General features: G+C 70.3%; 45 protein-coding genes, 1 tRNA gene and 1 other RNA gene (2 of these 47 only partly in view). 36 read left to right on the forward strand and 11 right to left on the reverse strand.

Translation table 11 applies throughout. The annotated features are described in order from the left end of the window. From ACOQPP_RS18470 to cutA, 6 genes are all read left to right on the forward strand, one after another. A protein-coding gene (locus ACOQPP_RS18470; RefSeq protein ID WP_420637131.1) for a TonB-dependent receptor domain-containing protein crosses the window boundary here: on the forward strand, positions 1 to 1768 show its 3' portion. Its footprint begins 587 nt before the window's first position; only the last 1768 of its 2355 coding nucleotides appear in the window; the start codon falls outside the window, past its left edge; the stop codon is at positions 1766 to 1768. A gap of 431 nt (positions 1769 to 2199) precedes the next feature. After that, the gene (folE, locus tag ACOQPP_RS18475) at positions 2200 to 2844 is read left to right on the forward strand and encodes a GTP cyclohydrolase I FolE (protein ID WP_419167314.1); all 645 of its coding nucleotides are present in this window, start codon (positions 2200 to 2202) and stop codon (positions 2842 to 2844) included. 51 nt (positions 2845 to 2895) lie between these two features. After that, positions 2896 to 3618: a hypothetical protein gene (locus tag ACOQPP_RS18480; protein ID WP_420637132.1), complete on the forward strand. Its 723-nt coding sequence runs from the start codon at positions 2896 to 2898 to the stop codon at positions 3616 to 3618. 146 nt (positions 3619 to 3764) lie between these two features. After that, a complete protein-coding gene (locus tag ACOQPP_RS18485; RefSeq protein WP_419167312.1) occupies positions 3765 to 4202 on the forward strand; it encodes a tetratricopeptide repeat protein in 438 nt (145 codons plus the stop codon). A 13-nt stretch (positions 4203 to 4215) separates the two neighbouring features. Beyond that, a complete protein-coding gene (locus ACOQPP_RS18490) occupies positions 4216 to 6087 on the forward strand; it encodes an AMP-dependent synthetase/ligase (RefSeq protein WP_420637133.1) in 1872 nt (623 codons plus the stop codon). Next, positions 6084 to 6404, forward strand: a complete 321-nt coding sequence (gene cutA, locus ACOQPP_RS18495) for a divalent-cation tolerance protein CutA (RefSeq protein ID WP_420637134.1) — start codon at positions 6084 to 6086, stop codon at positions 6402 to 6404. Before ACOQPP_RS18490 ends, cutA begins: the two co-directional genes overlap by 4 nt. A gap of 34 nt (positions 6405 to 6438) precedes the next feature. Here cutA and ACOQPP_RS18500 read toward each other — a convergent pair whose 3' ends face one another. The 5 genes from ACOQPP_RS18500 to ACOQPP_RS18520 are packed head-to-tail and all read right to left on the reverse strand — an operon-like array spanning position 6439 to position 10911. Beyond that, positions 6439 to 7224 (reverse strand): cytochrome c oxidase assembly protein, encoded by a 786-nt coding sequence (locus tag ACOQPP_RS18500; protein WP_419167309.1) that lies wholly within the window; start codon positions 7222 to 7224, stop codon positions 6439 to 6441. A gap of 9 nt (positions 7225 to 7233) precedes the next feature. Continuing rightward, positions 7234 to 7914 (reverse strand): SCO family protein, encoded by a 681-nt coding sequence (locus ACOQPP_RS18505; RefSeq protein WP_420637135.1) that lies wholly within the window; start codon positions 7912 to 7914, stop codon positions 7234 to 7236. A gap of 14 nt (positions 7915 to 7928) precedes the next feature. Further along, a complete protein-coding gene (locus ACOQPP_RS18510; RefSeq protein WP_420637136.1) occupies positions 7929 to 9551 on the reverse strand; it encodes a DUF445 family protein in 1623 nt (540 codons plus the stop codon). Continuing rightward, positions 9551 to 10459: a hypothetical protein gene (locus ACOQPP_RS18515; RefSeq protein ID WP_420637137.1), complete on the reverse strand. Its 909-nt coding sequence runs from the start codon at positions 10457 to 10459 to the stop codon at positions 9551 to 9553. Before ACOQPP_RS18515 ends, ACOQPP_RS18510 begins: the two co-directional genes overlap by 1 nt. Next, the gene (locus ACOQPP_RS18520) at positions 10456 to 10911 is read right to left on the reverse strand and encodes a DUF1499 domain-containing protein (RefSeq protein WP_419167305.1); all 456 of its coding nucleotides are present in this window, start codon (positions 10909 to 10911) and stop codon (positions 10456 to 10458) included. The genes ACOQPP_RS18515 and ACOQPP_RS18520 overlap by 4 nt, the downstream gene beginning before the upstream one ends. A 132-nt stretch (positions 10912 to 11043) precedes the next feature. Between ACOQPP_RS18520 and ACOQPP_RS18525 the strand changes: the two genes are divergently transcribed. From ACOQPP_RS18525 to mmuM, 12 genes are all read left to right on the forward strand, one after another. Next, positions 11044 to 12033 carry a sugar nucleotidyltransferase gene (locus tag ACOQPP_RS18525; protein ID WP_419167304.1) on the forward strand — a complete coding sequence of 330 codons (990 nt, stop codon included), beginning with the start codon at positions 11044 to 11046 and terminating at the stop codon, positions 12031 to 12033. A gap of 46 nt (positions 12034 to 12079) precedes the next feature. Continuing rightward, the gene (locus ACOQPP_RS18530) at positions 12080 to 13321 is read left to right on the forward strand and encodes a LeuA family protein (RefSeq protein ID WP_419167303.1); all 1242 of its coding nucleotides are present in this window, start codon (positions 12080 to 12082) and stop codon (positions 13319 to 13321) included. Position 13322: 1 nt separating this feature from the next. Then, complete coding sequence (locus ACOQPP_RS18535) at positions 13323 to 14024, forward strand: hypothetical protein (RefSeq protein WP_420637138.1); 702 nt, start codon at positions 13323 to 13325, stop codon at positions 14022 to 14024. A gap of 43 nt (positions 14025 to 14067) precedes the next feature. Continuing rightward, entirely contained in the window at positions 14068 to 15096 is a 1029-nt protein-coding gene (locus ACOQPP_RS18540; protein ID WP_419167300.1) for an isocitrate/isopropylmalate dehydrogenase family protein, read from the forward strand. Continuing rightward, positions 15093 to 15437: a hypothetical protein gene (locus tag ACOQPP_RS18545; protein ID WP_419167299.1), complete on the forward strand. Its 345-nt coding sequence runs from the start codon at positions 15093 to 15095 to the stop codon at positions 15435 to 15437. The genes ACOQPP_RS18540 and ACOQPP_RS18545 overlap by 4 nt, the downstream gene beginning before the upstream one ends. Before the next feature lie 20 nt (positions 15438 to 15457). Then, positions 15458 to 15679 carry a hypothetical protein gene (locus tag ACOQPP_RS18550; protein ID WP_419167298.1) on the forward strand — a complete coding sequence of 74 codons (222 nt, stop codon included), beginning with the start codon at positions 15458 to 15460 and terminating at the stop codon, positions 15677 to 15679. Further along, complete coding sequence (locus ACOQPP_RS18555; RefSeq protein WP_419167297.1) at positions 15676 to 16860, forward strand: acyl-CoA dehydrogenase family protein; 1185 nt, start codon at positions 15676 to 15678, stop codon at positions 16858 to 16860. Before ACOQPP_RS18550 ends, ACOQPP_RS18555 begins: the two co-directional genes overlap by 4 nt. Positions 16861 to 16879: 19 nt before the next feature. Further along, a complete protein-coding gene (locus ACOQPP_RS18560) occupies positions 16880 to 18172 on the forward strand; it encodes a CocE/NonD family hydrolase (protein ID WP_420637139.1) in 1293 nt (430 codons plus the stop codon). 397 nt (positions 18173 to 18569) lie between these two features. Then, positions 18570 to 19892 carry an alkaline phosphatase PhoX gene (locus ACOQPP_RS18565; protein ID WP_420464356.1) on the forward strand — a complete coding sequence of 441 codons (1323 nt, stop codon included), beginning with the start codon at positions 18570 to 18572 and terminating at the stop codon, positions 19890 to 19892. A 296-nt stretch (positions 19893 to 20188) separates the two neighbouring features. Then, the gene (locus tag ACOQPP_RS18570; protein ID WP_420637140.1) at positions 20189 to 21097 is read left to right on the forward strand and encodes an Ig-like domain-containing protein; all 909 of its coding nucleotides are present in this window, start codon (positions 20189 to 20191) and stop codon (positions 21095 to 21097) included. A 334-nt stretch (positions 21098 to 21431) separates the two neighbouring features. After that, complete coding sequence (locus ACOQPP_RS18575) at positions 21432 to 24674, forward strand: WD40/YVTN/BNR-like repeat-containing protein (RefSeq protein WP_419167294.1); 3243 nt, start codon at positions 21432 to 21434, stop codon at positions 24672 to 24674. Positions 24675 to 24773: 99 nt separating this feature from the next. Further along, positions 24774 to 25736, forward strand: a complete 963-nt coding sequence (gene mmuM / locus ACOQPP_RS18580; protein ID WP_419167293.1) for a homocysteine S-methyltransferase — start codon at positions 24774 to 24776, stop codon at positions 25734 to 25736. 30 nt (positions 25737 to 25766) lie between these two features. Here the strand turns inward: mmuM and ACOQPP_RS18585 are convergent, their stop codons facing one another. After that, positions 25767 to 29684: an Ig-like domain-containing protein gene (locus ACOQPP_RS18585; RefSeq protein ID WP_420637141.1), complete on the reverse strand. Its 3918-nt coding sequence runs from the start codon at positions 29682 to 29684 to the stop codon at positions 25767 to 25769. 332 nt (positions 29685 to 30016) lie between these two features. On the opposite strand from ACOQPP_RS18585, the gene ACOQPP_RS18590 reads away from it, so the two are divergent. The 6 genes from ACOQPP_RS18590 to ACOQPP_RS18615 all read left to right on the forward strand — a co-directional run bounded on the left by ACOQPP_RS18590 (position 30017) and on the right by ACOQPP_RS18615 (position 35765). Next, the gene (locus ACOQPP_RS18590) at positions 30017 to 32299 is read left to right on the forward strand and encodes a DUF5916 domain-containing protein (RefSeq protein WP_420637142.1); all 2283 of its coding nucleotides are present in this window, start codon (positions 30017 to 30019) and stop codon (positions 32297 to 32299) included. 5 nt (positions 32300 to 32304) lie between these two features. Further along, on the forward strand, positions 32305 to 33681 hold the full coding sequence (locus ACOQPP_RS18595) for a pyridoxal-phosphate dependent enzyme (RefSeq protein WP_420637143.1): 1377 nt from the start codon (positions 32305 to 32307) through the stop codon (positions 33679 to 33681). A gap of 78 nt (positions 33682 to 33759) precedes the next feature. Continuing rightward, on the forward strand, positions 33760 to 33996 hold the full coding sequence (locus ACOQPP_RS18600; RefSeq protein ID WP_419167288.1) for a FitA-like ribbon-helix-helix domain-containing protein: 237 nt from the start codon (positions 33760 to 33762) through the stop codon (positions 33994 to 33996). After that, a complete protein-coding gene (locus tag ACOQPP_RS18605; protein WP_419167287.1) occupies positions 33993 to 34448 on the forward strand; it encodes a type II toxin-antitoxin system VapC family toxin in 456 nt (151 codons plus the stop codon). The genes ACOQPP_RS18600 and ACOQPP_RS18605 overlap by 4 nt, the downstream gene beginning before the upstream one ends. Positions 34449 to 34518: 70 nt before the next feature. Continuing rightward, a complete protein-coding gene (locus ACOQPP_RS18610) occupies positions 34519 to 34869 on the forward strand; it encodes a DUF6197 family protein (RefSeq protein ID WP_420637391.1) in 351 nt (116 codons plus the stop codon). A gap of 98 nt (positions 34870 to 34967) precedes the next feature. After that, positions 34968 to 35765: a phospholipase D-like domain-containing protein gene (locus ACOQPP_RS18615; RefSeq protein WP_419167285.1), complete on the forward strand. Its 798-nt coding sequence runs from the start codon at positions 34968 to 34970 to the stop codon at positions 35763 to 35765. A gap of 15 nt (positions 35766 to 35780) precedes the next feature. On the opposite strand, the gene ACOQPP_RS18620 is transcribed toward ACOQPP_RS18615, so the two are convergent. Together ACOQPP_RS18620 and ACOQPP_RS18625 are read right to left on the reverse strand one after the other, a co-directional pair. Then, positions 35781 to 36239, reverse strand: a complete 459-nt coding sequence (locus ACOQPP_RS18620; protein ID WP_419167284.1) for a YbaN family protein — start codon at positions 36237 to 36239, stop codon at positions 35781 to 35783. A gap of 47 nt (positions 36240 to 36286) precedes the next feature. Continuing rightward, a tRNA-Arg gene (locus ACOQPP_RS18625) sits at positions 36287 to 36360 on the reverse strand. A 155-nt stretch (positions 36361 to 36515) separates the two neighbouring features. Here ACOQPP_RS18625 and ACOQPP_RS18630 point away from each other — a divergent pair. Genes ACOQPP_RS18630 through ACOQPP_RS18640 form a run of 3 tightly spaced genes read left to right on the forward strand, consistent with a single transcriptional unit; the run spans position 36516 to position 43464 of the window. Continuing rightward, entirely contained in the window at positions 36516 to 37115 is a 600-nt protein-coding gene (locus tag ACOQPP_RS18630; RefSeq protein WP_419167283.1) for a hypothetical protein, read from the forward strand. After that, a complete protein-coding gene (locus ACOQPP_RS18635) occupies positions 37112 to 39676 on the forward strand; it encodes a S9 family peptidase (protein ID WP_420637144.1) in 2565 nt (854 codons plus the stop codon). Before ACOQPP_RS18630 ends, ACOQPP_RS18635 begins: the two co-directional genes overlap by 4 nt. Beyond that, the gene (locus ACOQPP_RS18640) at positions 39586 to 43464 is read left to right on the forward strand and encodes an FG-GAP-like repeat-containing protein (protein WP_420637145.1); all 3879 of its coding nucleotides are present in this window, start codon (positions 39586 to 39588) and stop codon (positions 43462 to 43464) included. Before ACOQPP_RS18635 ends, ACOQPP_RS18640 begins: the two co-directional genes overlap by 91 nt. A gap of 3 nt (positions 43465 to 43467) precedes the next feature. On the opposite strand, the gene ACOQPP_RS18645 is transcribed toward ACOQPP_RS18640, so the two are convergent. The 3 genes from ACOQPP_RS18645 to ACOQPP_RS18655 are packed head-to-tail and all read right to left on the reverse strand — an operon-like array spanning position 43468 to position 48049. Beyond that, on the reverse strand, positions 43468 to 44076 hold the full coding sequence (locus tag ACOQPP_RS18645) for a hypothetical protein (protein ID WP_420637146.1): 609 nt from the start codon (positions 44074 to 44076) through the stop codon (positions 43468 to 43470). A 41-nt stretch (positions 44077 to 44117) separates the two neighbouring features. After that, the gene (locus ACOQPP_RS18650; RefSeq protein WP_420637147.1) at positions 44118 to 46961 is read right to left on the reverse strand and encodes a hypothetical protein; all 2844 of its coding nucleotides are present in this window, start codon (positions 46959 to 46961) and stop codon (positions 44118 to 44120) included. Continuing rightward, positions 46958 to 48049 (reverse strand): YncE family protein, encoded by a 1092-nt coding sequence (locus ACOQPP_RS18655; protein ID WP_419167279.1) that lies wholly within the window; start codon positions 48047 to 48049, stop codon positions 46958 to 46960. The genes ACOQPP_RS18650 and ACOQPP_RS18655 overlap by 4 nt, the downstream gene beginning before the upstream one ends. Before the next feature lie 231 nt (positions 48050 to 48280). Between ACOQPP_RS18655 and rnpB the strand changes: the two genes are divergently transcribed. The 9 genes from rnpB to mutS form a co-directional block, all read left to right on the forward strand. Next, an RNA gene (gene rnpB / locus ACOQPP_RS18660) (RNase P RNA component class A) lies at positions 48281 to 48677 on the forward strand. A 38-nt stretch (positions 48678 to 48715) separates the two neighbouring features. Then, positions 48716 to 49996: a M16 family metallopeptidase gene (locus ACOQPP_RS18665; RefSeq protein WP_419167278.1), complete on the forward strand. Its 1281-nt coding sequence runs from the start codon at positions 48716 to 48718 to the stop codon at positions 49994 to 49996. Further along, the gene (locus tag ACOQPP_RS18670) at positions 49993 to 51339 is read left to right on the forward strand and encodes a M16 family metallopeptidase (protein WP_420637148.1); all 1347 of its coding nucleotides are present in this window, start codon (positions 49993 to 49995) and stop codon (positions 51337 to 51339) included. The genes ACOQPP_RS18665 and ACOQPP_RS18670 overlap by 4 nt, the downstream gene beginning before the upstream one ends. Positions 51340 to 51380: 41 nt before the next feature. Next, on the forward strand, positions 51381 to 51962 hold the full coding sequence (locus ACOQPP_RS18675) for an NUDIX hydrolase (RefSeq protein WP_419167276.1): 582 nt from the start codon (positions 51381 to 51383) through the stop codon (positions 51960 to 51962). 30 nt (positions 51963 to 51992) lie between these two features. Then, positions 51993 to 52649 carry a sigma-70 family RNA polymerase sigma factor gene (locus tag ACOQPP_RS18680; RefSeq protein WP_419167275.1) on the forward strand — a complete coding sequence of 219 codons (657 nt, stop codon included), beginning with the start codon at positions 51993 to 51995 and terminating at the stop codon, positions 52647 to 52649. A gap of 137 nt (positions 52650 to 52786) precedes the next feature. Next, positions 52787 to 53359 carry a zf-HC2 domain-containing protein gene (locus ACOQPP_RS18685; protein ID WP_419167274.1) on the forward strand — a complete coding sequence of 191 codons (573 nt, stop codon included), beginning with the start codon at positions 52787 to 52789 and terminating at the stop codon, positions 53357 to 53359. Between the two features lie 37 nt (positions 53360 to 53396). Further along, complete coding sequence (gene holA / locus ACOQPP_RS18690) at positions 53397 to 54407, forward strand: DNA polymerase III subunit delta (protein WP_419167273.1); 1011 nt, start codon at positions 53397 to 53399, stop codon at positions 54405 to 54407. Beyond that, positions 54404 to 55204: an SPOR domain-containing protein gene (locus ACOQPP_RS18695; RefSeq protein WP_419167272.1), complete on the forward strand. Its 801-nt coding sequence runs from the start codon at positions 54404 to 54406 to the stop codon at positions 55202 to 55204. The genes holA and ACOQPP_RS18695 overlap by 4 nt, the downstream gene beginning before the upstream one ends. Next, positions 55201 to 57671, forward strand: the 5' portion of a protein-coding gene (mutS, locus tag ACOQPP_RS18700; RefSeq protein ID WP_419167271.1) for a DNA mismatch repair protein MutS. It continues 214 nt past the right edge of the window; the window shows 2471 of its 2685 coding nt (coding positions 1-2471); it begins with the start codon at positions 55201 to 55203; its stop codon lies off the right edge, out of view. The genes ACOQPP_RS18695 and mutS overlap by 4 nt, the downstream gene beginning before the upstream one ends.

The following is a 57671-nucleotide window of genomic DNA, read 5'->3' on the forward strand; positions in this document are numbered from 1 at the left end:
GAGTCCGGATCACGCCCCGAGCGTGGAAGCGATGGCCGCCGACCGGATCGAGGTCATCCGCGGGCCCGCGACACTCCTCTACGGCGGTTCGGCGGTCGGTGGGGTCGTCAATGTCGAGGATGGACGGGTGCCGCGAGAGATCCCGGCTCACCCGCTCATCGCCACCATGACGTTGAGGGGCGGCACCGTCGCCGACGAACGCAACGTCGCGGGCCGCGTCGACGGCGCGGCCGGACGGATCGCGCTGCACCTCAGCGGGCTCTACCGGAAGACGCAGGACTACGCCATCCCGGGCCTCGCCTCCATCGACGAGCTTCACCCGCCAGGCGAGGATGAGGATGAGGAGGATGAGGAGGGGCCCGAGGAGGCGCTCCCCGGGAGCCTCCCCAACAGTTCCGTCGAGACGGCGAGGTTCGCGGGCGGACTCTCCTACGTCGGGGACAACGGTTTCATCGGCGCCTCCTTCCTCGGATACGACAGCGACTACGGCGTTCCGGGCGGTCATGGGCACGGGGAGGAAGAAGGGGAGGACCACGACGACGAAGAAGATGAAGAAGAGGGACACGCCGAGGAGGAGGGAGACGTGCGCGTCGACCTCCGGCAGCGGCGAGCCGACTTCATGGCCGGCTGGCGCCTGGGCGGCGTTTTCCTGAAGGGTGTCGAGGCCCGCTTCGGGGTGACGGACTATCAGCACTTCGAGATCCTCGTGGACGAGCTCTCGGGTGACCGCGACATCGAGACCCGGTTCTTCAACAACGAGTGGGAAGGACGGCTGCACGTCGAACACGCGCTCGCGGAAGGCAGTCGCGGCGCCTTCGGAATCCACGCCCGCAACCGCGACTTCGAGGCGATCGGCGAGGAAGCCTTCGTGCCGCCTTCCTCGACGCTCGAGTTCGCCGCCTTCCTGTTCGAGGAGTTCAGCGTCGGACGATTCGGACTCCAGACCGGCGCGCGGTTCGAGACCCGGGCAACCGAAGCCGAGGGTGTCGCCAGGAGAAGAAACGACCGCGGCTTCTCCGCATCCCTCGGCGGCGTGTTCGAGGCCTCCGAGGCGGTCTCGTTCGTCGTCAGCGCGGCCCGTTCGGCGAAGCTGCCGTCGGCCGAGGAGTTGTTCTCGAACGGGCCGCACCTGGCCACGCAGGTGTTCGAACTCGGCGATCCGGAGCTGGAGTCGGAGTTGGGGCTCAGCCTCGACGCCGCCATCCGGATCGGCACGGAATCCGTCCGGACCGAGCTGAGCGTCTTCTCGAACTCGTTCGACGGCTTCACCTACCAGGCGTTCACCGGCGAGGAGGAAGACGGCCTCGTGGTGGCCCTGTGGTCCCAGGCGGACGCGGTCTTCACGGGATTCGAGGCGCATGCCGAAGTGGAGTTGTTCCACTACGGGGACGGACACTTCGTGCTCGACGCCTTCGGCGACTACGTACGCGCCGAACTCACCGCGAACGACCAGCCGCTCCCGCGCATTCCTCCGTTTCGCTTCGGCGCGGGCCTGGGATACGAGTCTCCCGCATGGCACGGCCACGTTCGGGCCAGGCGCACGGCCGGCCAGGAGCGGGTGGCGGCGTTCGAGGAGCCGACGGACGGGTATACCCTGATCGACGCGAGTGCCGGATATCGGATCTTCCAGGGTCGGGTGGCGCACGACATCGTGCTCTCGGGGACGAATCTGACCGACCGGGAGGCGCGGAGTCACACCTCGTTCCTCAAGGAACTGGCGCCGTTTCCCGGGCGGGAGATTCGCCTCACGTACCAGCTGAGCTTCTAACGGGCTGCCGGCGATCCATGGTGACGTGCGAGCGCGGGCGCCGGGGGGTTTGCCGCCGAACGGCGCCCGCGCTAACGTTCACGACAGCCCGTGGCGGCAGGGCTTGCGCCGCGGGCCGCGTGATGTGGGGCCGCATTTCTTGAGCCAACAATTGCCCATAGAGTCTCCGATCCGGAGGCGGACGTCATGCCCCGCGGGGGACGACGAAGACCGAAGGTAGGGGGCGAACCGTTTATCGGAGGGCTTCAAGAAATCACCTTGCATCCGCCCGGCAGTCCGCGACGAAACCCCGCGCCGCTCGAATGCAGCGGGGCTTTCGCCACGGGCTGCCTACCAGAAGGGGTGGCCCACGGGTCGCCCCTTTTGCATCGGGGGTGCCCCGTGAATGGAGCGGGACTCCGCCACGGCCCGCTGGACCATTGGAGGGCGTCTTGAGCGAAGAAAGCCTGGCGCGTCGTCGGGTGGACCCGAGGACCAGGCTCGCCGTCGATCCGGCGAAGGTCGAGACCGACAACGAGGATCTCCTCGCTCGTCTCGTCCGCGAACAACTCGAGCTCCTGGGCGAGGATCCCCGGCGCGAGGGTCTGGTCCGCACACCCGCGCGCGTGGCCGGGGCCATGCAGTTCCTCACGCGCGGTTACGCGCAGACGGTCGACGAGGTGATCGGAGCCGCGATCTTCGAGGAACCCCACGACTCGATGGTCATGGTCAGGGACATCGAGGTGTACTCGCTCTGCGAGCATCACATGCTGCCTTTTTTCGGCAAGGCGCACATCGCCTACATCCCCGATGGCCGCATCGTCGGGATCTCGAAGTTCCCCCGCATCGTGGATGTGTTCGCCCGCCGGCTTCAACTGCAGGAGCGCCTCACGGAGCAGATCGCCCAGGCGATCGAGGACGTGCTGAAGCCGCAAGGCGTGGGGGTCGTCGTCGAGGCCAAGCACCTGTGCATGATGATGCGGGGCGTGGAGAAGCAGAACTCGAAGACGATCACGAGTGCCGTCCGCGGCCTGTTCCGGCGAGACTACCGGACGCGCGCGGAGTTCCTGCGCCTCGCCTATTCCCCCGACGCCTGACGGCCGCCGGCCGCGGCCGGGCTGACCCCGGGCGGCCGGAGCGGCGATCCCGTGTTCCTCGAACTCGCTGAAGTCCTCGACTGTCCCGACTGCCGGGCCTCGGCCGGCCTGGTGGCGTTCGTCGATCGGGCCGAGCGTCAACGGGTGATCGAAGGGCGGCTCGGGTGTCCCCTGTGCGAGATCGAAGTGCCGATCCGCCGCGGAACGATGCGGTTCGATCTCTCGGGAGCCGCGCGGCGGGCTTCCGGGGCCGGGTCGGCCGACCCGGCCCGCCCCGGTCCGCCGCTGCCCGGTCCGCCGCTGCCCGGTCCGCCGCTGCCCGGTCCGCCGCTGCCCGGCCCGGCTGCGGAGACCGCGCTGCGGATCGCCGCGCTGCTCGGCGTGACCGACCGGGCCGGCCAGGTGGTCCTGCTGGGCCCGGGTCTGGCCGGGCACGCGGGCCGGCTCGCCCGCATGGGGGACCGCCTCGAGGTCGTGGTCTGGCTGGATGCCCGGGGCGACCCGGCCGCGCCGGGCGTCGCCGACCTCGAAGCGGGCGTGGACCCGCTGCTCGGCGCCGCACCGGGCGGCTGGCCCGTCAGGTCGGGCGCGCTGCACGGGGTCGCGCTCACCGGACCGCTGGCGCTCGACCTGACCGAGATCGAGCGCTGCGTTCGCCCGGGCGCGCGTCTCTTCGTGGCTGAGCCGACTTCGGAGGACCTCGAGGCGCTGTCGGAGTCCGGCTTCGGGGAGCTGGCCGCGGACCCCACGGCCTGGGTCGGCGAACGCCGCTGACATCGCCGGGTTGGACGCCGGACGGTTCGCTCACGCCGATAGGCGTTGCCCCAGCTTGACAAGACTGTATAATCCCCAGTGTCCAGATGTACGAGCGAATCAGGATCGGGGGCGGGGAGGTCCCCGGCTCGCTTCGGGGGGTGGGTATGACGCGGTGGAAGATCTGGAGCAGGAACGGTGGGCGTCGGGGGGGGGAGCCGGACTACTATGAGGAGGGCGTCGACCTCGTCCGGCAGAGGCTCTATCACGAGGCGCTGATCACTTTCCGTCTTTCCCTCAAACACGAACCGCGGCACGCCGCCACGCTGGAGCAGATGGCCGTGGTCTACACGCATATCGGACTTGCGGACGAAGCCGTCCGGACCTACGCGGCCGCTCTGCAAGAGCGTCCCCGCAGCCCCGCCGCCCATTACGGGCTGGCATTCCTTCTTCTGAGGAAGGGAGCCGAAGGGGAGGCCAGGCGGCACCTGGAGGAATTCCTCGTCCTGGCCCGCGCGGACCGGGAGGAGCCGCGACACCTCGAGCACGCCCGCCGGACCCTGCAACGACTCGGCGCTCCGGTCGCCGAGGCGGCGACGAACTGAGAGCCGCCGCCGCGTGCACGTCTCGACCCCCCTTCCCGAAGACCACCGCCCCGGCACCCTCCCTGAACTCTTTCTGAACGGACTTTCCCGCCCGCGGGCCGACGCGGCCCGCACGCGAGGGTCCGATGGCGTCTGGACATCGATCTCCACAGATGAGATCGGGCGACGCGCGCGGGCGCTCGCGCTGGGACTGAGGGCGAAGGGCTTCGCGAGCGGCGACCGCATCGCGATCCTCGCGCAGACTCGGATCGAGTGGGCGCTGTCGGACTGGGGCATCGTCATGGCGGGTCTCCCCTCCGTGCCCGTCTATCCGGTGCTCCCCGCCGAGCAGGTCCAGTACATCCTGTCCGACTCGGGCGCCCGCGCCGTTTTCGTCGAAGATCAGGAACAGCTGGACAAGATCGCGGAAATCGAAGCTGATCTCCCCGCGCTGGAGCTGGCGATCGCGTTCGAACCGGTGACGGCGCCCTCCGGCTCCGCCCTCGAGACGATGCAGCTCGACGAGTTGTCGAGACTGGGAGAGGCCGCGCCCGAGGCGCTCGCGAGGACGTACGAATCCCACGCGCGAGAGACGCGCCCGGAGGACCTGGCGACGCTCATCTACACGTCGGGCACGACCGGCGACCCGAAGGGGGTGATGCTCACGCACGGCAACTTCCACTCCAACGCCGACCTCGCCCTGCGCGTCTTCCCGATCGGCCCGGGCGATGTGGCCCTCGGGCTGCTGCCGCTCGCGCACGTGTTCGAGCGCACGGTGGGGCACTACATCATGTGGCATGCCGGCGTGACGGTGGCGTACGCGGAGTCGACGAATACCGTGGCCCGCGACCTCGGAGAGGTCTCTCCCACCTTCATGGCCGCCGTGCCGCGGGTGTTCGAGAAGGTGCTCGAGAGGGCCGAAGAGGCCGCGAGGACGGCGGCGGGCGCGAAGGAGAAGATCTTCGGCTGGGCCCGGCGGGTCGGGGAGCGGCGCGCCATCGCGGATCTGGAGGGGCGGCGGACCGGACCCCTCCTCGGTCTCCAGGCCGCCGTCGCGGACCGCCTCGTCTTCTCGAAGCTGCGCGCCCGGACCGGCGGCAGGATTCGGTACTTCGCGAGCGGCGGCGCGCCGCTCCCGCCGGCGGTGGGCCTCTTCTTCTTCGGTGCCGGCCTCCGGGTCGTGGAGGGGTACGGGCTGACCGAGACCTCGCCCGTCCTCACCTTCAATCCGGTCGACGCCATCCGCCTCGGCACCGTCGGAAAACCGATCCCGGGCACGGAAATCCGCATCGCCGAGGACGGGGAGATCCTCGCCCGCGGGCCGCAGATCATGGCGGGCTACTTCAACAGGCCCGAGGCGACGGCCGAAGCGATCGACGAAGACGGCTGGTTCCACACCGGAGACGTGGGGGAGATCGACGATCACGGGTACGTCAGGATCACGGATCGCAAGAAGGACCTGCTGATCACGGCCTACGGCAAGAACATCGCGCCGCAGCCAATCGAATCCGGGATCAAGCGCCACCCGCTGGTCGCCGAGGCCGTGATGCTGGGGGACCAGCGCAAGTTCCCGATCGTCGTCATCGTGCCGGAGTACGCGGTCCTGCGCCCGCAGTTGCACGGCGTGGAGGAGGCGGCGGACGCCGATCTGGCTACGGACCCGCGGACCCGGGGCCTCCTCCGACGGGCGGTGCGGGAGTGCTGCCGCGAGTTCGCGCACTACGAACAGCCGCGCGAGGTGCTCGTCGTCCCCGGTCCGTTCACGATCGAGGGCGGGGAGTTGACCCCGACCCTCAAGGTGAAGCGCCGCGTCATCCAGACCCGCTTCGCCGACGCGATCGACGCGCTCTACGAGCGGGCCGAGGACGCCATGAGCCGGCGGGAGAAAGAGCGGGACGGCCCGTGAGCGAGGTCGTGGTCGGGTTCATGACCGCGCCCGACCGCGAACAGCTCGTGGGGATCGGACGGGCGCTCGTCGCCGAACGGCTCATCGCCTGCCTGAACGTCGTCGAGGGGGTGACGTCCGTCTATCGCTGGGACGACCAGCTGCGGGAGGACGCGGAGGCCCTCGGGATCCTCAAGACGACGGCCGCCCGCATCGACGCCGTCGGAAGGCGGGTTCGCGACCTCCACCCCTACGACGTGCCCGAGATCCTCTTCCTCCCCGTGGCCGCCGGCTCCGAACCCTACCTCGACTGGGTCCGCGGGGAGGTGGATCGCTAGCTCCCGGCCGCCCGCGGGGGACGGCGCCGCGCCCTCAGCGCGCCGTCTCGTTCTCCGATCTGTACCAGAGCCAGAAGAGGACGCCCGCCGCCGTCCACAGGATGGCGCCGCCCCCGATCCTCATGAGCAGCCCCGCCAGCCGCTGGTCCTCGCCCGCCGAGAGGATACCGACCGGGGGGGCCAGTTCGTACGTCGCGTAGAACGGAAGCTCCGCGAACGTGAGGAAGACGTAGGGGAGGGTCATCAGCACCGTGCTCGCGATCAGGTAGCAGATGCGGACCCCGAACGGGAAGCGCGGGCGGTGCGGGACCGGGCTCACCACGGGCCACCAGAAGACGAGGCCGGCGCCCAGCCAGGCCATGTCGAGTACGAGTGATCCCGCCTGCGAACCCATGAGTCCGTCCACCACGCCCGGCCAGTGGGTCGCGATGACGACCGTGTTGAAGAGGAGGAGCGCGATCAGCGGCCGCGAGAGAGCGCCGGCGACGCCCGCCAGCCGGCTGCCGGCCGCGCGTTCGAGCGCTCTCCGGGGAAGACCCGCGATCAGGAGCGGCGGAGCGAGGAGGGCGATGAGGAGGAACTGCACCATGTGCACCGAGGCCAGATAGCCCGAGCCCAGCGCGCCCACCGGCCAGTCGAGCGCGACCCAGAGCGCGAGCGCGCCGACGCCGAACCGCGTGAGTTCCGGCCGCGAGGGCCGCGAGCCGCGGGTGAACCGCCGGTAGGCCAGGAACAGGAGCGCGATGAACAGCCACACGCCGGGGTAGGGACGCCACGACCAGCTCCAGGGGATCCCCTGGGCGGCGCACCACCATTGCATGGCGAGGGGTCAGCCGCCCGCTTCGTCCGCCGGACGCGGCGCGGTCCGGTGGAGACGCAGCAGGATGGGCAGATCGTGCCTCCAGTCCGTCTGGCGCACGCCGCCGGGATACAGCGCACGTACGACGGCGTCCCTCGCGATCGCCACGACCGGCGTGGCGTGACCCACGTCGTACGGTTCACCGCTCCCCGGCGCGGGCGGATCTCCCTCGATCCTCGCCGCCGGGAGGTGGAAGGCGGCCTGGACCTCGTTCACCGCTTCCATGTCGCCGCGGAGTCCGACGAAGGACCGGTCGAAGCGGTCGAGCCACGCCCGCAGCCGTTCAGGCGTATCCCGCGCAGGGTCGGTGGTGACGAAGACGACCTTGATCGCGCGCCGGTCCCCGTACGCCAGATCGTCGAGCGCCGCGCTCAGCACCGCCATCTGCACCGGGCAAATGTCCGGACACCAGGTGTAGCCGAAGAAGAGGAGCGTGAGAGACCCCGCGGTCTCGCTCCGGAAGTCGTACCGGCGTCCCTCGGTATCGAGGAGCGCGAACTCCGGCGCCTCGAAGGGGCGCTCGAGGGCGAGGCCGCGCAGCCCGCCCGCGCCCTCCGCGCGGTCGATGCCCGCGTCGGGAGCCCCGCAGCCGAAGGTCGCGCCGGCAAACGCCGCGAAGGCGAGGGTCGCGCCTGTCCGGGAGCGTGTCATCGTTCGAGCGCGTCCTACGCGAAGAGAGCGGCGAGGGAGGAGGCGATGCTGTCCAGCAACCCCCGTATGTAGTCCAGGACGGGGAAAGTGTCCAGGACGACGAGGCCGGTCCCGATCAGCGCGCCGAGGCCATAGCCGAGCCGAACGATCAGATCGAACTCGCGCTGGCTGATGTCGCGTACGAGCCGCTCGATCCGCTGGATCGGGAAGTTCTCGATCTTGGTGGAGATCCGCTCCGCGATCCGGATGCGCTCCGCCACCTCGGGCACGCGCCCGGCCACCCAGTCCCAGGTCGGCGCGGCCATGGTGTCCGCGAGCCGCACCGCCGCGTCCTCGCGCAGGATGCGGTCCAGACGGCCGATCGGCGTGCGGAGCAGGCGATCCGCGACCGGTTCCGCGATCGAGTCGAAGAGCGCGCGCCCCGCCTCGGAGCGGAACCCCGCCGCGAGCGCACTCGCCACTCGATCCGCCGGCACGGCCCGCAGCACGTCCGCCCAGCTGCGTTCGGCGAAGCGCTCGAGCAGTTCCTCGAGCTGGTCCATCAGGAAAGCTCGTGATCCGGGGTCGCGGGCCGCCCCCACGAGCCACCCCGCGATCGAGTCGAGCGCGCTCTCGACCTGGGGGTCGCCCGCGACGCCGAACACCTCCGACGGGGGGTGTCGCAGGAACTCGACCACGCCTTCGTTGACGTTGCGGGCGATGGCCGACTGCACCTCCCCTTCGCGCAACACCTTCCCCAGGCGGTCGGCCCCCTCCGTCTGAAGCGTGTTCAGCGCGCGCGTCACGGTGTCTTCGGTGACGACGAGGCGGGCGACGACGCGCTGGTGGAATCGGAGATCCTGCATGAAGCGGGCGAGCAGCTCGCCGATCAGCCGCTCGATCCGCTCGCGCGCCCCGGGATCGTCGAGCAGTCGGCTCAGCCGCTCGATGGCGACCGGGAGGTAGTCCCGGATGGCGTGTTCGAGTGCGGCCACCAGCCCCGGCGGAACGAGCTGCTCGAACGTCCGGTCCGGTCTCAGCATGTGCCGCGCCGCCTCGTCGAGGTGACGCCGCACCGTGGCCTCGAAGGCCGCGGACTCGACCAGCCGCACGAGCCCGCCCTCGATCGCCTCCTGTACGGCCGCGCGCCGCTCCGGGTCGAGCGTCCGCGACAGGGGCGCCTCGCTCAGCGACTCGCGGACCGTGTCGAGGAGTCGGGACGCCTCTTCCCGGAACTCGGGCGAGTCGAGAGCGCCCGCGAGGAACTCCCGCCCCTCCGACAGGAGCCCCATGAGGAGTCGCCGAACCTCGACGAGCGCCGCTTCGGGCAGCAGGTCCGCCAGCGCCGGCTGCTCCCGGTCGGTCAGCTCGATGGCCAATTCTCGCAGTCGTCCCTGAAACGCGGTCTCCAGTTGCTGCAGTTCGGAGGCGATGTCGTCCGGGGTCAGGAGGGTGCCGCCGACGACGTTCCCCACGGAATCGGCCAGCCGATGCTGGTTCTTCGGTACCGCGCCCTGCAGCCACCGGACCTTCCGGCCGAGAAACCGCGGCGGGCGGTAGGGGTGGAACAGCATCCAGACGGCGATCCGGTTCGTGATCCCGCCCGCAAGGGCTCCGAAGGCGATGGTGACGATGGCGCGCAGCCAGTCGATGTCCATCAGGGCGTAGGCAGCGTGGCCGAGAGCCCGGTGAAATGGAACTCCTCGCCCCCGATACGGAGGACCGCCTCCAGGCGGACCGCGGACGCGACGCCCGGCACCTCGGTCGCGAGGGGTCGAAACGTTCCCCACAGCTCCGAACCGGCGATCTCGAAGCGTCGCGTCGAGGTGGACGCGGGGTCCGGCGGCGCGAGCATCACCTCGCCCCAGGTGGCCTCGATTCCGTGCAGCCAGGTGTAGGCCACGGCGGGCTGCCCGAGCGCCCCGGCGTGGATGAGGAATCCATTCCCGAGCGAGTCGGCGAAGAGAAGGGTCTCTCCCCCCTCGGCCGTGGCGGGAATCCGCAGCGCCCGGGCGGCCCGCCGAAAGAAGAGCATGCCGGGCAACGCCTCCGGCCCCGCCTGGAGGACGCCGATTCCGAGGGACTCCCGCTGCCCGGTCGGCCCCGTCCAGACCGACACCTGTTCGCCCGCCGCGAGCCGCACGGAATCCGCGCCTTCGTCGGTCCGGTCGGGCGGTCCGGTGAAGTGGAGGCTCACGACCTGGCCGGCGTCCCCGACGCGCACGGACATCCCGGGCGCGGGCAGCAGACGCCAGGCCGCGCGGGCCACCGCCAGCGTGTCCCGGGTCAGCACTAGCGAGCGCCAGGCGCCGCCGTCGCTGACCTGGACCTCGTAGTCGCGCGACAGATGCGGCCCCCGCGCCGTCTGGTCGAACGAGCCGAAGAACGCGTTCCCGGCGCCGTCGGCGAAGAGCAGGTGCGTCAGATAACGTGCGTCCACCGGCGCCGCGAGCAGTTCACCGCCTGTTTCGTCGCTGCTCTCCGCCGTCCCATCGGGGGAGGGAGGCGCGCACGCGCACAGGATCGCGGCCGCGCACGCCGCGGGGAACGGAAGCCGCCGGATCACGATGCCCCCGGGAGTGCCTCCGATGGGGGGCCGGGTTCGGCAGTTCCGGCGGACTCCGACAATCGGGCCGCCGGCCCGAGGGCCCGGTCGAGCCACAGCAGCATGCGCCGGATCCGACGCCGGTTGGCCCCGAGGTCGAAGTCCCTCCTCCGGGCCCGCGACAACGCATCCACGCGGGTGAGGCCGTTTCCATCCAGCGCGACCCAGACCGTGAGGTCGTCGACGAACCGGAGGACCGGGTTCACGCACCTCACGCTGATCAGGCCGAGGTCTTCATCGCTGAGGACGAGCTTCCACGACGGACGTCGCCGCACGTACCTCAGCAGTTCATCCCAGACGCACGCGAACGGCGCCTGGTAGAGCCGCGGCTCGGGTCCGTCCGGACGCCGCGTGTCCGCCGAGGTGCCGCTGACCTCGCCGGCTCCGGTCGACTCGGCCCGTCCCTCCGTCATGCGGAATCTCCGTCCTGCCCGGTTGCCCGCGTCTTCGGCGGCCGGATAGCTTGCCGCCCGGTGCGGCCCGGTCGAGCAGTCCACTCGACCCCCATCCGCGGAGCGACCCCCAGGAGAAATCGACGGTTCGTCATGCAGGCCATAATACCTCTGGCGGGGAAGGGTACAAGGGTCCGTCCCCACACCCATTCCCGTCCCAAACCCCTGCTGCGCGTGGCGAATCGGCCCGTGCTCTCCTACGTTGTCGAGCAGCTTCGCGCCGAAGGCGCCGACGATTTCATCTTCATCACCGGACACCTCGCGCCTCGGATTCAGGCCTGGATGACCGAGGAGTTCCCCGGACTCCCGGTCACCTACGTGGAGCAGGTCGCGCAGCGGGGGACGGCCGACGCGATCGCCCTCGCCGAACCGCATGTGACGGGTCCGGTTCTCATCGTGTTCGTCGATACGCTCTTCGACGCGGACTTCAGCGTGCTGCGCCGACAGGCCGACGCCTCCGGCATCGTCTGGGCCCGGGAGGTCGAGGACTACCGGCGGTACGGCGTCATCCTCACCGATGAGGCCGGGTATATGAAGCAGATCATTGAGAAGCCGGAGGAGCCCGTCTCGAAGCTGGCCAACATCGGCCTGTACTACGTCCGGGACCATGAACTGATGTTCGAAGGCGTTCGACATGTGCTGAATCAGGATCCGAATCTGGGTGAATATTTTCTCACGGACGCGTTCCAATACATGATCGACCGCGGCGCCCGTCTCTATACGGCGGAAGTGGGCGGATGGTTCGATTGCGGGAAGCCGGAGACGTTGCTGGAGACGAATCGGGTCATGCTCGAGCGCGGCCACGGAGACCGGCCGGAGCTTCCGGACTCGGTCTCGATCGAGGGCGCCACGGCGGTCGCACGCGACGCCACGGTCGAGGCGTCCAGCCTCGGACCCAACGTGAGCATCGCGGCCGGGAGCCGCGTGCGGGGTTCGCGCCTCCGCGACGCGATCATCGGGGAGGGCAGCGTCATCGAGGACTGCGATCTCCGGGATTCCCTCGTCGGGGATCGCGTGGTCGTGCGGGGCGTGCGCGGCAGGATCAACGTGGGAGACGACGCCATCATCGAGGGGGGCCGCTGATGCGAGGTTGCGGCGCCGCGGCCGTCCGGGGCGGGAGGCTTGGGGATTGAGCCACGACGATCTGATCTACGACTGGAACCGGCTTCCCCCGAGCCACGACTATGCCGCCACGACGGTGGAACTCAACGACGAGACGCTCCGGGACGGCCTGCAGAACCCCTCCGTCACCGACCCGCCAATAGCGAGGAAGATCGAACTCCTCCACCTCATGGTGGAGTTGGGGATCCACTCCGCGGACATTGGACTTCCCGGCGCCGGGCCGAGGGCGTACGAGGCGTGCCTCGCTCTGGCGCGCGAGATCGCCGACCCCGGACTCCCGATCGGGGTCACCCTGGCGGCCCGCACCGTCCGGGCCGACATCGAACCCGTGGCGCGCATCCAGGAGGAGACCGGCCTCAAGCTCGAGCTCGCCACCTTCATCGGGAGTTCTCCGATCCGGCAGTACGCGGAGGACTGGGACGTCGAGCGCATCCTCGACGCCACCCGCGGCGCGATCGAGTTCGCCGTGAGCGAGGGTCTCGAGGTGATGTACGTGACCGAAGACACCACGAGATCGCGGCCGCGCACGCTCGCCCGGCTCTTCTCCGCCGCGGTCGAGGCGGGGGCGCGGCGGATCTGCCTCGCGGACACCGTCGGCCACGCCACGCCGCACGGCGTACGCCGGCTCGTCCGCTTCGCGAAGGACTTTGCGGCCGGCACGGGGGAGCCCGTGAAGATCGACTGGCACGGCCACCGCGACCGCGGCCTGGGGCTCGCGAACGCCCTGGCGGCGATCGAGGAGGGCGTGGACCGGGTGCACGCCACCGCGCTCGGCATCGGCGAGCGGATCGGCAACGTCGAGATGGACCTGCTGCTCGTGAACCTCCGCCTCCTCGGGGCGCACGAGCACCCGATCGACCAACTGGCGGACTACTGCCGCGTCACGGCGGAGATGTGCGGGATCGATATCCCGCACAACTATCCGGTGATCGGGGACGACGCGTTTCGCACGGGGACCGGCGTCCACGCTGCCGCGATCATCAAGGCCATGCAGAAGGGCGACCGCTGGCTGGAGGACTGCGTCTACAGCGGCGTCCCGGCCTCGATCGTGGGCCGGAGCCAGATCATCGAGATCTCGCCGGTCTCGGGACTCAGCAACGTGCGTCACTGGCTGAGCCATCACGGATACGACGCGGACGACGAGGCCCTGTGTACGGCCGTCTTCCGGCTCGCCAAGAAGTGCAATCAAACGCTGTCCCGCGGCGAGATCGAGTCGGAGATCGCGCGCGTTGAGGCCGGGCGGACCTGAGGTGTCCGACGGAGCGACGCGCGAGATGCCGGGCGAGATGCGGGCGCGGGCCCCGGCGGCGGCGGCGGCGCGGAGAGTTGCCGCGGGCGTCCTCCTCCTGCTGCCCCTGCCGCTGAACACCGGCCTGGCGGCGCAGGATGCGAGCGTCGAGCGCGTGCCCACGCTTCCCAACGGGGTCCCCGTCGTCGTGTTCCCCGTCCAGTCGGCCGTGCCCCCCGCCGGAGGGGGCCGGGCCGGGGACACCGGGATCGGAGGCCGGGCGATCGACCTCCTGAACGCCGAACTCGCCTTCGCCTTCGGCGAGGAGGCGGGGGCGCGCGGCTGGGCGCTGGGATCGGCGGTCGAGGCCCGACTGGCGCGGAATCCGACGATCGGCGTCGATCCGCGTCGACTCGCGTACCACGGGCTGCTGCGCGACCCCGGACCGCGGCGACAACTCTACGAGCCGCTGCACACGCAACTCCGTCAGGTGGCGTCCCTGTTCGACGCCCGTCTCGTGGTTCTGCCCCTTTCCGTCTGGTACCGGCGGGCGGACCGCGCGCCGGACGCAGGTCGGGCCGTGCTGCTCCTCGCGGTGATCGACGTGCGGCGCAGCGCGGTGCTGTGGCACGGCACGATCGAGGGGAGAGCCGCGGACGCCGCCTCCCCGGCCGCGCTCACGACGCTGGCGCTGCGCGTGGCCGGCCAGTTGGCGCCTTCCTGACCGTGCCTCCGTCGCGCACGAGACGCACACCGAGACGCATGACGTGACCCACGACGTGACGCTGTTACCGGGCGATGGGATCGGTCCGGAAATCTCGCGCACGGTCCTCGACATCCTCGAGGCCGCGGGCGCGCCCATCCGCTGGCATGAATGCGTCGGCGGCGTGACCGCCATGGAGACCGTCGGCGAGCCGCTCCCGCAGGCGACCCTCGACTCGATCGAGACCACCGCCGTCGCGCTCAAGGGGCCGCTCACGACCCCCATAGGCTCGGGCTTCCGCTCGGTGAACGTCGCCCTCCGCAAGCACTTCGACCTGTTCGCGAACGTGCGCCCGGCGGTCACGCTCCTACCGTCGGCTCGCTATCCGGGCGTGGACCTCGTCATCGTGCGCGAGAACACGGAGGGCCTGTACGCCGGGATCGAGCACTTCATCGGAATGGAGAACGACCCCCGCGCGGTCGCCGAGTCGGTCATGCTCATCACGCGCTACGGATCGCGTCGTATCGTGCGCTTCGCGTTCGAGTACGCCCTCGCGCATGGGCGTCGTCTCGTGACCCTCGTCCACAAGGCGAATATCCTCAAGTACACGCAGGGTCTCTTTCTCGAAGTCGGCCGCGAAGTGGCCGCGGAGTACGAGGGCAGGGTGGAGTTCGATGACAGGATCGTGGACGCCACCGCGATGCAGCTCGCGCTGGACCCCTACCGGTTCGACGTGATCGTGACCGAGAACATGTTCGGGGACATCCTCTCGGATCTGGTGGCCGGGCTCATCGGAGGACTCGGGTTCGCGCCGGGCGCGAACCTCGGCGAGCGGGCGGCGATCTTCGAGGCGGTGCACGGCTCGGCGCCCGACATCGCGGGGCGGGGGATCGCCAACCCGACATCGCTTCTGCTCGCCAGCTGCCTCATGCTCGACCATCTGGGCGAGGCGTCGACGGCCGCCCGCATCCGGGCCGCGCTCCGCCGCACGCTCGACGAAGGGGCCGCGCGCACGGCGGACATCGGCGGAACGGCCGGCACCGCGGAGTTCGGGGAGGCGGTCATCGAACGGCTGGAGGGGGATACCGCATGACCGGATCGCGACGCCAATCGGTCGAGGAGTTGCACTTCAAGGGGGGGGCCTGCGACGCCTGCGGCCAGGTGTTCCCGAAGGGCCAGCTCGATGAGGATGGCTGGTGCGAGGCATGCCGCCCGCGCATGCAGCGTCGCATGCGCACCTGGAGCCATGTCATCGCCGCGCTCATCACTCTTCCGTTCGCCGTCTGGGTGGTGATCTGGATGGGGCGCTTCCCGCAGTTCGAGTACCTGCCCCGCTTCGCCTGGCTGCTGCCGCTGTCGGCCGCGTACTATCTCGGCTTTCGCATCGGCCGCGAGGTCGTCAAGGGCTACGGACGATGGCGTCGCGGCCGCTAGACGGTCCGCGGCGGCCGGAGATGCGCGCGATCGCGGGGCTGCCGGCCGCGGCGCTGGCCGTCATGGTCGGCGTCGTCCTCGTCGTCAACGCGCACCTGTTCGGCTGGCCGGGGGTGGCCGGCGGGGTCGCGCTCGGCGCCGGCGGCATTGCGCTCGGCGTTCACTGCTTCCGCCCCCGACCATCCGACGCCAACCGCGCGGCGGCCGCCGGCCGCCCCGACCCGGGAGAACTTCCAGAATGAGTTTCGAGGGAGTGGACTACTTCAATCTCGACGCGCTCCTCGACGAGGAGGAGATCGCCATCCGGGACCTCGTCCGGGAGTGGGTGGACCGGGAGGTCATCCCGATCATCGGCCACCACTACATCGAGCGCACCTTCCCGCGCGAACTCATCCCCCAGATGGGGGAACTCGGCTTCTTCGGGGCGAACCTGCCCGAGGAATACGGCTGCGCCGGCCTCAACAACGTGGCCTACGGCCTCATCATGCAGGAACTCGAGCGGGCGGACTCGGGCATCCGCTCCTTCGTCTCCGTGCAGGGTGCCCTCGTGATGTATCCCATCTACGCCTTCGGCTCCGAGGAGCAGCGGCGCGAGTGGCTGCCGCGGATGGCGAGCGGCGAGGCGATCGGTTGCTTCGGCCTCACGGAACCCGACTTCGGCTCGAACCCCGCCGGCATGATCACCCGGGCGGTCGAGGACGGAGACGAGTGGGTGCTCAACGGCGCCAAGATGTGGATCACGAACGGGTCGATGGCCGACGTGGCGGTGATCTGGGCCAAGACCGGAGACCTCGACGACGTGGGCTCCATCCGCGGCTTCCTCGTGGAGACCGAGCGGGACGGCTTCTCCGCCACCGACCAGAAGGGGAAGCTCTCCCTCCTCGCCTCGGACACCTCCGAACTCGTGCTGCAGGATGTGAGGGTGCCCCGGGCGAACCTTCTCCCCGGGAGCGGGGGGCTCAAGAGCCCCCTCAAGTGCCTCACTCAGGCCCGCTACGGCATCTCGTGGGGTGCCGTGGGCGCGGCGATGGCGTGCTACCGGGAGTCGGTCGAGTACGCGAAGAACCGCTTGCAGTTCGACGGGACCCCGATCGCCCAGACCCAGATCCAGCAGGTGCGGATCGCCGACATGCTGACCGAGATCACCAAGGCCCAGCTTCTCGTCCTCCGTCTCGGCCGCATGAAGGACGAGGGCACGATGCGGCCGCAGCACGTCTCGCTCGCGAAGCGCAACAACGTCGACATGGCATGCGAGTGCGCCCGCGAGGCGCGGCGCCTGCTGGGCGCGAACGGGATCCTCGCCGAGTACGCTTCGATGCGGCACATGGCGAACCTCGAGTCGGTCTACACCTACGAGGGCACGCACGACATCCACTCCCTCATCCTGGGGCACGACGCGACCGGGCTCCCGGCCTACAACTGACGAGCGCAGGACGAAAGCCATGAAACGAATCACCGCCATCTTCGTGCCCGCCCTCCTGGTGGCGTGCACCCCCGAGCCCGGGGCGGAGACCGCCGGGGGAGAGGCGCCGGTCCTCGTGTCGGAGTTCGACGTGTCCATCCCCGCTCCGGCCGTGGACGAAGACGTGGAGGGCGTGCTCCCGAGGCAGGCGATGGAGGAGCACGAGGACAACTGGGACGTGCTCGAGCAGTACGGCGCGGGGCGTCACCGCGATCACGCGACGCCCGACCTCGCGTGGGAACGCCACGGCCCGAGCGGCGATCTCGAGGACGTACTCGAGGCCCGCATCCCCGCGTACCACTGGAACGGGTGGTACGACATCTTCGTCACCGACGCCGTCCTCTGGTTCGAGAACTATCGGGGGCCGCAGAAACTCGGCATCGGAGCCTGGCCGCACGCCGGCATGCCCGATCCCGATCTGATGGCGGAGCGCATACACCTCTACGCCATCGAGCAGCACAGGTGGTTCGACTACTGGCTCAAGGGCATCGACAACGGCGTGCTCGACGAAGCCCCGATCCACTACGCCGTGATGAACGATCCGGGCGACTGGCGCTGGACGGCGACGGACGCGTGGCCGCCGGAGACCACGAGCCGGCGCCTCTTCCTCGGGCCGGGGACGAGCGGGAGCGTGGCCTCGGTCAACGATGGCGGGCTCTCCTCCGACGCCCCCTCGGTCGAGGCGGCGTTCGACGAATACAGGGTCGACCTCACGACGACGACCGGGACGTCTTCCCGCTGGGACAACGCGGTGGGGGCGGCGCCCGAAATGCTGTACCCGGACCTGCGCGACACCGACGCGAAGTCGCTGACCTACACGACTCCGCCGCTGGAGTCCGATCTCACGGTCACGGGCCACCCCGTGGTCACGCTGTGGGTGACGTCGTCGCAGCGGGATGCCGATTTCTTCGTGCTACTCGAGGAAGTCGACCCGGAAGGGTCGTCGCGGTACGTGACGGAGGGCGTGCTGCGCGCCTCGCATCGCGCGCTGGCGGAAGCCCCGTGGGACAACCTCGGGCTCCCCTTCCAGCGCAGCTACGCGAGCGATGTCCAGCCGCTCCCGGACGCCCCGGCCGAACTCACGCTCGATCTGCACCCGACCTCGACCGTCTTCAACGCGGGACACCGCCTCCGGCTGACCGTGATGGGCGCCGACCGGGACAACGCCGAGGAGGTCTCGGACCCGCCGCCGACGGTGCGCGTCTACCGCTCCGCCGCCCATCCCTCGAGCGTCGAACTGCCCATCGCCGAGGGAGCCGCCCCGGGTTCGTAGCCGCCGCCGAGGCGTCGCCGAGGGGAACGCCACGATCACCGCGACGACCGGACGTGCACAGGGGGCTCGGTTCCGTTCCACCTGGGCACGGCTGTGGAATGTCCTCCGCTGTCGGACCGTGATATTCGCGAGATCCTGTACGACGGGACGGGAAGGGGGTAGCGGTTCGTCGTGCTGCCGACCGACGCTCTGGCCGATCCACCCCGGAGGGTGGGTATCCGGCCAGCCGTGAAGCCGTCGAACGAGTGAGGCAGCTCTAACATCAACCATCGACATCGGCGCGAGACATCGCGACTCTTCTCCACGGACTTCCGGGACCGGAAAGGAGGAAGCCCTGGGCAAGATTGACCGCCGCGACTTCGTCGTCAGGGCCGGACGCTGGGCGGGGGCCGCCGCGATCGCCCCCTCGCTGACCGGGCTCGCAGCCTGCGCCGAGAGCCCGTCCGCTCCATCTTCGGGGAAGCTTGCCGGGTCCAGACAGAACGGGAACGGGTACGGGCCCTTGCGCCGCGCAGGCCCGGAACTGGCGCTGCCGGATGGGTTTTCCTACGCGATCCTCAGCGTAGAATGCCGTCCCATGTCGGATGGAACGTTGACGCCGCGCGCTCACGACGGGATGGGACTCTTCCCGATGAGCGACGATGTCGTTCGCCTCGTGCGGAACCATGAAGATCGGGACCTGCCCGGCCTCGCAATGCCGCTGGTCTCGCCGGACCTGGCGTACGATCCCCAGGGGGGCGGCGGAACGACGACCCTGGAGGTCCGGCTGGAGGCCGATGGACGCCCCACCCTGCTGCGCGACTTCGTGAGCCTGGGGGGGACCATCGTCAACTGCGCCGGCGGCACGACCGCGTGGCGCAGCTGGCTGTCGTGCGAGGAAACGACCGAGGGACGACGGGACGGCGGCTGGTCCGTCCCCCACGGATACGTGTTCGAGGTCCCCGCGGACGCCGACGGGCCGGTACAGCCGCAGCCGCTGCGAGATATGGGCCGTTTCACACATGAGGCCGTAGCGGTGGATCCCGGTACGGGGTTCGTCTACGAGACGGAGGATTACAGCAGCCGCGCGGGTTTCTATCGCTTCAGACCCCACACTCCGGGCGTCCTTGCGGATGGGGGCGCCCTGGAGATGCTCGCCGTACGCGGTGACCCTCAAGTGGATCTCCGCGCCAGCCAAAGCACGGGTATGTGGCGCGAGGTCGAGTGGGTTCCGATCGAACGTCCCGATCCGCCTGAAGCCGAGGAGAGCCCGACGACCGTTTGGCGCGAAGGATTCGAGGCGGGCGGAGCCCGGTTCTCGCGTCTCGAGGGCTGCTGGTACGGCGACCAAAGCATCTATTTTCACGCCACCCACGGCGGAGACGCCCAACTGGGTCAGGTCTGGCGGTACGTGCCCGCGGAGGAAGCCATGGTCCTCGTGTTCGAGTCGCCATCGGTGCAGGTTCTGGACAGCCCCGACAATATCACGGTCAGCCCCAGGGGCGGCATCCTCATCTGCGAAGACAACAGGGACGCACATCTCCGGGGCCTGTCGCCTTCGGGAGAGATCTTCCCCTTCGCTCGGAACCTCCTGAACCGGCGCGAGTTCGCGGGGGCATGCTTCAGCCCGGATGGCCGGACGTTGTTCTTCAACCTTCAGGGCGATACGGACTTCACGGGGCCGGGCGACCTGAGTTACACGTTCGCGGTCTGGGGACCCTGGGAACGCGGGGCGCTCTGAACAGGCTTCAGGCGCCGGGGCCCGCCGGCGCTGTATCGAAAGAAGAACCCGGGAATCCAGGGTGGCCTCCGGTACGACCGGAACCAGCAACCGACCAGCGCTGGAGCGACGCGATGAACGAACGAACATCGGTTCGACGCAGGCTTCAACGGCAAGATAGACTCCGATACCGAAATCCGGTTCGGTCGTCGCTCCTTGTCGCGGCTCTGTTCGGGATTGCCTCCTGTGGGGGAGACGGGACAACGGATCCGCCGCCCCCGCCACCTCCGCCGCCATCACCCCCACCGGTGGCCCCGGTGGCGGTCGGCTCGATACCGGCGCAGGTCCTCGCTGCGGGACAGGCCGTCACGGTGGATGTGACCCCGTTCTTCAGCGATCCCGATGGGGGCGCGCTGACCTACGCCGCGGCATCGTCGAACGAGGCGGTGGTCTCCGTCTCGCTGTCGGGGAGCAGCCTGACGGTGACGGCGGTGGCCGCGGGTACGGCGGCGGTGACGGTGACGGCGACGGACCCGGACGGTCTGAGCGCGATGCAGAGCGCCGAGGTGACCGTGGTGGCGGGATTCCGGGACGACTTTGACTCCGCCGAGAGTCTGGACAAGTGGGAGCTCGTTGAAGGGCGCGCCTCCGTATCCGATGGCCTGCTGCGCCTTACCAACACCGACGACGAAGCCGGATGGATGCGCCATCTCCTGGACTCCTCGCTGACGTCCTGGACGCTTCGTGCGAGAATGTCCCGGGCCGAGGGGCGTGGCCGGGTATCCCTTGCGTGGTATTCGGGCCACGAGCGGTACACTCTATTCACGTTCGACATCAAGGATACCAGCAGCGGCAACTACGGTTTGTACATGTGGGATGAGGAGGAGGAGGACTGGCTCAAGCTCGAAGACCAGTCCGGCTACTCGGACGCCGTCAGACACGGCGCGAATGAAATGACGGAGATCACGATCGCCCGGGAAGAGGAAGAGTTGATCGGGATGGCCGGAGACACGGAACTCTTCCGTTGGCGGCTTAACAAGACCGCCGCCACTCTGTTCGATGAGCTGACCGGGATCGAGCTCTACTATGACAGCTCCAGCGGGGGCAGATCGGGACTTTACGACTGGGTGGACGCGGCCGGCACTCAAAGCGGCGCGGCGATGCCGGATGTGCCCGTCGCGAGACCGGGGACGCAATCTCCGAGGCTTGGCGGGGAACGCCGCTGACATCTCCAGCGTGAGCCGAGGCCGGTGGGCCAGCGGCTGCTACCGCCGGCGGCACACCGAGGTTGACCCTCGAGGCGTACTCGGCCGAGCATCGGCCCGGGATTCGTCCACTGTGGCTGCGGGCCCTGCGGGTCTCGGTCGGGCCGTCGCGTCATGGCAGGTGCGAGCCTCATGCCTCCGTCCAGCAGCAGCCCGCCTACTGAGTCCCGCCTGAAGACCAGCTAAGCCGAGAGGCTCACGTGTCGTTGGACAGGACTGGCTCTGGCCCGTATCGCTCCACGGCCGCACGTTGCCCCGACCGGAGGCAACGATCCGCTTCAATAAGGACCTGGCCATGAACCACGTTCGCCTTTCTTCCCTCAGTCTCGCCCTCGCGCTCGGGGCGGCCGCGCCACTGGGAGCGCAGCAGCTCGCGCCGGAACAGTACGAGGGGCTCCGGGCCCGCCACATCGGACCCGTCGGCAACCGCGTCTCCTCCGTGGCCGGCGTCCCCGGCGACCGCAACACGTACTTCGCCGGCGCCGCGACCGGGGGGATCTGGAAGACCGACGACGCCGGCCTCCACTGGCGGCCCGTGTTCGATGACCAGCCGGTGCACGCCATCGGCGCCCTGGCCGTGGCCCCGAGCGACCACGCGATCGTCTGGGCGGGGACCGGGGAGACCTCGATCCGCTCCAACGTCTCGATCGGAAACGGCGTCTGGAAGTCGACCGACGGCGGCGAGAGCTGGAGCCACATGGGGCTCGAGGGCACCGGCCGCGTGGGGCGGATCCTCATCCACCCCCGGGACGCCGACATCGTGTACGTCGCGGCGCTCGGCCACGCCTACGCGGAGTCCGACGAGCGCGGGGTGTACCGGACGATGGACGGCGGCGCCTCGTGGGAGAAGGTCCTGTTCGTCGACCGCGGGACCGGCGCCTACGACATGGTCATGGATCCCGGGAATCCGCGGAAGATCTTCGCGACCATGTGGGACATCGATCTCAAGACGTGGAAGCGCGACAGCGGGGGCCCGGGCAGCGGGCTCCACCTGACCATGGACGGCGGCGACAGCTGGACGGAACTCGAGGGGAACGGGCTCCCCACCGGCACGCTCGGAAAGATCGCCGTCTGCATGTCCGCCTCGGACTCCGACCGCGTCTACGCCCTCATCGAGACGAGCGACGGCGTACCGATGGAAGGCTACGAGGCCGACACCGGAGAGCTGTGGAGCAGCGACGACGGCGGCGGCGCGTGGCGTCTCGTGAACTACAGTCACAACCTCGCGAGCCGGCAGGCGTACTACACGCGCTGCGGCGTGGCCTCCGACGACCGGGACGAGATCTACTTCCTCTCCTCGAGCTTCAGCGTGAGCCGCAACGGTGGCGAGACCTACACCAGCTACAACTTTCTGGGCGGCGGTCCGCCGGGCGGTGATCCGGCCGCCCCGGGCTGGGACCTGCACGACATCTGGGTCGATCCGACCGACGCGGACCGCGTCTTCATCGGCGGCGACAGCGGCGTCGGGATCACCGAGAACCGGATGAAGTCCTGGTCCCGCATGCAGCTTCCGATCGCGCAGATGTACCACGTCACGGTGGACAACGCGATTCCGTACAACGTGATGGGGAACCGGCAGGACGGGCCTTCCTTCCACGGCCCGTCGAACACGCGCTACACGGGATTCTGGGCGCGCGGGCTCATCCCGCGCGGTGACTGGACGACCGTGGGCGGGGGCGAGAGCGGGTTCGCGACCCCCGATCCCACCGACCCGAACATCGTGTGGTCGAGCGCCTCCGGAGCGGGCGCGCGCGGCGGCATCGTCGTGCGACACGACATGGCGCGCGGCCAGTTCCGCGACGTCGAGGTGTGGCCCGAGTCCACGGGGGGATATCCCGCGGGCGACGTGCGCTACCGTTTCCAGTGGACCTTCCCGCTGCTCATCTCGCCGCACGACAACGAGACCATCTTCGTCACGAGCCAGCACGTGCACCGCACGCGCAACCGGGGCCAGAGCTGGGAGGTGATCAGCCCCGATCTCTCCACGAACGACCGGTCGCGGATGGGGATCTCCGGCGGCCTCACCCCGGACAACATCGGGGTCGAGTTCTGCTGCGTGATCTACGCCTTCGACGAGTCGCCGCTCCAGCAGGGCGTGTTCTGGGCCGGCACGAACGACGGCCTCGTGCAGCTGAGTCGGGACGACGGCGCGACGTGGACCGACGTCACGGCCAACATCCCCGACCTCCCGCCCGACGGGGTGGTGCGGAGCATCGACGCCTCCCGCTACGATGTGGCGAAGGCCTACATCGCGATCGAACACCACCAGGTCGGCGACTTCGAGGCGCGCGCCTACAAGACCGACGACTTCGGGGAGACGTGGACCCGGATCACGGACGGGGTCGACAACTATCCGGTCGACTACACGCGCTACCTGCTCGAGGACCCGGTGCGGCCGGGACTCCTCTACCTCGGCACGGAGACCAACGTCTACATCAGCTACGACGACGGGGAGAGCTGGCAGCTGTTCATGCCGAACCTCCCGCCGACGCCGTATTACGGGCTCATCATCCAGGAGCACTTCAACGACTTCGTGGCGGGGACCTACGGCCGCGGCTACTGGATCCTCGACGACCTGGGCCCGGTGCAGCAGCTCACACCCGAGATCGCGGCCTCCGACGCGCACCTGTTCGAGCCCCGCGACGCGTACCGCTTCAACGACATCGTCGAGCCCATGGTGATGTTCGAGGACTGGTCCGTGGGCGAGAACCCGCCCAACGGAGCCTCGATCAACTACTGGCTCGCGGACGGTGGGGACGGCGAAGTCCAGGTCCGGGTCGAGAACTCCGACGACGAGACGCTGGCCACGCTCGACGGCGCGAATCACGACGGCTTCAACCGCGTGTGGTGGAACTTCCGGGGACCGGACGCGAATCCGATCCTCTACCGCACCAAGCCGCAGTTCGCGGACTGGATGCCCATGCCCGAGGTCTCCCGGCAGGGCGGGGGCGGCTTCTTCGGCGGCGGCGGCGGCCCGAGACAGCCCCCGGGCACGTACACGGTCACGCTCGTCGTGGATGGCGAAGACATGGGGACGCAGGAGCTCACCGTCCTCCGGGATCCCGGCTCCGAGGGGTCCATGGCGGACATCCTGGCCCAGAAAGCGCTGCTCGACGAGATCGTCGCCGACCGGAACCGGCTCGCCGATGTCGTCAACCAGATCGAACTGCTGCGGCGCCAGATACAGGACCTGCGCCCCGTGCTCGAGGAGGCGGGCGACGCCGAGGACGTCATCGAGGCGGGTGAGGCGCTCAACGACCTGCTCATCGAGGTGGAGAGCGAACTCGTACAGGTGAAGAACACGGGACCCGACGGGGTGCGCTGGCCGGCGATGGTCAGCGGTCGTCTGTCGTACCTCCAGGGTGCGGTGGGGAGCGCGGACTTCCCCCCCACCGACCAGCACGCCGAGGTGGCGGAGATCCTGAGCGATCAGGTCGACGAGGTGGAAATCCGGCTGCAGGAGGTGCTCACGGACGAGTTGGCCGAGTTCAACCGGATGCTCCAGCAGAAGGTGGGGCGCGTCATCACCACGGAGTAGGACCATCCACGATAGACGATGCCGGGCCGTGGGCATCCGCCTGACGGCGGGGGCGCCGGCATTTGAGGGCTTCTCGCTCCTGCTCCGCGCCGAGAGCCCTTGACCGACCCCATCCGGGCCTTCCTCGAGAGCCAGGGATTCCTCGTCCTCGATGGGGGTCTCGCGACGGAACTCGAGGCGCTGGGCTGCGACCTGAACGACCCACTGTGGTCCGCCCGAGCCCTCCTCGGCGATCGCGAGGCGGTCCGCACCGCCCACCGCCGCTTCCTGGAGGCCGGGGCCGACTGCATCGCCACCGCGACCTACCAGGCGACCTTCGAGGGCTTCGCGGCCCGCGGCCTCGACGCGCGGGAGACGGCCCGGCTGCTGCGCGCGGCGGTCGAGGTGGCCGTCTCGGCGCGCGACGACTTCCTGTCCGACCTCTCGATGCCGGGCGGCAGACTCCGCCCCCTCGTGGCCGCGAGCGTGGGTCCGTACGGCGCCTTCCTCGCCGACGGCTCGGAGTACCGGGGCGACTACGGGCTCTCCGCAGCCGAACTCTACGACTTCCACGCCCCGCGCTGGGAGGTCCTCGCCGAGACGGAGGCCGACCTCCTGGCGTGCGAGACCACCCCCTCGCTGGAGGAAACCCAAGCCTACTGCCGGCTCGCGGCCGTCGCCCACCGGCCGACCTGGATCAGCTTCCAGTGTCGCGACGGCGCGCACCTCGCGGACGGGACTCCGCTCGAGACCGCCGTCTCGCTGTGCGACGAGGAACCCCACGTCGTCGCCGTGGGCGTGAACTGTACGGATCCAGGCTTCACCGCCTCCCTGATCGGGGCGGCGCGCCGCGCGACCCCGAAGCCGATCCTCGTCTACCCCAACTCCGGGGAGACCTGGGACCCCGGGGCGAAGCGCTGGACCGGCTCGGCGAGCCCCGTCGACTGGGCGCGGAGGGCCGCCGAGTGGCGGAGCGCGGGGGCCGACGGCATCGGCGGCTGCTGCCGCGTGGGGCCGGCCGAAATCACCGCGATCCGCGAAGGGACGGTATCTTCGCAGCCGGCCGTCACACCGGAGAGATAGGGGACTGCATCGCGAGCTTCCCCATGCCGCTCACCACGGCGGAATGACCCGCACCGTCCTCCCGTCGCGGTCCACCACGACGACCGGCCTGCGATCGACTTCGTCCCGGGCCTCTACTGCGGTCCCCCGCCCGGCCTCGGCCGCCATGCGATCCGCACTCGGAAGCTGGAAGGGCTCGGCGTAGGAGAGATTGACGGCGTAGCCCATGTCGACGAGCGCCTCCAGAGTGATGGCGCTCAGCGGCTCGCGTCGATTGACGTACAGGAACGACGACATCAGCTCCATTCCGAACACGGACGCGCGCCAGTGGCCCTGGCCCGGTTCGATGGGGACCTTCTCTCCGGTGTAATCGGCTCCGCCCGCGGCGTTGAAAGCGGCGATCGCCCGCGGGCCTGTGAAGTGGGGGTCGAACACGGGATCGGAGTCCTGATCGAGCAGTCCCAGCGACACCCAGCGGGGACCGAAACCCAGAACGTGGATGATCTCGTGCACCATGACCTCGAACAGGTCGTTGTACTGTTCCAGGACGGCGAGGTCCGCCTGGTCCAACCTGATGCTTCCGAGGACGGGCGCCGAATCCGTGCGCTCTATGCAGGCCCCCGCGCGCGCCACGACCCCCAGGTCGCCGTCCAGGTCCACCGCGTCGACCCGGATGGCGACGTCGTCCACCGTCCCGAGCGCGACTTCGCCGAAGCACTGTCTCGTGCCGTTGATCGCGACATCGTCCCATTCCGTGCCGGACAGGATCGCCATCAGGTGACCGGCGGCGGACTCGAGCGTCGGACGGTAGGCTGCGGGGACGGCGTCGGTGAAGTGGAGCGAGATACTGAAGCCGTCGCCGCCACCCCGGCCGCTCACCGCCACGGTGAAGGTCTGTGTGGCGGAAAGGCCGCCGGGGTCGCTCGCCGTCACCGTGATGGTCACGGTACCCTGCGCCAGGGCCCTGACCCTCACCTCATGACCTGAAGTCACCGGCACGGCGCGGGAGCCGTCCGAGGACTCGGCCGCAATGGCCAGCGGGTCGCCGTCCGGGTCGGAGAAGTAGCGGGACGCGTCGACGACCGCCTCCCCGCCCACCCGCAACCCGATGTCGGGGATCGTGCCGATGGTCTCGGGCGCGCGGTTCGGAGGCCTCGGGTTGAGGACAGTCACCGAGAACGTCTGCATGGCGGTCAGGCCCCCCGGATCCGTCGCGGTGACCGTGATCGACGCCGCGCCGCTCGCGATGGCTATCAGCGTCATCTCCTGCCCCGAGACGGCCACGGCGGCCACGGCGCCGTCGGAGGACTCGGCGGTGAAGGCGAGGGGCTGCCCGTCAGGATCCGCGAAGTGGGTGGAGAGGTCGGCCGCGGCCTCGTCGCCGACCCGCAGCTCGATGTGGGGCAGGGGGTCGGTCGCGTGAGGCGGCCGGTTCGGGACGGTGATCGCGAAGGCCTGCGTGGCCGCGAGGCCGCCCGGATCGGTGGCGGTGACCGTGATCGTGGCCATGCCGGGTGCGATGGCCCGAACCGAGACCGAGTCGCCCGCGATACCCGCACTCGCCACGCTGGTGTCCGAGGACTCGGCTGTGAAGGTGAGGGGGTCGCCGTCCGGGTCGGAGAAATGGCGGGCCGCGTCGATGACGGCCGCCTCGCCCACGGGCAGCTCGACGTCGGGCATCGCGCCGGCCCTCACGGGCGCGCGGTTGGGGACAGTCGCCGAGAACGTCTGCATGGCGGTCAGGCCCCCCGGATCCGTCGCGGTGACCGTGATCGACGCCGCGCCGCTCGCGATGGCTATCAGCGTCATCTCCTGCCCCGAGACGGCCACGGCGGCCACGGCGCCGTCGGAGGACTCGGCGGTGAAGGCGAGGGGCTGCCCGTCAGGATCCGCGAAGTGGGTGGAGAGGTCGGCCGCGGCCTCGTCGCCGACCCGCAGCTCGATGTGGGGCAGGGGGTCGGTCGCGTGAGGCGGCCGGTTCGGGACGGTGATCGCGAAGGCCTGCGTGGCCGCGAGGCCGCCCGGATCGGTGGCGGTGACCGTGATCGTGGCCATGCCGGGTGCGATGGCCCGAACCGAGACCGAGTCGCCCGCGATACCCGCACTCGCCACGCTGGTGTCCGAGGACTCGGCTGTGAAGGTGAGGGGGTCGCCGTCCGGGTCGGAGAAATGGCGGGCCGCGTCGATGACGGCCGCCTCGCCCACGGGCAGCTCGACGTCGGGCATCGCGCCGGCCCTCACGGGCGCGCGGTTGGGGACAGTCGCCGAGAACGTCTGCATGGCGGTCAGGCCCCCCGGATCCGTCGCGGTGACCGTGATCGACGCCGCGCCGCTCGCGATGGCTATCAGCGTCATCTCCTGCCCCGAGACGGCCACGGCGGCCACGGCGCCGTCGGAGGACTCGGCGGTGAAGGCGAGGGGCTGCCCGTCAGGATCCGCGAAGTGGGTGGAGAGGTCGGCCGCGGCCTCGTCGCCGACCCGCAGCTCGATGTGGGGCAGGGGGTCGGTCGCGTGCGGCGGCCGGTTCGGGACGGTGATCGCGAAGGCCTGCGTGGCCGCGAGGCCGCCCGGATCGGTGGCGGTGACCGTGATCGTGGCCATGCCGGGTGCGATGGCCCGAACCGAGACCGAGTCGCCCGCGATACCCGCACTCGCCACGCTGGTGTCCGAGGACTCGGCCGCAATGGCCAGCGAGTCGCCGTCCGGGTCGGAGAAATGGCGGGCCGCGTCGATGACGGCCGCCTCGCCCACGGGCAGCTCGACGTCGGGCATCGCGCCGGCCCTCACGGGCGCGCGGTTGGGGACAGTCACCGAGAACGTCTGCATGGCGGTCAGGCCCCCCGGATCCGTCGCGGTGACCGTGATCGACGCCGCGCCGCTCGCGATGGCTATCAGCGTCATCTCCTGCCCCGAGACGGCCACGGCGGCCACGGCGCCGTCGCAGGACTCGGCGGTGAAGGCGAGGGGCTGCCCGTCAGGATCCGCGAAGTGGGTGGAGAGGTCGGCCGCGGCCTCGTCGCCGACCCGCAGCTCGATGTGGGGCAGGGGGTCGGTCGCGTGAGGCGGCCGGTTCGGGACGGTGATCGCGAAGGCCTGCGTGGCCGCGAGGCCGCCCGGATCGGTGGCGGTGACCGTGATCGTGGCCATGCCGGGTGCGATGGCCCGAACCGAGACCGAGTCGCCCGCGACACCCGCACTCGCCACGCTGGTGTCCGAGGACTCGGCCGCAATGGCCAGCGGGTCGCCGTCCGGGTCGGAGAAATGGCGGGACGCGTCGACGACCGCCTCCCCGCCCACCTGCAACCCGATGTCGGGGATCGTGCCGATGGTCTCGGGCGCGCGGTTGGGGACAGTCGCCGAGAACGTCTGCATGGCGGTCAGGCCCCCCGGATCCGTCGCGGTGACCGTGATCGACGCCGCGCCGCTCGCGATGGCTATCAGCGTCATCTCCTGCCCCGAGACGGCCACGGCGGCCACGGCGCCGTCGGAGGACTCGGCGGTGAAGGCGAGGGGCTGCCCGTCAGGATCCGCGAAGTGGGTGGAGAGGTCGGCCGCGGCCTCGTCGCCGACCCGCAGCTCGATGTGGGGCAGGGGGTCGGTCGCGTGAGGCGGCCGGTTCGGGACGGTGATCGCGAAGGCCTGCGTGGCCGCGAGGCCGCCCGGATCGGTGGCGGTGACCGTGATCGTGGCCATGCCGGGTGCGATGGCCCGAACCGAGACCGAGTCGCCCGCGACACCCGCACTCGCCACGCTGGTGTCCGAGGACTCGGCTGTGAAGGTGAGGGGGTCACCGTCCGGGTCGGAGAAATAGGCCGACAGCCGGAGTGTGACCGAATCCGGCACGTGCTGGTTGGAGATTATGGCGATGAGCTGCGGCGGTTCATTGCGGTCCCGAGGCCCGGAGATTTCGTCGCCGCAGGCGGCGACAGCGGCGGTGAGAAGGGCGAGGAGCAGGCGGCGAGCGAGCATGTGATCACGCACTCCGATCGTCGCGGTGGGCTCGGCGCGTATCGGGCACGGGCCAAGGTACGCGGCTGGGGACATCAGACGGCTACGGCACCACCCGTGAAGATCGCGGTATCGTGGCGGACAATCCAGTTGCTTGGGGATCATTCGCCGCCCCGGCCCCGGGTGTGGTCTGCCTGCGGTGCGTCCGTCCTGCCGAGGTGTGCCTTGCGGGCGCGGGCGCCTGCCACCCTGCCAGCGTATTGTGCGTATCACATGTCGCAGTGGGCGTGGGTGTGCTGCACCTGAACGTCTCCCGGCCAGCGGGCCGCCACTCCTGGAACAATCGAGGCTGCATGCGCACGGTCGGGTACATCGCTGTCATCACCATGCTTGGGGCGCCTGCCCTCCTGCATGCGCAGCCGTCACCCGACGACCAGCAGCCACCCACGGCGCAGGCGTCGGAGATCGCGGCGCCTCCCGTCATCGACGGCCGGCTCGACGACGACGCCTGGTCGGGTCTCGAGCCCCTCGCGGGCTTCACCCAGCGCGAGCCCTCGGAGGGCGAGCCGGTGTCGCAGCGGACGGAGGTCCGTGTCGGCCATGACGACGCGGCCCTGTACATCGGCGCATGGCTCTTCGAGGAAGACCCGTCGGGCATCGTCACGGGCCAGACGTTGCGCGACGCCTCGCTCAACGACTCGGACGCCTTCGTCGTCGTCCTCGACACATACCTGGACCGGCAGAACGGTTTCGTCTTCGGCACGACGCCGGCGGGTATCGAGTACGACGGCCAGGTCACCGGCGAGGGTGTGGGCGGCGGTCGGGGCGGTGGCCGCCAGCAGCGCGGTTCGGCGGGCGGCTTCAACCTCAACTGGGACGGCTCGTGGGACGTAGCCACGACCAGGGATGATCGCGGCTGGTACGCCGAGATGAGGATCCCTTTCTCGACGCTTCGCTATGGCGCCGGGGGAGCGCAGGACTGGGGCCTGAATCTCGAGCGCAGGATCCGGCGCAACAGCGAGCAGTCGACGTGGGCGGGCCTGCCCAGGCAGTTCGACGTGTACCGGATCTCCCTGGCCGGAACCCTCGCGTTGGAGGCCCCCGCCAGGCGGACGGTGACGGTCAGCCCGTACGCTCTCGTGGACGGCTTCAAGGACTACGGAGCCGCGTCGCCGGCGGTGACCTTCGGCCGCCAGATCGGGGGCGACGCCAAGATCGGTCTCAATCAGAGCCTCACGCTCGATCTCACCGTGAACACCGACTTCGCGCAGGCGGAGGTGGACGACCAGCAGGTGAACCTCACGCGGTTCAGCCTCTTCTTCCCCGAGAAGCGCGCCTTCTTCCTGGAGAACGCCGGCACCTTCGCGGTCGGCGCGAGCCGTTCGGCCGAACTCTTCTTCAGCCGCCGCATCGGTCTCCAGGGTGGACGCGAGGTGCCGATCCAGGCGGGCGCCCGGATGACGGGCAAGGTCGGCGATTTCCAGATCGGCATGCTCAACATCCAGACCGACGAGGCGTTCCACTTCAACGACGAGACCGGGCTCAGCGAGCAGATCGCCCCGGCCAACAACTTCGGCGTGCTGCGGGCGTACCGGGAGTTCGGCAACCGGTCACAGCTCGGCGCCATCTTCGTGTCGCGTCTCAACACCGCCGACTCGGAGGACCACAACCTCACGTACGGCATCGATGGCCGGCTCGGGATCGGGGAGGCGCTGACGTTCGACGGCTGGGCGAGCCTCACCACCACGCCGGTCCCCACCGGGGAGGAAGCGCCGGGGTCGGGGTTCAACGGCGGCGAGTACGGCTTCGCCGGCGGGATGCGGTACGTCACGCGCGATTGGCAGGTCACGACCGGGTACCGGCAGGTCGGCGACGCCTTCAACCCGGAGGTCGGCTTCGTCAACCGGCGCGGGTACCGCCACCTGAACTTCCGCTTTCTGCGCCATCTTCGCACGGAGAGCGTGCCCTGGTTCCGCGAATTCCGACCTCACATCTCGGGGAACGCGTTCTGGACGCTGGGCGGCTTCAACGAGTCGTACCTCTTTCACTTCGACAACCACTTCGCCTTCGAGAACGGAGCGTTCTTCCAGCTCCCCGGCTTCAACCTCACCGGCGAGGGTCTCGAGGCACCGTTCGAGATCCGGGAGGACATCATCATCCCGGCCGGCACGTACCACAACCTCGACTGGGAATTCAGGGCGAACACGAATCGGGGCGCCCCGCTCTCGGCCTCGGTCGGATGGGGGCTGGGAGGGTTCTACAACGGGACCCGCTTCGGCCCGAACGCGACAGTCACCTACCGCTACCGCGACAAGCTCACGGCGAGCGTCAACGCGAACTACTTCGACGTCCGCCTCGACCAGGGCGGCTTCACGACCGCCGTCGCGCGGTTCAACGCGTCCTACTCGTTCACGCCCCGCCTGTACCTGCAGACCAACGTCCAGTACAACGGCGATACGAAGGACGTCGGGACCAACGTTCGGCTCGGGTGGCTCGATACGGCCGGCACCGGGTTGTATATCGTGTGGAACGACACGAGTCACACCGGCTCGCTCGATCGCACGGGAATCATGGCGGGGCCGAAGCAGCGCCAACTCGTGGTCAAGTACAGCAGGCTGTTCAACCTGAGCGGGTAGCTCCTATGTGGCACGACGACATCCTCGGCACGATCGGCGGCACGCCCCTGGTGCGGGTGAACCGTCTCGCGGCGCACCTGCCCGGCACCGTCCTCGCGAAGCTCGAGTTCTTCAACCCCGGCGGCTCCGTCAAGGACCGGATCGGGATCTCGATGCTCGAGGACGCCGAGGAGCGGGGCGCCCTCGCCCCCGGCGGCACGATCATCGAGGGCACGAGCGGAAACACGGGGGTGGGGCTCGCGCTCGCCGCCATCGCCCGCGGCTACCGGTGCATCTTCACGACCACCGACAAGCAGAGCCCCGAGAAGATCGCGATCCTGCGGGCGCTGGGCGCCGAGGTCATCGTCTGTCCGACCGCGGTCGCCGCCGAGGACCCCCGTTCCTACTACCAGGTCGCGCGCCGGCTCGCGGAGGAGACCCCCAACTCCGTCTATCTGAACCAGTACGACAACCCCGCCAACACGGTCGCCCATGTGCAAACGACGGGCCCCGAACTGTGGGAGGGGACGGAGGGGCGGATCACGCACCTCTTAGTGGGCTCCGGCACCGGCGGCACGATTTCCGGTTCGGCCGCCTACCTCAAGGAACGAAACCCGGACGTGCGAATCATCGGCGTGGATCCGTACGGCTCCGTCTACTGGAAGTACTTCCACACGGGGGAGTTCGACGAGGACGAGATCCAGCCCTACGTGACCGAAGGGGTGGGGGAGGACATCCTCGCCGGGAACATGAACTTCGACCTCGTGGATGACTACGTGCGCGTCACGGACCGGGAGTCGATGCTCATGACCCGGCGCCTCGCGCAGGAGGAGGGGATGTTCCTCGGCGGCTCGTGCGGGATGGCGATGGCCGGCGCCCTCCAGTGGATGGAGGCGAACCGCGCCGCGATCGATGACGACGCAGTCCTGGTCGTCATCATGCCCGACGGGGGCTACCGCTCACTCGGAAAGGTCTACAACGACGTCTGGATGCAGGAGCACGGCTTCCTCGAGGCGGACGAAGTCCTGACGGCGGGAGCCGTGGTCGGACGCCGCTCGAAGAGATCTCTCGTGTCGGCGCCGGCCGACATGACGCTCGACGACGCGATTGCGTCCATGCGGGAACACGCGATCTCCCAGTTGCCCGTGATGGAGGGAGGCGAGGTCGTCGGCAGCCTGATCGAGCAGGACATCCTCCGCTTCCTGATGGGAGATCCCGACGCCCGGGGACGTCTCGTGCGCGACCTCATGGGTCCGCCCTTCCCGGTGGTGGACGCCTCGAGTCCGGTGCATGAGTTCGCGCCCGGTCTTCGTGGAGAGCAGCCGGCCGTGCTGGTGCGGCGAGAAGACGGCACGTTCGCCATCCTCACCCGCTCGGATCTGATCGCGGCCCTCGGCGCGTAGAGCGTCCCCGAACCCGGAGACGTTCCCGCGGGAACGTTTCTGCTTGCAAAACGCTGCTATTGATGGCACACTAATGGCATGAGCGTTCAAATCACCATCCGAGGCGTCTCCGAGGAAGTGCGTGACCAGTTGCGAGTCCGCGCGGCCTCCCGCGGCCAATCCATGCAGCAGTACCTGCGCGGCGAACTCACGCGGCTGGTGGCGAAACCCACCGTTCACGAATGGCTGGCGAACGTCCGCACCCGCAAGCGGCTGTCGAAGAATCGGGTGACCACGGAGAGCATCCTGCAGGCGCGAGACGCCGACCGGAAGTGACGGTCGTCGTTGACGCCTCGGTCCTCGCCGCAGCGGCCGCCCACCTCGGGCCGCACGGCACTTGGTCCGAGACCGCCATGGCGGAGGCGACTCACGAGGGCGGTTCATTGGCTGGTCCACAAATCGTGCTTGCAGAGGCCAGCAACGTCCTTCGCCGGATGGAGCTTGCCGAACGGCTCGAGAGTTCGGAAGCCAATCTCGCCAGACACGATCTGCTTACGCTCGAGATCGAGTTGTTCACCTTCGAGCCTCTCGCCGATCGCGCGTGGGAACTGCGTCACAACCTCACGATCTACGACGGGTGGTACGTGGCGCTCGCGGAGGCGCTCTCCTGCCCGCTGCTCACGCTCGACCAGCGACTCGCCCGGGCCGCCGGCCCCACGTGCCGGATCATCACCCCGCCCCCCCCGCAGGTCGTACGCGAGCGCGCCGCCACGCGCCCATTACGATAATGTTTCTCATCAGCCCGGCCCGTTACTTCACACGGAAGGTCCCATGGAGCCTGCGGGCAGGCACGAATACATGAAGGCTTCTCGAATCCTTCGGCGGGCCTCGGCACTTGTCCGGCGCGGTTGGATTCAGGGCGACGTCGCTGCGGATGCCGACTGGTGCACGTGTGATCCGGAAGACCCGGCCGCTGTCAGGTGGTGCGCTGTGGGCGCGCTCCAGGCCGCCAACGATACACGGCCGTATCCCGGCAACGTGCTCTTGGAAATGCTGTTGGAAGCCCACGTTGGTGACGCGGGGAAGTGGAATGATACCGAGGGCCGAACCGCTGCCGAGGTGGCGGCAGTGATGGCGGCCGTCGCGGATGCATCGAACGGTTGGGATATCCGGCAAGGGTTGGGTCGGAAGCTCTTGGCATCTCCGTGACGACTGATACCCGGGGGAGGTCCGAGGCGGAGAGGACGGGGGAGGCCAGCCAACGGACGCAACTCTTGGGCCCGGGCTGGCGTGCCGAGCTAGCGGATATGGCTACAAGCGCCCGCCAATCCATGGTGGTTGCGGTGCCCTTCATCACCTATGCCGCCGCCGTATGGTTCCGTCGCCAGCTTGCGGAGGACGTTGAACTGGTCACACTCACCACGATCAAGGCCGACGCGGTCGCTTCGTCCGCGCTTGACGTAACCGCCCTGGTCCATTTTGCGGAGCTGTCGGATAAGGCGCAGGTGTTCGCGCTTCCCAACCTGCATGCGAAGGTCTTCATAGCCGATGAGAAGGCGGCGATCGTGACGTCCGGCAACCTCACTCAAGCGGGCCTCGACACGAACCTCGAATATGGCGTGATGCTCCGCGAACCGTTGCTAGTGCGCACGATTCGCAACGACATGAACTCGTTCGTCCGCTTGGGGAATCAGGTCAGTCGGCGTGCGCTTGGCGAGCTCGCATCCCTTGAGGCCGATCTCCGCCAAGCCAGAAAGAAGGCCGACGACGATGCGGAGCTTGGGCCGCGAGCGAGATTCAGGACGATCATGCGCAGCGCCAGACCTCGGTTCGTCGGGGCACAGGTAGGGAGCAGAAGTGCGAACTCGGTCTTCGGCGAGGCGATTCGCTTCGTGCTGGCGCGGGGGCCGCAACCCACAACTGCGATCCACGAGGAGGTTAGTCGGCTGCTACCGGATCTTTGCGACGACTCCGAGGAACTCGTCATCAACAGCGAGCACTACGGCAAGGCTTGGAAGCACCGTGTGCGTAATGCCCAACAGTACCTGAAGAGGAAGGGTGCGGTGACGTACTACGCCGATACGAAGACTTGGGGCCTAAAGTAACGCCGCTCTCTGCCCTCAGCCTTCTCCCGGGAGGGAGTAGAGGTGGGCGGTCACTGCGGCGGCGACCAGCAACAGGAGGGCCACAAGCCAGAGGTGCCCGGCCGCGAGCACGGCCGAGACGAGGATCGCGCTCCACAGGAAGATCGTCGCGCCGCGCCGCACGCGGGTCGAGATCACGCCGCGCTCCCGGTAGGCGGCGAGATAGCGTCCGAACACGCGGTTCTCGTACAGCCAGCGCTCGGCGCGCGGGGAACTGCGCGCGAAGCACCACGCGGCGAGGAGCAGAAAGCACGTCGTGGGCCAGATCGGGACGACGATCCCGAAGATGCCCGCGCCCACGCTGAGCGCCCCGATCCCCAGGTAGACGCCGCGGCGCACCGGGCCCGGCAGCGCCCGCGCGGCGCGCTCCGCCGCCCTGTGATCAACCGGGCAGCGTACGGACGTCGACTGGGTCGTGGTCTGGCCGCGAGGCATGTCTACTCGGGTTCCGTGTGGTCCGACATGGTTCCGACATCGGATCATGCGCCCGGGAGGACTCGAACCCCCAGCCTTCTGATCCGAAGTCAGACGCTCTATCCAATTGAGCTACGGGCGCGGGCGGCGCGAGGCGAAAACGGTAGGCGCAGCCCGCGTCCGATGCAACCGAACGCCGCATCCGTGTCGTACCCCCCGTCGCCGTCTCCGGGTCGCACCCGGCGTCCGGTCCGGGCTAGATTCGGGGACGCATTCCAACAGACCCGGAGCGGAACGATGCGAAGACTGCGTACCCTCTTCCTCCTCGGCGCGCTGGCCGCCGGCCCGCTGGCGCTCGCGATGCCCGCCCCCTCCCTCGCCCAGGGCCGCGCGAACGTGGCCATGACGGAGAGCTGGCCCGAGGCCGATTCCGACGATGTGGAGTCGATCGACAGCATCCTGACCGCCCTCTACGACGTGATCTCGGGCCCGGCCGGCGAGGCGCGCGACTGGGATCGGTTCAAGTCCCTGTTCATACCGGAGGCCCGGCTCATCCCCACCGGCCGATCCGAGGCCGGCGAGCACGGATACCGGGTCTGGAGCCCCGGCGAGTACGCCGCACAGGCGGGAAGTTCGCTCGAGCAGAACGGCTTCTTCGAGCTCGAGATCGCCCGCACGATGGAGCGCTTCGGGCCCGTGGCGCACGCCTTCTCCAGCTACGAGTCGAAGCGCAACGCGGACGACCCCGAGCCGTTCGCGCGCGGCATCAACTCGATCCAGCTCATGCACGACGGCCGCCGCTGGTACGTCGTCACCATCTACTGGGCCGGTGAGCGCCCCGACCTGCCGATCCCGGAACGATATCTGCCCTCGCCAAACGGAGGAGGTGCCCCGTGAGGTCTTCCCTGCATTCGCCGCGCGCCGCCTCGAGGGCCGCGTGGATCGCCGCCGCCTCGAGGGCCGCGTGGATCGCCGCCGCCTCGAGGGCCGCGTGGATCGCCGCCGCCTCGATCGCGCTGGCGGCCGCCCCGCCGCTCCAGGCGCAGAACCTCGCCCGCTTCGAGCCCGTCCCCGCGCGGGCGAACGACTTCCCGCTCACCCTCGAGTCGATCATGCGCGGCCCCGAGCACATCGGGCAGGCGCCCGCCGGGGTGAACTGGTCCGATGACGGCGAGTGGATCTACTTCCGCTGGCTCCCCGGCGGCGACGAGTGGCACGACACGTCCTCGCTGTACCGCGTACGCGCCACCGGCGACACCCCCGAACGCATCGACGACGAGACCGAACTCGAGCTGGGGCCGGTCCTCGCGTTCGGGGACGTCTCTCCCGACGGACGCTGGCGGGCGACGTCCTTCGACGGCGACCTCTACCTGGTCGAGCGGGCCACCGCGGCCGCACGCCGGCTGACCCACACGGAGGCGGGAGAAACCGGCCCGGTCTTCTCCGGAGACGGGGTCTCCATCTTCTTCCGCCGCGGGAACAACCTGTTCGCGTTCGACATCGACGACGGCGAGATCCGGCAGCTCACCTCCATCGGCGGCCCCGAACCCGCCGAGGAGACCGAGGCCGAGGGGCACAGGGCCTTCCTCGAGGAACAGCAGCGCGAACTCTTCGAGCACATCCGCGTCCGGGAGATTCGCGAGGAACGCGCCGAGGAGCGCCGCGAACTCCGGGAGGCCGGACAACGCGAGACGCTGCACCTCGCGCAGGGCGAGAACGCGCAGGGATTCGTCGCCGATCCCACCGGGAGCCGGGTCGCGGTCACCGTCACGCGCGGCGGCTTCGGCGGCGAGGGCCGGCGCACGGACATCCCGCTCTGGGTCACGGAGTCGGGCTACACCGAGAACACGGAGATGCGGGCCAAGGTCGGGGACGAGCAGGGCGTCTCCCGCCTCGCGGTCGTGAGCACGGCCACGGGCGAGGTCGACTGGCTCGACCTCACGGCCGACGGCTCGGAAGCCGATGCCGGGCCGGAGGCGGATGCCGGGGACGATGCGTCCGAAGACGCCGGCGACGACCGGCTCGCCGTGGCGAGCTTCGCCGGCTGGGACGAGACGGGCGCGTACGGGCTCGTGTTCGCGGTCGACTACGACTACAAGACGTGGCGCCTCTACGCCTACGAGGCGGCCACCGGCGAACTCGGGCTCCTCGACACGCTGTTCGACGAGGCGTGGGTGGGCGGTCCGTGCTTCGGCTTCCAGGGCGCGGGCTGCATGGGCTGGCTGCCCGCGGAGGCGGCGGGCGCGATGCCGCGCGCCTGGTACGTGAGCGAGGAGACCGGCTACGCGCACCTGTACGCGATCGACGCGGACGGCGGGAACCGGGAGGCGCTCACGGCCGGAGACTGGGAACTCCTCGGCGCCACGATCCCGGACGGGTGGGACGCGTTCCTCCTCCGGACGAGCGAACTTTCCCCCTTCGACCAGCACCCGTGGCGGATGGACTTCGACGGTTCGGATCGCGTCCAGCTCCTAGAGGGAGAGGGCTCGTTCGCCGTCACGCCCTCGCCCGATGGCCGGCGCTTCGCCGTCGTGCATTCCCGCTCGCACCGACCGGCCGAGCTGTACGTGGCCGACGTCGGGCCGGGCGCCGACATGACGCAGGTCACGACCACGCCCACGGAGGTGTGGCTCGGCTTCCCATGGCTCCGGCCCGAGATCATCCACTTCGAGGCACGGGACGGCGTGGAGGTGCCCGCCCGCATCTACCGGCCCTCCGACTTCGGGGTCGAGGCGAACGGGGCCGGCGTCGTCTTCGTGCACGGGGCGGGATACCTGCACAACGTCCACAACTGGTGGTCCAACTACTACCGCGAATACATGTTCCACCACTTTCTCGCGGCCCAGGGCTACACCGTGCTCGACATCGACTACCGGGGCTCCGCCGGCTACGGGCGGGACTGGCGCACCGCGATCTACCGGCACATGGGGGGCTGGGACCTGTCCGACCAGGTGGACGGCGCCGCGTATCTGGTCAGCGAGGAGGGGGTCGAGGCGGACCGGCTGGGGATCTACGGCGGTTCCTACGGCGGGTTCATCACCCTCATGGCCCTCTTCACCGAACCCGGGGTGTTCGCGGCGGGCGGCGCGCTGCGCTCCGTGACGGACTGGGCGCACTACAACCACTGGTACACGAGCCGGATCCTCAACCTCCCCCACGAGGACGAGGAGGCGTACCGGCAGTCCTCCCCCATCTACTTCGCGGAGGGCCTCGAGGGCCACCTCCTGATGGCGCACGGGATGTACGACACGAACGTGCACTTCTCCGACGTCGTGCGGCTCGCGCAACGGCTGATCGAACTCGGGAAGGAGAACTGGGAGATGGCCGTGTATCCGGTGGAGAACCACGGCTTCGCCGAACCGTCGTCGTGGACCGACGAATACCGGCGCATCTACGACCTGTTCGAACGCGTGATCGGCGGCGGACGGGCCACGTCGGCGGACGGGGCGGGCGGCTGAGCCGACCCCTCGCGGCGGGGCTCGCGCTCGCGGGGTTCGCACTCGCGGGCCTCGCGCTGGCCGCGTGCGGGGCCCCCGGCCCCGGCCCCTGGGTCGAAGCGGACGGCGTCCGCTGGCGGGAGCTGCGCCCGCGCGGCACGACCGGATTTCGCCCGCTCGACGCCTCCTCGCTGGGCGTCACGTTCCGCTACGAGGTCGAGGAGGAGGCGCGCCTCCGGAACCGCGTGCTCGCGGAAGGGCAGGGGGTGGCGATCGGCGACGTCGACGGGGACGACCTGCCCGACCTCTTCTTCGCCGGCTTCGGCGGTCCGAGCGCGCTGTACCGGAACCTGGGCGGGTGGCGCTTCGCCGACGTGACGGCGGCGGCCGGCCTCGCCCTCGAGGACGCGATGGCGCGCGGGGCCGTCTTCGCCGATCTCGACGGGGACAGTGATCTCGACCTCGTCGTCACGGTGCACGGCGGGCGGAACCGGATCTTCCTCGGCGACGGGATGGGCCGCTTCGACGAACTCGAGGACGCGGGGCTCTCGGGCGACCGGGCCAGCACGACCGCCACCCTCGCCGACGTCGACCGCGATGGGGATCTGGACCTCTACATCGCGAACTACAAGACGCGGCAGGTCGACGACCTGCATCCCCCCGACGTGCTCGACATCAACCACCTCCAAAGGGGCGAGGACGGCGGGCTCTTCATCCCCCCCGAACTCCTCGAACTGTACGAGGAGCACTACCGCGTGGAGTTCGACGGCCGTTTCGTGCGCCGCTTCGAACTCGGCGAGCCGGACGAATTCTACATGGGGCTGGGGGACGGCCGCTTCGCACCGGCCGCGCTGGCGGGCGCCCCTCCGGGTTCCGTCCCCACCGCGGCCGGAGAGGCCCGCGACTGGGGCCTCGCGGCGCGCTTCAGCGACTGGGACGCGGACGGCGATCCCGACCTCTACGTGGCCAACGACTTCAACAGCCCCGACGGGATCTGGATCAACCGCGGCGACGGTTCGTTCGAGGCGGCCCCCGCCGAGGCGATCCGCACGACGAGCCTCTCCTCGATGGCGGTCGACGTCGGGGACCTCGACCGGGACGGGGATCTCGACCTCCTCACGACCGATATGCTGGCCCGGGACCCCGCCGCGCGCCTCACGCGGACGGCGAGTTTCGAGGCGGCGCCCGAGCCTCCCGGGGAGACCGGGTCGCGGGTCCAGGTGAATCGCAACACGGTCCAGCTCAACCGGGGCGACGGCACGTTCGCGGAGGCCGCGTGGGAGCTCGGCCTCGCGGCCTCGGACTGGACGTGGGGCGCCCTCGTCCTGGACGCGGACCTGGATGGGTGGGACGATCTCCTCGTGACCACGGGTCACGCCTGGGACCAGCTCGATGGCGACGCGAACGCGCGCATCGCGGCCATTCCGGGGCTCCCGGCCGAGGATGCGCTCCGCATGTTCCCGCCGCTGCCGCAGCGGAACCTCGCCTTCCGCGGCGGGGAGGGCCGCTTCACGGACGTGAGCGACGGCTGGCGCTGGGGGGACGAGCCCGACATCTCGCACGGGCTCGCCGCCGGGGACCTGGACGGCGACGGCGACCTCGATGTCGTCGTGACGCGCCTCGGCGCGCCGCCCCTCGCGTACCGGAACGAGTCCGGCGCCCCCCGCGTCATCGTGCGGCTGCGGGGCCCGGAGGGGAACACGCGCGGGATCGGCGCACGGGTCGGTCTCGAGGGACACGACGCGGGCGTCCAGCTGCGGGAGATCAGCGCCGGAGGGGCGTACCTCTCGTCGTCCGAGCCGGCGGCCAGCTTCGCGGCCGTGCGAGACGCGGAGCTGACGCTCACCGTCGACTGGCCGGACGGCCGCCGCACCCGGATCGAGGGCATCGTCGCGAACCGCGAATACGTCATCGACAGCTCCACCGCGGCCGGGGCGGCCGGGGCGCCCGCGGCCGGGACCCCGCAGGCGGCCGCGGCCGGGACCCCGCAGGCGGCCGCGGCCGGCGATTCCCCCGCGGCGCCGGATCCGGCCGCGCCGCACTTCGAGGACGTCTCGGACCTCCTCGGGCACCGGCACGTCGAGTCGCCCTTCGACGACCGGGCGCGGCAGCCGCTCCTCCCGTACTCGCTCGACCGGCCCGGCCCGGGCGTGTCGTGGATCGACGTCGAAGCCGACGGGGATGCCGACCTGGTGGTCGGCAGCGGGCGGGGGGGCAGCCCGGTCCTGATGCGCAACGCCGGGGACGGTTTCGCCGCCCCGCGGGCACTGACGGCCGCGCTGGAATACGACGCGACGGCCACGCTGCCGCACGAGACCGGCGGCGGAGGCGTCGCGCTGCTGATCGGCGTGAGCGCCTACGAAGCCGCGACGCCCGCGGCCGTCCCGGCGATCATCGCGGCGCCGCTCGGTGCGGCCGCGCCGCCGCCCCCGCTCATCGACCCGGCCAGCTTCGCGACCGGGCAGCCCCCCGTCGCGACCGGCCCCCTCGCCCAAGCCGACATCGACGGCGACGGGGACCTCGACCTCTTCGCCGGGGGGCGCGTCGCCCCCGCCGCCTGGCCGGCCCCCGTCGACTCGTGGCTCCTGGTCAACGACGGCGGCGTGCTGCGGGCGGATGCGGAGCGCTCACGAGCCTTCGCGCGCCTCGGCCTCGTCTCGGGTGCCGTCTTCACCGACATCGATCTCGACGGCGATCCCGATCTCGCCCTCGCCCTCGAGTGGGGGAGCGTCCGCGTATTCCGGAACGAGGGGGGCCGCTTCACCGACGCGAGCGATGCCCTCGGGCTCAGCCGTCTCACCGGCCGCTGGAACGGGATCACCGCCGGCGACTTCGACGAGGACGGCCGGCCGGACCTCGTCGCGACCGGCTGGGGTTCGAACCTCGAGGTGCCCGCCGCCTATTCGCTCCTCTACGGCGACATGAATCGCGACGGCGTGGTCGATGTCGTCGAGGCGCGCCCGGAATCCGGCGTCTGGCGTCCGATCCGCGGCCGCGACGCCCTCGCCGTCCCCGGCGGGATCTCCTCCCTGCTGCGCGTCACCTACGAACGTTTCGGGAGCGCGCCGCTCACGGAACTCATCGATGGGCTCGATCGCGCCGCGCGACTCGACGTCAACGAACTCCGGCACACCGTGTGGCTGAACCGGGCCTCCGGGTTCGAGAGCGCGCCGCTCCCCGCGTCGGCCCAGCGCGCCCCCGCGTTCGGGGTCGCGGCGGGAGATCTCGACGGCGACGGGCACGAAGACCTCGTCCTCGCGCAGAACTTCTACGCCGGACGCTCCGGCGTGCCCCGCTACGACGCCGGGCGCGGGCTCTGGTTGAGAGGCGACGGGGAAGGGGGCTTCGAGCCGGTCCCGGGCCACCTCTCCGGGATCACCGTGTACGGGGACGCGCGGGCCGTCGCGCTGGCGGACTACGACCGCGACGGGCGGGTGGACGTGGCGTTCGGCGTCAACGGGGAGGAGACCCGGCTGTACCGCAACGCGGGCTCGGCCCCCGGCCTGCGCGTGACGCTCGAGGGAATCCCCGGCAATCGCCGGGCCATCGGCGCGCGGCTGCGCCTCGAGTACGGGGACGGGACCCTCGGTCCGCTGCGCGAGGTCCGGTCGGGCGAGGGCTATCTGGCCCGCCACGAGTCCGCGCAGACGCTGGGCGTCGCGCCGGACCCGCGGACGCCGCCCCGAACTCTGCACATCGTTTGGCCGGGCGGCGAACAGACCTCCGTCGCCGTCCCCCCGGGGGCTCGCGAACTCCGCGTCCCCGCCCCGGGAGACGCCCCCGCCCCGGGAGACGCCCCGGTCCGATAGCCCCTAACGGATCCCGAGCCCCAGCGTGATGACGACATCGTTCTGGAGTTTCGATTCGTCCGTCGCCGCGGAGATGTAGAACGAGGCCATGTCCCGTACTTCAGCGCGGAGCCAGACGGACTCCGACAGGGAAACGCGCAGCCCCGCCGCGATTGTCGCCGCGGGATCCGTGGCGCTGATCTCCGGCACGGCGCGGGCGGCGAAGCGAAGCCGCCGCAGCCCGGCGCCTACCGAAGCATAGGGTTCGAGCAGCCCCGTCGAGCCCGACGAGCGAAAGCGGAAGGTCAGGTTGGCCATCCCCGTCATGTACTCGATCTCGCCGAGGCTCCTGAAGTTCCTGCCCGGTCCTCCACCCCCCACGGGGTTCAGTATCGCGGGCGAGTAGAGACCCATGAGCCCGATCCCGACCACGCGGGAGGCCCACCACGTCACCTCACCCCCCATCAGGAGGTCAGGAGGAATCGCGGTGCCGTAGGTGGACGGATCTTCCGTGAGGTTGCTGAGCGGCTGGAGGACGCCGACAAAGCCGAGGAATTCGGGACCCGTGTCCTCGCCGGGCGGGGGAGCGGGGGCTATCTGGGCCGACAGGTCCGAGATTCCGGACCCGCACAACAGGAGCCCTCCCAAGAGAAAAAGTCTGCTGGTGCGGCGCGTCATCTGGTTCTCACGATCGTGATCTGCGGTTCCGCGGTCTCGCCGGGCGCGGCGCCGGAGCCCGTCCGGATCGAGATCGACAGGGCCGGGGCGTCCGCCTCGGAGGCGAGCGAGAAGTACTGCACGTTCGACGCTCCTACGTCGATCTCCATGACCCTGGTTTCAAACTCGAGCCGCTCGGCCCGAAGCGAGAAACCGGTCGATGGGAAGACCGGGGCGTCGACGTCCCGGTCCAGGGACGCGAACACGTCACGCAGGTTCCACGTTGCCGGATCGGGCGGCGGCGCGACTCCCGTCTCTTCGGCGACCTCCGCCGCGGGATCGGGGTCCGCCTCTCCCCCGGCCTCCGCGTCCCCGGCCGCGTCGAGCGCCAGCGCCACCGAAACGCCCGCCAGGATGTCCGCCCACTCGCTCCCCGTGACGCGTTCGAGGTTCGCGATCCCCCGGGCGTGATTCTGGCCGCCGCTCGCCACGGAACGGAAGAACGCCCGCTCATCTCCGCCCGCCCGGTCCGCCAGCCAGCGCAGGAGGAACCAGCCGAAGCCCCGCATCTGCAGACTGCCCACGCCCTCCGGGTCCGCCTCCGGGATCGTGGGCGCTCCCGCCGTCCCGAGCATGTAGAGGCCGAGATTGAGGAAATTGCGGCGCAGGTAGGCGTCGAAGATTTCGAGCCTCTCGGGCGTGTCCGACACCTGGTCGAAGGTGAGACCATCGCCCACCGCGAGTTCGAGCGCGGCGAGCCCCGCCACCTCCTCGGCCAGGCCCGACAGGGCCTCGTCCAGCCATACCTCCTCGGCCGCCGCGAACCCCATCGACGAATGGAGCGCCCGGCGCCCCACACTGATCAGATGCTGGAGTTCGTGCGCCACGAGGACCGGGGCGTTCCGGAGCAGGCTTTCCGTCGGGATCGCGCGGCCGGCGCTCCCGTCGGGGTCGGCGCTCACGCTGTAGATGATCTCGGCCTCGTTGCTCGCCGGGCAGATCTCGCCAGCCGGTTCCGGCGTCCCTTCGCCCGCGCGTCCGGAAGCCGCGAGGTCCGCGGGGAGGGTGAACCCGCCGACCCCCGTTTCCCCGTCGAGCCCGTTCACGGCCGGCGTGAAGAGGACGACGACCCGTCCGTTGCGGTCGATGTCCTCGAGGGGGCCGAAATAGGAGGTCGTCACCGGCAGGACGGTTCGGTCCAGTTCGGCCGCGAGCGCGAGCCACTCCTCCGTGCCCGGGCCGCCCGGCGGGGCGGACAGGTCCTCCACGAGGAGCACCCGTTCGCCCACCGCGCGCACCGCGCCCCGCAGGGGGCGGGTCAGGTCCGCGCAGTCGGCCACCCGTTCCGGACCCACGGGGAAGAAGTAGTCGAGCGTGTCACCGACACCCGGAACCGCGATCCCCGGCGGCGGGTCGGTCGGCCGGAAGGGGGCGATCCCCGCTTCCACGAGCCGGCCCAGCGTCCGCGAGCGGATTCCCGCGTCGACGCCCAGCGCCTCGAGCGCCGCCCGCTCCAGGTCCGCGCCGATCGGAGCGGGCGCGATCTCCGTCGCGGGCCCTTCTCCGGACATGTTGGCGGGCGTCCGCGTCGTCACCCGCATCGGAAGCCGCCGTGCCGCGACCCGGCCCGTGTTGCCGATGATGAGACGGAACTCCCGCCCCATCTCGCCGGGCGGGAAGTGCACGCATTCGACCTCGACCGGTCCGCGCAGCGTGAGCGCCTCGCCCACCTCGAGGTCCACGAGCCGCTCGGCCGGATCGATCGGAAGGCGGAGGCCGTTGCTGTACTCCGGCCCCACGAGCACGCGCACGCCGACCTCGCGCTGCGGGAGACACGTCTCCGGGAACGCCGGCACCTCGATCGTCAGCTCGGTTCCCGTCGAGCTGACCACCGGCGCCCGCTCGCCCTCGATGCGGACCTGGTTGTCGTCCGCCACGGCGCTGAACCCGCGGCCGAACAGCACCGCCCGCGCCCCGGCCGCCAGCCGCCCGTTCCCGACCGAATCGAGCTGCACGAGTCCGTCGATCGCCTCCAGCGCGGTGGCGGTGAACGAGACCGTATCCGAGTACACGCCGCCCGTGGCGAACACGTCGACGCGGTACTCGCCTGGTTCCAGCCCCAGGGTGAACACCGCCTGCCCCAGACCGTCCGCGTCCGTCACGACGCTGTCGTGGGTCAGCGCCCCCGACGCGTCCTCCGGCGAGCCCCCGACCTCCGCCGGTCCTCCCGGTGGCTCCGGCGGCACTTCCGGCGGCACTTCCGGCGGCACTTCCGGCGGCACCTCCGGCGGCTCGCGCGGCTCCACCGGGTCTTCGTTCAGTGACGCCGTCCGGAATGCGACCTTCACGCCCCCGGCCGCGACCCCGTTCGTCGTCTCCGCCCGGATCGAGAACGCAAGCGGCAGCTGGCTCCCGGCCTCGGCCCGCTGCCCGTCGCCCTCGACGAGGCTGAGCCTGACCGTGTCCGCCGTCACCGCCAGCACGAGGAAGTGGAGCGGCGCGACGTTCGCCGCGCTCGGGATGTCCACCCGGATCTCCGCTTCCCCCGGCGTCGGCCCGGCGCTGTAGACCGATTCCGCGAGACCGTCCACGTCCGCGACCGCGACGCTCGTGGAGAGTTCGCCGTCACCGCGAACGATGATGAATCGCACCGGGGCCCCTTCTACGGCGTTGCCGAGCGCATCCTCGACCCGGACCGTGATCGGGGGGTCGATGCTCTCGCCGGTCGCGATCGTGTCGACGGGCATGGAGACGGACACCAGCGCCGTCGGGGGAGACCCGACTTCCGTGCTCCCGTCCCCGCACGCGGCCGCGAACACCGCCAGCGCCGTCAGCAGCCCGATGCGCCTCGCCGCCCTCATCGCGGCTCGACCTTCCAGAAGGCGATGCCGCCCGCCTGCTTGCCCACGTCGACGCTGGCCGCCCGCACGCCCTCTTCCAGATCGATCACATCCACCGTGCCCGGCTGGCCGCCGACCCCCTCCACGCTCACGAAGGCGTATCGCGAATCGGGCGAGACCGCGATCCCGTGGGGCAGCGTGCGCGTGTTGGGCACCCGGGCCACCTCCTCCCCGCTGGCCAGATCCCAGACGCCCGTCGCCTGCCCTCCCTTGTAGGTCACCACGAGGCGCGCGCCGTCCGGTGTCACATCGAGGTTGTACGGGCCTGCGCCGGTCTCGAACCGCCGCAGGAGCCGCCACGACTCGACATCGATCTCCAGCACCTGTCCGTTCCGGTTGCACGCGACGTAGACGCGTCGTCCATCCACGCTCGGCTGCGCCCACGTCGGGCTGCAGACCGGCGCCCCCGCCGGGCGGGTCGGCATCCAGTCGTGCGGCCACGGCTGCTCGGCGCCGGGGGCGAGATGGAAGCGCCGGGCCACCTCGAGCCGGTGCGCGTCCACTTCGACCAGCAGTTCATCCATCATGCACACCGAATAATGTCGCGAGCCGTCGGAGGTGAGCCGGGACCCGTGCGGCATCGTGCAGGTCGGGATCTGCGCGACCTCGATCATCGCGCCCACGTCGACCACCGACACCGAACTCGGCTCGTGCTCGCCGTGCAGGTTGAAGTTCGCCGCGAAGAGCAGGCCCGCCGGCGTCACCTGCATGGTGGCCGGGAAGAAGCCGAGTTCGGCGCTCCCCGCGGGGCGGTTCGTGGCCGTGGAATAGGCGACGACCATGCCGAAGGGGTTGCCGTGCGCGAGCGTGACGTACCAGCGCTCGCCATCGGGGTCGACCGCGAGCCCGTGCGGCCCGTCGATCTCCGTCGGAAACCGTCCCACGAAGACGGAATCCACCAGAGACGCACCGGTCTCGTCGAACCGGATGAGATCGACTCGATCCTCCGATTCGGCCGCCACGTAGACGTAATAGGACGGGCCGTCGGGACTACCGTCCTGGCCAGCCGCGCCCTGAACCGGCGCGGCCGCGCAAAACAGCACCCACACGGCGGTCGCCCTGCGGAAAGTTGTGAACTTCGACTTGTGCATACGAGGTACGTGCGTTCGCTCTTCCTCCGGTGTAATCGGACGCCCTGCCGAGGTTTCGGCCGGAGCCAGCCGTACATCCTTTCGACCCTAAGAGTAGACAATTGGTTGGATCGAGGCCAACTCGGCAGCGGCTCGCGCCCGTCCGCCGGGGCGAGCGCCGGGCCGGAGCAGGCGCTAGATTGCCGCCCGGCGGAGGGAGAAGAGGTCGCGGACGGGTGCACGTCACGCCGTTCGAGGAAAGTCCGGGCTCCACAGGGCACGGCGCCGGGTAACGCCCGGGCGTCGCGAGGCGATGGAAAGTGCCGCAGAGAGCAGACCGCCGATGGCGGCTTCAGACCTGTAAGGGTCGAGGCGCACAGGCAAGGGTGAAAGGGTGGGGTAAGAGCCCACCGCGTCTCCTGGTGACAGGGACGGCACGGCAAACCCCGCCGGGAGCAAGGCCAAGCAGGAACGAGCGGCGGCCCGTCGCGCTCGAGTTCCGGGTAGGCCGCACGAGGCCTCGGGAAACCGCAGGTCCCAGATAGATGACCTCGCCGCGGGCCTCGGCCCGCCGGTGACAGAACCCGGCTTATCTCCCTCCGCCTCTCTCTATCAAGAACACAGCAGACAGGAAGGCGGCACCCGGTGGCTCCAGCCACGGTGAGCTTCGAGCTTCGCGCACACACGCTGGACAACGGGCTGAGGGTGGTCATGCAGCCGGACTCCTCGGCACCGCTCGTTGCCGTCCACCTCATGTATCACGTCGGTTCCAGGAACGAGCGGGCCGGCCGGACCGGCTTCGCGCACCTCTTCGAGCACCTCCTCTTCCAGGGGTCGGAGAACGTGGCGCGCGAGGCGCACTTCAAGCTCGTCCAGGACGCCGGCGGGACCCTCAACGGGACGACGTGGTTCGACCGCACGAACTACTTCGAGACGCTGCCCGCGAACGAACTCGATCTGGGACTGTGGCTGGAGTCGGACCGGATGGGGTTCTTCAAGGCGGGCATCACGCAGGAGAAGCTCGACAACCAGCGCGACGTGGTGAAGAACGAGCGGCGGCAGTCCTACGAGAACCGGCCCTACGGCCTCGCGCTGGAGACGCTGCTCGCCCACGCCTACGACGAGGGACACCCCTACCGCCACCCGACGATCGGTCACATGCGCGACCTCGACGCCGCGAAGCTGGAGGACGTACACGAGTTCTTCGACCTTCACTACGGACCGAACAACGCGACGCTCGTGCTCGTCGGCGACTTCGAACCCGCTGAGGCGCTGGATCGCGTCGAGGCCTGGTTCGGAGAGATTCCCGCCCGCCCCGTCGCTCCGCGGCCCGTCGTCCCGCCCCCGCCCGCGGGAGGGGAGAGACGCGCGGTGCTCCACGACCGGGTCCAGATGCCCCGCGTCTATCTCATGTTCCACTCGCCGCGTTTCGCCGACCCCGACTTCGAGACGGTGGGCGCCCTCACGTACCTGCTCGCCGACGGGAACAGTTCGCGGCTCGAGCGGGCCCTCGTGTACGAGAAGCGGGTCGCGGCGGAGGTGTCCGCCTCCACCTGGCCCACCGAGGACGTGGGGATGTGCCTCGTGGTGGCGACCGCGCGGCCCGGCGTGTCGGCCGCCGAGCTGGAGACCGCGGTGCGGGACGTCCTCGAGGAGATGCGGGACGGCGGTGTGGGGGCCGGGGAGCTGGAGGGGACGCTGAACCGCGCCCGGCACGCGCTCGTCGGCGGGCTGGCCGGGTTCGGGGAGCGGGCGGACGCGATCGCGCACGCGGCCGTGCTGCGCGGGGACCCGAACTACGTGAACGACGCGTTCACCCGGTACGGAACGATCGCGCGCCCGGACGTGGAGCGGGTCGCGCGCGCCGTGCTCGACCCGGACCGCCTCACGGTCCTTCACGTCGTGCCCGAGGCGGCGGAAGCGTGACCCCGGACCGGACCGTACGGCCGCCCGCGGCCGCGCCGCGCCCCCTCGCGCTCCCCGGTTTCGAGCGCCGCACCCTCCCCAACGGCCTCCGGTTCGAGTACGCCGCGCGCCGGGGCGTCCCGGAGGTGTCGTTGCGCCTCGTCCTCGAGTGCGGCGCGGGCGTCGAGCCGGCCTCGCGGGCCGGTCTGGCGGAGCTCACGGCCCGGCTCCTCACGGGGGGCATGCCGGGCCGTGACGCGATGGATGTGGCCCGCTGGCTCGACCGCCTCGGGGCCCGCTTCCGCGCCGCGGCCGGCTATTCCGTGAGCACGGTCTCCATGCATTTCCTCGGCGACGTGCTCGAGGAGGCGCTCGACTTCCTCGCCGCCACCGTCCTCGAGTCCGACTTCCCGGAACGCGAGGTCGAGCGCCTCCGGAGCGAGCGCCTGGACCAGATCGACCGCCAGCGCGACGACCCGGCGACCGTCGCCAACCTCGCCACGATCGCCGAACTGTACGGCGACGGGCTATACGGCCGGCCGGTCGGGGGCACCGCGGATACCGTATCGGAGATCGGTCGCGACGCCGTCCAGACGTTCCACGAGGCCCGGTACCGTCCCGGCGGGGCCCTGCTCATCGTGTGTGGCGACGTCGCTCCCGAGCGGCTCGCCCCCGCGGTCGAGGCGCGCTTCGGCGCCTGGAGCGGACGCTCCGGCCGCGTGTCGCCGCCGTCCGCGCCCCCGGCCCGGGAGGGCGGCGTGGTCCTCATCGACCGTCCCGGAAGCCCCCAGAGCGAACTCCGGGTGGCGACCGTCGGCGTGCCCTACGGTACCGGGGACCATCATGCGATCATCGTGGCCAACGCGATCCTGGGCGGCCTGTTCAACTCCCGCATCAATCTCAACCTCCGTGAGGACAAGGGGTGGACCTACGGCGCGCGCTCCGGCTTCCGCTTCCGCAGGGGTCCCGGCCCGTTCGTGGCCCGCACCGCCGTCGAGACCGCGAAGACCGGCCCCGCCTTCGAGGAGATGATGCGCGAGATCGAAGGGATGCGTACGGGACTCGTGACCGCGGACGAGCTGAGCCTGGCCCGCAACGCCCTCACCCTCTCCCTGCCGCTCCAGTTCGAGACGGCGGCGCAGATCTGCGGGAAGGTGAGCCGCCAGCGCATCTTCGGCCTCCCGGACGACTACTGGGAGACGTACCGCGACCGCATCGAGGCCGTCACACCGGATCAGGTACAGGCGGTGTGCCGGAAGTACCTCGCGCGCGAGCGCCTCGCGCTGCTCGCCGTCGGCGACGCGGAGACGGTGGGATCCTCGCTCGACGGCTTCGGCGCCGTCGATGCGCGTTCCATCGCCTGACCCGCGCGGATGCCGCTGATGCCGGCCCGATCGGAGGCGCGATGTCCGACGCTCGGGTAGACGGAGAACGGGTCTATACCGGCCGCACCATCCACGTCGACGTGGATCGGGTACGCTTCCCGGACGGGTCCGTCGGGAAGCTCGAGGTCGTCCGACACCCCGGGGCCGCCGCCGTCGCGGCCCTCGACGGCGTCGGGGAAGGGAGAGCGCCCGGCGGAAGCGGCGAACCCATGGTCACCCTCGTGCGTCAGTATCGGTACGCGGCGGAAGGGTTCATCTGGGAAGTGCCGGCGGGGAAGCTGGAGCCCGGAGAACCGCCCGAAGCATGCGCGCTCCGCGAACTGGAGGAGGAGGCGGGACTGCGCGCCGGACGCATCGAACGGCTGGCCTCGGTGCGCACGACGCCCGGCTTCACCGATGAGGTGATCCACCTCTTCGTGGCGTGGGAGTTGGAGGCCGGCCGCACCTCCCACGAGGCGAGCGAATTCATGGACGTGCATCGGCTACCTCTCCGCCGTACCATCGAAATGGTGGACGCGGGGGAGATCACCGACGCGAAGACGATCTGCACGCTGACCCTCGTCCACCGCTGGGTGGATCGAAATGGCGGCTTCGGGGTCTAACCCGGGAAACCCGCCTGAAAAGGAAGCGGCATGGACACGGAGCTGATGCTGGAGTCGGGACGGCGCTACGGGGTGGGCCCCGCCACGGAGCCCCTCGCGCGCCATGAACTCCGAGCCCTCGAGGATGCGGAGCTCGTGACGCATTACCTCAACGGCCAGCGCTTCGCGTTCACCGAGATCGCCGACCGCTATCAGGACCGCCTGCTGAACTTCATCTACCGGACGATCGGTGACCGCGACCGCGCGGAGGATCTCGTTCAGGAGACCTTCGTGCGCGTCTACCGGCACCTGCACCGGTTCGACCCGACGAGAAAATTCTCGACCTGGATCTATACGATCGCCAGCAACCTGGCGAAGAACGAACTGCGAAACCGGGCGCGCAACCCGCTCGTCCTCTTCCATTCGATAAAGAGGAACTGGGAAGCCGACCACCGGCCGCTCGAATTCGAGGACAACACCTACCGGCCGGACGATCTGTTCCGGAAGCGGCGCGTCCGCGAGCAGGTTGAGAACGCGGTCACGGAACTGCCCGAGCATCACCGGGTCGTGTTCGTGCTGCGGGAACTCGAGGGGAAGACCTACGACGAGATTTCAGAGATCACCGGGGTTACGCTGGGGACGGTCAAGTCGCGCCTCAACCGGGCGCGCAACAAGTTCGCCGCGATCGTCGCCCCGATGCTCGACTGACCGAATACATCGACTGAATCGAATACGCGACGGAATCGAAGAGGACCGACTCGCTCGGTATGCCGGGCGGACGGGAACCTTCGAGTGTGGACCGGAGTAGTACTCCGGCTGTGGACGTTTTGAACGGTGGTTTTACGATGGTTTGCAAAGAGTTTATCGAGGGGCACACCGAGTACCGGGACGGGGTGTTGCCGACCGGGGAGATCGCGCGGTTCGACGCGCACATGGACGATTGCGCTTCGTGTCGAGGCTACGACAGCGTGCTCGAGCGCGGACTCGCCATGTGGCGTGCGTTGCCGCCCGTGGAGACTTCGCCGGACTTCCGGCCGCGGCTGCAGCACCGCCTCTTCCATGTCGACGATACCGGGAAGCTCCCCTTCCGGGCGCACGCCGGCCGGGCGGCGGCGATCGTCGTGGCGTCGGCCGCCCTCTTCTCGCTGGGGGTGTCGAACCGGACGCAGCCCGTGCGGATCGATTTGGGACTGCCTCCCGTGACCGTGGAGCCTCCCGCTCCCGCGGTCGCCGAGAGCCAGCGGAGTCTGTTCGACGATGGCCCCTACGTTCCGGACCGCTTCCTGGTCCCCTTCGCTCCCGCCCTCGATGATGCGGGCGGCCTGTTCAGTTCCTCGTACGGCATGACGATCATGGCGGGCGATTCGACGCCCCTGCCGGTCGAACGGCGTTCCGGCCAACTCGACGAGTCTCGCTGACCCCGACTCCTTTCTCCTCTTCCGACGCTCACGCCCCGTGAGCGCGCGACACGATCCGCGACTCGCTCGCGTCCTCGACCGCGAGGGCCCGGCCGGCGGCTGGTTCCTGCACGGCGACGCGATTCGCCTGCGTGACGAAGCCGCCCGGCAGCTCGTCGACGCCGCCCTCGACCCCGCCACGCGCGACTTCAACTACGACCAGTTCCACGGCGAGGACGTGACCGGCGAACAACTCGCGTCGACCCTCGCCATGCCGCCGATGATGGCGGAACGCCGGGTCGTCTTCGTGCGCAACGTGGAGCGTCTGGCGACCAGGGCGCGGGACGTCCTGAAGCGGGCCGCGGCGAAGCTCCCCCCCGATATCGCGCTCATCGTCACGGCGACGATCCCGAAGGGCTCGCGCGCGGCGTTCTACCGCGATCTGAAGAAGAGCTGTCGCACGCTGGAGTGGAGCACGCCCCGGGCCGCCGAGATCCCGGGCTGGATCCGCGACCGCGCGCGCGGCCGCTGGGGGTTCGATCTGTCCCCGGCCATGGCCCAGCTCATCGCCGGGGCGGTGAGGTCGGACCTCTCGACGCTCGACGCCGAACTCGAGAAGCTCTCGCAGCTGCCCGCCGACCGGCGCACGGAGGCCGAGATCTCCGCGCTCATCCCCCGAACTCATCGGATCGATCGCTGGAGCTGGCTCGACCTCGTGGCTTCGCGCAACTACGGCCGCGCCTTGCGCGAGCTGGAGGACGTGCTCACATCCGAGCGGGGTGTCGGACTCGTCGCCGGGCTGGTCGAACACCACCTGCTTCTCGGTCTGGCCCTCGACACGGGGACCGCGGGCCTGCGGGCCGTCCTCTCGGAGACCGGGCGCGGCTACCTTTCCTGGAAGGCGGGCACCTACGCGAGACAGGCGAGGGCATGGACCGTAGACGAACTGGATCGAGCGCTCCGGGCGCTGCACCGCGCCGACCGGCAACTGAAGTCGGGCCGCGGCGACCCGCCGGTCCTCGCCGACCTCCTGCTCTCGCTCGGGCAGATGCGAAGCGCGTCCGCGTGAGCCGCGGGAGCCGGGTGTGGCCGCTTGCGCTCTTCGCCGCGTGCCCCGCCTGGGGGCTGGCTGCCCAGTCCGCCGCCCAGTCCGCCGAGATCGAGGCGCTGGCCCGTCTCGAGGCACGGATCGAGTCGGGCGCGACGGAGGGCGTCGCGGGGGCGATCGAACGCTGGCTGTCCACGACGCCGAACCCGTCCCGCGAAGCCCTCGGACGCGCGAGATATCTGAGGGTGCGGCTCATGAGCGACGCCGACTCCGCCCGCGCCGAACTGCTCGCGCTCGCCCTGGACGGGATCTCGTCCCATGGCGCCCGGATCTGGCTCCGGCTGGGGCAGCTTGAGCTGGCGGCGGGCGATCCGGCCCGCGCTGCCGCGGCCTTCGAGCGGCTGCGCGCCGACTACCCGCGAAGCGCCGCGGCGACGGCGTCGTGGTACTGGACGGGGCGGACGTTCGAGGACCGCGGCCTGCTCGATCGCGCCTGTGAGGGCTGGACGCGGGCGATCCGGGCGGCGCAGGACGGCGGAGACGCGGCCTCCGTCCGCCTCGCGGCCGCGGCGGCGGCCGGCTGCGCCTCCGGCGCGGCCCGCTTCACGGTCCAGGTGGCGGCCTTCTCGACCCCGGAAGCGGCGGCCGAGATGCGGTCGCAGCTGGAGGCGGGCGGCTTCCCGGCGCACGTCGTCGAGGAGAGCGGGCTCCACCGAGTCCGCGTGGGCCGTTTCGCGACGCCCGAGGCGGCCCGCGGTCTCGAGCGGCGCCTGCGCCTGGCCGGCTTCTCGGTCGCCGTCATCGCCGCGGAACCATGACCCCGGCCCGCACCCCGGCCCGCACCCCGGCTCGCACCCCGGCCGACACCGCCGGGTCCACGCCGCTGATCCGGCAGTATCTCGAGATCAAGTCTCGCCACCCGGATTCCCTCCTCTTCTTCCGGGTCGGGGACTTCTACGAGATGTTCTTCGAGGACGCGGAGGAGGGGAGCGGTCTCCTCGGACTGACCCTCACCTCGCGCAACAACGGCGGCAAGCGGGACGTCCCCCTCGCCGGCGTGCCGGTCAAGGCCTTGGACGAGTACGTCTCGCGCCTCATCGAGGCGGGCCGCCGCGTGGCCATCTGCGAGCAGCTCGAGGACCCCGCCGAGGCGCAGGGCATCGTCCGGCGCGATGTCGTCGAGATCATCACTCCCGGCACCGTCCTCGAGGACCGGTTGCTCACGGCGAAGCGTAACAACTACGTCGTCGTGATCGCCGGCCGGGCCCCGTTCGGACTCGCGATCGTCGACCTCTCGACCGGGGAGTTCGAGCTGCGCGCGGTCGCCGGCGAGGCCGACCTGCGGGACGAACTGGGCCGCCTCGAGCCGGCCGAGATCGTCGTCCCCGAGGAGAGCGCGCCCCCGCCCGGCGCCTGGCACCTGACGACGCGACCGGAGTGGCGCTTCGACGCCGAGCAGGGCGAGGAACGTCTCGCCGCGTGGTTCGGCGTGGCGTCCTCCGTCGGGTTCGGCCTCGACGCGGCGCGCGACGCGCTCCTCCTCGCGGCGAGCGGGGCGCTGCTCGCCTATCTCGAGGAAGTGCGGCCGAGCGGACTGGACCACCTGCGCCCCCCACGCGTCGACCGGGCCGGGCGGGTCATGTATCTGGACGATATGACGCGCCGGAACCTCGAACTCGTCGAGCCGCTCCGCCCCGGCGAGGGGGCGTCGCTCCTCGAGCGGCTCGACCGCACGCGCACGCCGATGGGCGCGCGGCTTCTGCGCCGCCGGCTCCTGCGTCCCCTCGTCGCCGCCGACGAGATCCGGGTCCGCCTCGATGCGGTGCAGGAGTTCGTCGAACGGCCCGAGGTCCGCCGCCGGGTCCGGCGCGCACTCCGCCCCATCCGCGATCTGGAGCGCCTGGCGGCGCGCATCGCGACCGGCCGCGCGGGGCCCCGCGAGCTCCTCGGCCTCGGCCTCTCGCTCGACGCGCTGCCCGGGCTGGCGGCGGCCCTCGACGGCCTCGAGGCAGGGCGGCTCGCCGATCTGCGCTCGGCGTTCGACCCGCTCGCCGACGTGGCGGGGCGGGTCCGCGAGGCCATCGACCCCGACACGCCCCACGCGCTCAAGGACGGGGGCGTCATCCGCCGCGGCTTCTCGCCCGAACTCGACGAACTGCGCGGCGTGCGCGGGAACGCGGTCGACTTCATCGCCGGCATGCAGCTGCGCGAGCGCGACCGCACCGGCATCGACACGCTCAAGATCGGGTTCAACAAGGTCTTCGGGTATTACCTCGAGGTCACGAAGTCGAAACTCGGCCGCGTTCCCGAGGAGTGGACCCGTCGCCAGACGCTCACCAACGCCGAGCGCTACCTGACGCCCGAACTCAAGGAATGGGAGGGGAGGGTCCTCGGCGCGGACGACGAGATCCAGCGGCTGGAGGCGCGGCTCTTCCAGTCGGTGCGGGAGGAGGTCGGCGCCGAGGTGGGACGGGTGCAGACCGCCGCGGCCCGGGTCGCCGAGATCGACGTGCTCGCGTGCCTGGCCGAGGTGGCCGAGGCCGAGGACTACGTGCGCCCCGCGCTCACGGAAGAGGTCGTGTTCGACGTCGAGGAGGGGCGGCACCCGGTCGTCGAGACGACGGTGGCGCGGGACACCTTCATCCCGAACGACATGCGCCTCGACGACGAGTGCCGGACGATGATCGTCACCGGCCCCAACATGGCCGGTAAGTCGACCGTGCTTCGCCAGGCAGGACTCATCGCGCTCATGGCGCACATCGGCTCCTTCGTGCCGGCTCGCCGGGCCCGCATCGGGGTATGCGATCGCGTATTCACGCGCGTGGGCGCGAGCGACAACCTCGCGGCGGGGCTGAGCACGTTCATGGTGGAGATGACCGAGACCGCGACCATCCTGCACGGGGCCAGCGAGCGATCGCTGGTCCTCCTGGACGAGATCGGGCGCGGCACGTCGACGTACGACGGCGTGTCGATCGCGTGGGCCGTGACGGAACGGCTGCACGAAATCGGCGCGCGCACCGTGTTCGCGACGCACTACCACGAACTCGTGGGCCTCGCCGAATCGCTCCCGCGCGCGGCGGCCTTCAACGTCTCGGTGCGGGAGAAGGGCCGCGACATCGTCTTCCTGTACCGTCTCGAGCCCGGGGGCTCGGACCGCTCCTACGGCGTGCACGTGGCGCGCCTCGCCGGACTCCCCCCCGACGTGGTGGGGCGCGCCGCGCGCATCCTGCGCGTGCTGGAGAGCGGGCCGTGGGGCGCCGGCGGGCGAGGGGCCGCGCTCGCCGA

The sequence above is a fragment of the Candidatus Palauibacter sp. genome, from assembly GCF_965222475.1.
In the GTDB taxonomy this organism is placed as follows: Bacteria; Gemmatimonadota; Gemmatimonadetes; order Palauibacterales; family Palauibacteraceae; genus Palauibacter.

Bases quoted from the DNA above. Each gene is read 5' to 3' on its own strand.
- ACOQPP_RS18485 (WP_419167312.1), top strand. From the start codon at position 3,765: ATGACGCGGTGGAAGATCTGGAGCAGGAACGGTGGGCGTCGGGGGGGG.
- ACOQPP_RS18500 (WP_419167309.1), bottom strand. From the start codon at position 7,224: ATGCAATGGTGGTGCGCCGCCCAGGGGATCCCCTGGAGCTGGTCGTGG.
- ACOQPP_RS18505 (WP_420637135.1), bottom strand. From the start codon at position 7,914: ATGACACGCTCCCGGACAGGCGCGACCCTCGCCTTCGCGGCGTTTGCC.
- ACOQPP_RS18510 (WP_420637136.1), bottom strand. From the start codon at position 9,551: ATGGACATCGACTGGCTGCGCGCCATCGTCACCATCGCCTTCGGAGCC.
- ACOQPP_RS18520 (WP_419167305.1), bottom strand. From the start codon at position 10,911: ATGACGGAGGGACGGGCCGAGTCGACCGGAGCCGGCGAGGTCAGCGGC.
- ACOQPP_RS18525 (WP_419167304.1), top strand. From the start codon at position 11,044: ATGCAGGCCATAATACCTCTGGCGGGGAAGGGTACAAGGGTCCGTCCC.
- ACOQPP_RS18545 (WP_419167299.1), top strand. From the start codon at position 15,093: ATGACCGGATCGCGACGCCAATCGGTCGAGGAGTTGCACTTCAAGGGG.
- ACOQPP_RS18550 (WP_419167298.1), top strand. From the start codon at position 15,458: ATGCGCGCGATCGCGGGGCTGCCGGCCGCGGCGCTGGCCGTCATGGTC.
- ACOQPP_RS18555 (WP_419167297.1), top strand. From the start codon at position 15,676: ATGAGTTTCGAGGGAGTGGACTACTTCAATCTCGACGCGCTCCTCGAC.
- ACOQPP_RS18560 (WP_420637139.1), top strand. From the start codon at position 16,880: ATGAAACGAATCACCGCCATCTTCGTGCCCGCCCTCCTGGTGGCGTGC.
- ACOQPP_RS18575 (WP_419167294.1), top strand. From the start codon at position 21,432: ATGAACCACGTTCGCCTTTCTTCCCTCAGTCTCGCCCTCGCGCTCGGG.
- ACOQPP_RS18585 (WP_420637141.1), bottom strand. From the start codon at position 29,684: ATGCTCGCTCGCCGCCTGCTCCTCGCCCTTCTCACCGCCGCTGTCGCC.
- ACOQPP_RS18590 (WP_420637142.1), top strand. From the start codon at position 30,017: ATGCGCACGGTCGGGTACATCGCTGTCATCACCATGCTTGGGGCGCCT.
- ACOQPP_RS18595 (WP_420637143.1), top strand. From the start codon at position 32,305: ATGTGGCACGACGACATCCTCGGCACGATCGGCGGCACGCCCCTGGTG.
- ACOQPP_RS18600 (WP_419167288.1), top strand. From the start codon at position 33,760: ATGAGCGTTCAAATCACCATCCGAGGCGTCTCCGAGGAAGTGCGTGAC.
- ACOQPP_RS18610 (WP_420637391.1), top strand. From the start codon at position 34,519: ATGAAGGCTTCTCGAATCCTTCGGCGGGCCTCGGCACTTGTCCGGCGC.
- ACOQPP_RS18615 (WP_419167285.1), top strand. From the start codon at position 34,968: ATGGCTACAAGCGCCCGCCAATCCATGGTGGTTGCGGTGCCCTTCATC.
- ACOQPP_RS18620 (WP_419167284.1), bottom strand. From the start codon at position 36,239: ATGCCTCGCGGCCAGACCACGACCCAGTCGACGTCCGTACGCTGCCCG.
- ACOQPP_RS18630 (WP_419167283.1), top strand. From the start codon at position 36,516: ATGCGAAGACTGCGTACCCTCTTCCTCCTCGGCGCGCTGGCCGCCGGC.
- ACOQPP_RS18650 (WP_420637147.1), bottom strand. From the start codon at position 46,961: ATGAGGGCGGCGAGGCGCATCGGGCTGCTGACGGCGCTGGCGGTGTTC.
- ACOQPP_RS18675 (WP_419167276.1), top strand. From the start codon at position 51,381: ATGTCCGACGCTCGGGTAGACGGAGAACGGGTCTATACCGGCCGCACC.
- ACOQPP_RS18680 (WP_419167275.1), top strand. From the start codon at position 51,993: ATGGACACGGAGCTGATGCTGGAGTCGGGACGGCGCTACGGGGTGGGC.
- ACOQPP_RS18685 (WP_419167274.1), top strand. From the start codon at position 52,787: ATGGTTTGCAAAGAGTTTATCGAGGGGCACACCGAGTACCGGGACGGG.